This is a genomic window from Lachnospira pectinoschiza (assembly GCF_020564355.1).
In the GTDB taxonomy this organism is placed as follows: Bacteria; Bacillota; Clostridia; order Lachnospirales; family Lachnospiraceae; genus Lachnospira; species Lachnospira intestinalis.
In genome coordinates this window covers 115,343-173,013 of sequence record NZ_JAJCRR010000002.1, presented here as the reverse complement: position 1 = coordinate 173,013, position 57,671 = coordinate 115,343, and the positions used below count along the sequence as shown (strand labels likewise).

Genomic DNA, 57,671 nt, shown 5'->3' with positions numbered 1-57,671 from the left:
CAACACTCATGCTTTCTCCTTATCTGACTAGATAAGCTGGCTTCCCAGCTTTTCACAAGCCGCTATTGCTTCATCATCCGGTGCTTCCATGCAGATAACGCCTTCTCCTCCGACAATTTCTGCACCTGCTGCTTTCATTCTTTCTTCCCAGTCTCTCATCCACTGACCGTCACCCCAGCCGTAAGAACCGAATAAACCGATTTTCTTGCCGGATACACTCTTTTCAAGTTCTTCCACAAAAGGTTCCATTTCTGATTCTTCAAGAACCTCTGCACCCATTGCCGGGCATCCTAATGCAAATACAGCTTCACCCGCCAAGTCCTGTGGTGTAATATCCGATACCGCAACACATTCCGCGCTGCCGCCTGCCGCTGTGATTCCTTTTGCAACTGCCTCTGCCATTGTCTGTGTGTTGCCTGTCTGTGACCAATAAACTACTTTTGCCATGTTCATCCTCATTTCCTGCACTGGTTTGTGCATATTTTTTTGTCTGCTTCCTTTAGATAACTGCTTCCCGCAGTTCCTCATAATGAAACATCATTATTATTTCCTGAATATCCATTCCGTATGACAGCAGCCGTATCATCTGTTCTTTTGCCTGTTCAAAACATCCAAACAAATCCACCTTCTGCTGTAAATCAGAATAAACCTTCCAATAGCCTGTATAGAGAAAATTCCTGCCCCGGTTGTTAATAAAGCCTTTTACATCTTCCAGCGGATATCCTAAAAGCACACCCATTTCATGTGGAAAATCCTTTGTTGTACACAGATTGTCGCAGTAACGCTTTTTGAATAAATCCAAAACATCTTCTACCGCAAACTGTGTGTATCCGTAGGATTTTAAAAATGCTCTCGTATCCGCTTCTAAAAGCTGCTGCTGTAATTCCTGCTCCTTGTACAGCAGAAGAATAACTTTTTCATCTGTCTGCCGCAGCAGATAACAGGAAATATCCGTTTCCTTTAACACCTCAAGTATACGCGGATAAAACGCCCGGCTTACACTTAACATATTGGAAACCTTTAATCCGGCAAGCACCGGTGCACATTGCAGAACCATCTGCAAATCCACTGTACTGCTGTCGATTTTCTGCACAAGCTTTAAAATCTCCCGGCTCATACTTTCTCCTCCATATAAAACCATAGTTAGTTTTATCTAACCTCTTTACAATGGTTAGTATACACTAACTCTCTGTATCCGTCAAGTATCTTTTTATTATTTTTTATGTGCAGTCCGGTATCTGCACAATAAAAAATCCGGACGATTTTTCACCGTCCGGATTTTTTCCGTATACCGCATTTTTACACACTCAGCTTTTTATCCATTAACCATGCTGACGCCACATACAGCAGTGTGTTAATAACAAGGAAGAAAAGAATTTCCACACTGCTTTGCATTACCTGTGAAGATTTGCTTATCACATTTAAAATTGCATTATCGGCGCTTACAACTCCCCAGAAGCATAAAATATATGCCACAAAAACAATAAATGAGGTCAGCTTAGTTTTATGCACCAGTGTATATATCAGCGTTTCCACAAAATATCCAAGCACTACAATAAATACCCATGTAACAAAAACCGTCAAAATCTTCTGGACTGCAAAACCCCAGTCCACTCTGACAGAATAATTAATTTCTAAAATGTTCTGGACCAGTGTCATCAGTTCTCTGACACTGCTGTACTTTATCAGGAAAACCGAACCGCACAGCACCGCCACGATACCGTAAATCAGCATGGTAAAAAAGATTTGCAGTACCGCCGAAATCATTTTTGCGCCAAGAATCTCATAGGAAGACTTCGGAACAAGAAACAGCATATAACTCTGTTTGGTCTTTAAATCCTTATCATATACGCTCAAGCTTTCTACCGCCACATACAATCCCGCAAAAACCATAACGGTAAATATCAGCATAGTTGCGATTGCCGCATGGGTTTCCTTATCTATCACGCACGCAATTCCGAAATACAGTGTCAGTACCCCTAATATTGCCGCAATAATTATTTTTGAAAACATCTGCTTTTTAAATTCATACTTCATCAGCTTTAACATACTCTTAACCTCTCTTTCCGCCCTTACGCATATATTTCCTTATAAAGTTCTACAATAGACTTGCCTCGCTGCTCCCTTATCTGCTCGGCTTCACCCTGTAAAATGTTTCTGCCCTCTTTTATAAAGATCACAGAATCCACTACCGCCTCAAGTTCATCGACCAGATGGCTTGAAATGACAACACTGCTTTCTTCACCAACCGCATTTAAAATCGTTGTAACTACCTTTTCTCTTGCAATAATATCAATACCGTTTAACGGTTCGTCTAACAGATAGAGCTTTGCGGCTCTTGCAAGTGTTGCTGCAATCTTTAACTTGGCAGCCATGCCGGAAGACAGCTTGCTGGCTTTATCCTCCATCCGTAAATCCATATCGGCTATCAGCTTTGCGTATTTTTCCATATCAAAATCTTCAAAAAAGTCCCGGTAATAAATTCCCACATCCTTTACTGTCATAAAGGAGTAGAAAAAGCTTTCGGTCGGCAGATAAGCGATTTCTCTTTTGGACTGCACGCCTATCGGCTCATTTTCATAAAGAATCGTTCCGCTTGTCGGCTTTACAAGTCCTGCAATCATCTTCATAAACGTCGTCTTTCCGCTCCCGTTCGGGCCTAAAAGTGCGTAAATCTTTCCATTTTCAAGTGACAGGCTGATATTCTCCACAGCCGTCTTATTAAAATACGTTTTCTTAACATCTGAACAATTTAACATATATTCCTCTCCAATCTACAATCAATCTATTTGCGGCACTTGTGGCGCAAATAGCTGTGTGAAAAATTTTAATTTATGATTTTTCACACTTCCCTCCATTCCGCATTTCCGCTTTACTTCTTTTAAAATTTCGCCGACACCTCTGCCAGCAGTTCCTCTTTGCTGTATCCTAAATCCTGCATTTCTTTGATAAAATTACTGATAAATTCCTGTGCCATGGACTCCCGCAGGGCTTTAAACACCGCGGCATCCTCGGTTACAAATGTTCCGAGCCCTCTTTTGGTATAGCACATATTCTGAAGTTCCATTTCTTTATAAACCCTCCCCGCCGTATTCGGATTGATGTGATATAAAACCGCCAGTTCTCTTGTGGATGGCAGTTTCGCACCCATTGGAAGCTTTCCTGTAATAATATCCTTTTTTATCTGATTGATAACCTGAATGTAAATCGGGATATTATTTTCAAATTCCATTCGTCGTCCTCCTTTCTTTTGTGTATCAGTGAACTAGTTATATAGTACACTATGATAATAGTGTTGTCAATGTTCTTTTTTCAAGAAATTTTTCTGTCCTTTTATGCAAAAAAGATTCATACAAAAAAGCACCGAAACAGCCGCTGTTACTGTTTCGGTGCTTTTTAAAGTTATTTATAGAGCACCACAACGTCCTCCGGCTCGATAAACGTCTTTCCGTCCGGGATAATATTGCGTTCATTTCTCTTAATCAGCGCAATCAGGACATTTTCCGGGAGATTTAAGTCTTCGATTCTTTGGTTGCCCCATGGATGATTTTTGTCGATAAAAATTTCTTCCAGTCCTTCGTCATCATCCGGATTATAGGTCGGCACGCTTAAAATCAGGCTATCCCCTGCCAGAATCTGCGTATTGCCGCGTGTGATAATCGTTTCATCATCACGCTTAATCATGAGTGCCAGTGCGCCTGTCGGCATATGTACCTCGCTGATATGCTTATTTTCCCAGTTATGTCCCTTTGGAATATACATGCGCATCAGCGTAATTGCCGACTCTTCCTGATAGTCATTAAATGTCTTTTGGACATCTGCCTTATCATCAATCATATCCAGTTTCCGTGAAACATACGGAAGCAGTGTGCCCTGTACCGCAACAGATAACAGCGAAATCATAAAGACAATGTGAAATAAATCTCTTGAAATGTCATTTCCCGCCGCCATGGCAAATATCGAGAATACAATCGATGAAGCACCTCTAAGCCCCGCCCACGAAACCAGCAGACATTGATTCAGTGAACAGTGAAACGGCTTTAAAATGAGCAGAACCGTGAGCGGTCTTGCAATCAGCAGGATAAACAGTGCGATAACAATCGCCGTTCCCATGATATACGGAAATTTGTGCGGAAATGACAGCAGACCCAGTAAAAAGAATATCACAATCTGGGATAATCCCGTCACTCCGTCAAAAAACGGAATAATTTCTTTTTTATTGCGGATACTGCTGTTTCCCATAAGAATCCCCAAAAGGTAGATACTTAAAAATGCATTTCCGCCCACCAGTGACGAAAAGCCCATGCCAAACAGCACCAGCGCCAGTATAAATACCGTATACATACCGTTTGTTACCACTCTTGTCTTTGTCAGCACCCATATACCAAATACGGCAAGCACAACACCGATTGCCACACCGTATACAATCTGCGCAAAAATAGCATACGGCACAGTTGAAAGATTTTCACCGTTTACCAGAGAAATACCAATCACCGTCAGCATATACGCCGTCGGATCATTACTGCCGCTTTCGATTTCAAGCAGGGAAGCCACGCCGTCTTTTAAATTCAGCTTTTTCTTTCGTAAAATGGAAAATACACTCGCAGCATCCGTACAGGAAATGACCGCTCCCAAAAGGAAACCCTCTGCGAAACGAAACTTTAATACCACACAGCAAAATGCCATCGTGAGAAACCCGGTCAGAAATACGCCGGCCGTTGACAATAACAATGATTTGACTGCAACCGGCTTTGCCGCCTTCCACTTGGTGTTGAAGCCGCCGTAAAACATAATAAATCCCAGTGCAATCGTACAAATCTGTTCGGTTACTGCAAAGTTATCAAATGGAATCTTTACAATTCCGTCACTGCCAAACAGCATACCGATTCCGATAAACAAAATTAACGCAGGCATTCCGAATTTGCCCGAAAACTTATCCGCAATAATACATAACACCAGTATTAATGCTATCAACATCAATTCTACTACCATTCTTCCTCCTGTTTTCCCATTTTTATGCTGTCAAAGCATCCTGTTATGCCTGACATCTTTTATTAGAATATCATATGAATTGTCAGAAAAAAAGCACAAATCCGAATTTTTATTCAGACTTGTGCTTTTTATTCTAAACCATTTTGCTATAAAACAGACTTCTATACAGATTCCCTGCACTGCGCTGCCTGCTGTTCTATCTGTTTCTCAATCTGATTTCTGTCTTTACCGGTTACAAACACCAGTTCGCTGTACAATTTATCCTCTGCCAGCTTAAAATAACGGTCGTCCAAAACCGTTGCTTTTTTGCCGCTTGAAATGCGCTCCTGTCTGCGCAGATACATATTTTTAATAATTTTTACCAGTTCCCGCAAATCACAGCTTTTGATTGCTTCTTTATATACATTTTCCCGCAGCTTTTCATTTTCAACCCATGCCGCCTGAATTGCAGGAATTTCACGAATCAGCGTGTCTGCCTCCTGCTTTGTAATGACTTTGCGCGTCTGGACTTTGCTGCTTTCCACCGGACTGTAAATCCGCCCGTTCTTTTCCTTTTGCGGAACCAGCAGATAATACTGCCTTTTAGAACTGCCGCCCGGCAGTTCCAGTTGTGTAATGTCTTTTACTTCACAGATTCCGTCGTTTCCATGTACCACATACTCACCGATCTGAAACATTGTTTCCTCCATTCTTCTGCAAACCAACATTTTACCTACATATTTGTGATACCTGCGAATTGTTCCGTGCTGTGCACTCCCACAATCCGCCCTGGTATCATCTTCATTTTAAAGGATTTTTCCCCTTTTCGTAAGTTCTTTTTTTATTTTTTCCAGTTTTTTGCAAATTAAACAATATTTCTAAATAACCTCCGGTGAATAAGCGATTATTAATTTTATCCGAGTGCTACGTCTAATATCATCATCACGACAAATCCCACACCAAAGCCCAGTGTTCCGATGTTGGAGTGATTGCCTTCGGAGGCTTCGGGAATTAATTCTTCTACCACGACATAAAGCATGGCGCCTGCGGCAAACGATAAAATGTAGGGCAGAATCGGTGTTAAAATGCCCGCAAATGCAATCGTAATCACTGCGCCAATCGGCTCTACAATGCCGGAAAGCGTGCCGCATACAAATGCCTTTAAACGGCTCTGTCCCTCACTGCGAAGCGGCAGTGAAATCACCGCCCCTTCCGGGAAATTCTGAATGGCAATACCCATCGCAAGTGCCGCTGCCCCGGCAAGCGTAATTGTTCCTTCCCCGGACAGATATCCGGCAAATGCCACACCGACTGCCATACCCTCCGGGATATTATGCAGCGTTACCGCAAGGACAAGCATCGTTGTTTTTTTTAAATGGGCAGGCAGCCCTTCCGACTTTTCCGCTCCTAAATGCAGGTGCGGCACCAGTCTGTCCATGAGCAGTAAAAATGCCATGCCGACGGCAATTCCCACTGCCCCCGGAACAAATGCCATTCTCCCCATATCCTCACTCATTTCAATCGCAGGAATTAAAAGTGACCACACGGATGCCGCCACCATAACGCCGGAAGCAAAACCCAGCAGCCCTTTCTGCACCAGCGCCGGTATCTGATTTTTTAAGAAAAATACACACGCTGCTCCCAGTGCCGTCCCCACAAACGGAATCAAAATTCCTATTAAAACATCAATACTCATACCCTCCTCCATTCTGCCGGCAAATAATACCAACGTTTCTGCAAGTTCAATTTACTTTGAACCGCACAACCGCCTTAAATAAATCTCCGTCAATCTCAATCGAAAATGTTCCGTTCTGTACCTCTGTGAAGCTTTTCACAATCGCCAGTCCGATGCCACTTCCACTTTCGTGACGGGATTTGTCCCCGCGCACAAAACGCTCCACGATTTCTTCCGGTGTAAAATTCATCTGTGCTTCTGAAATATTTTTAAATACAATTTCCGTGTATTCAGGCTGTGCCGTGGCGCTCACATAAACCCGCGTGCCGGGCAGTGTGTACTTTGCAATATTCGTAAACAGATTTTCAAAAATACGGTACGTCTTATCACCGTCTAATGCCTGCACAATACCGTTTTCCGGTGCATCAAGAATCACCGTCAGATTTTTCTGTTTTAACAAATCCTCCGTTTCCGCCTGTGCCTGTTGTATCAGTGCAACGACATTCAGCTCCACGGGATTTAACTCAATATTGCCGCTGTTGACCTTGCTGACTTCAAACAAATCCTCAATCAGATTGTTTAACCGGTCAATATAATGCTGTAAATTTTCCAGATACACCTGCTTATCCTGCCCGCTTACATTGTCCTGTCCCAGGAGCTCCGCATAGTTTTTAATACCGGTCAGCGGTGTTTTTAAATCGTGCGAAACATTGCTTATCAGCTCCGTCTTCATATTCTGCGATTTTATTTCCTCACTGACCGCTTTTTCAAAGCCGATACGGACATTTTTTAATTCGTCGCCCAACGCATTAAAAATACCGACGTCCTGTGTGAGCTCTTCATCAAATCTGCCATCTGCAAGCTGGTGTGCTTCTTTTAACAAAACCTGATAATCCTTCTGTACTTTTTTTAGCTTCTTCCTGATATAGAAAAACAACAGCACGCTGTAAAGGACTGAAAGCACAATACCAAAACTCCAAAAGCACGCAATCACACCGACGATTACCATCTGTATCAGTACATACTTTAAAAGCACCGTATCTGTTTTGTCGCTCAAATCCACCTCTGAAAGCTTTTCAAAGCGTCTTTTCACATTTCCGCAGATGCTTCCGATAAGGGAATCTTCTTTCCAATACCGGCAAAAACCTGATGTCAGCATATATTTGATTTCAAAAATACCCATGGCTGTAAACAATCCTGTAAGCATCATTCCGATAAACTGTAACACAACAGGCACAAGCTCTGCATACGGTATTCCAAGCATTTGCAGTGCTGTCTGCAATTCCCCGGTCATGGTATACACGTCCAAAAATGCCATGCCGATGTACGCAAGACAAAGCACCGTCCCTAAAAATGCCCATTTGATTTCCGCCTTTATTTTTCGCATAAATGCGAATGGGTTGACTTCCTGTTCCACACTCACCGGATAAAACAGAATATATAAACCGATAAAAAATACCATCATACAGCACGTAACAGCTAAAAATCTGCCGCTCATTTCTCCATGAACAAGATTCCCGGTATTGTACCAGATGATATCATTATTTTCAGTCAGATTCTGCGGAATGGCAAATTCAGCTTTGAGATTCTGCGGCACACGAAGCTGAATCTGGGATTTTGGAATACTCTTTCCATAAATCTCATACGTTTCTCTCGCATTGCTGGTGGAAATTGAGATACTGTTTTTAAGCAGCTGGTATGCACTCATATAAGTAAAATCCGTAGAAACATAATCTCCCGTACTTGTTACATTTCCATCGGCATCATAAGTAAATGTACTGTACATCTGATGGTCTTTTACAAAAAGTGACGTATCGCCGCCCTCGGTTTTTTCGCCGGTAGCCGTATTGGTAATACGATATGCAAAATTGGGCGAGTTGATAAAATCTGCCCTTGCCGTAAGCAGTTCTTCTTCCATAACATATTCCAGTTCTGAACGGATACTGTATGGAACATCTTCTCCCAGCGACAGCACGGAATAGTCTTTATTGACAACACGTGTCTGATCAAGCATAAACAGCAGCATTTTCCTGCTGACTGCACTGACATCTACTGTCTGCGTACCCTGATTTTCTGATTGAATATTCCGGCACAGCAAAATCATGCCGATTGATATCACGCTTAAAAGTGCCACAAATCCAAGCACAAATCCTCTTTTTTTCTTCTTTTCCATAAACGTTCTCCTTCCTGCAAACGTTTTTTATTTTTCAATTTTGTAGCCGATACCCCACACCACTTTCAGATACCGTGGATTTCTGGGATTGACTTCAATTTTTTCACGCAGCTTTCGGACATGTACCATGATGGTTTCGGTGTTTATGGCTTCCTCTTTCCAGACATTTTCATAAATCTGTTCTGCCGAATAAACCCTGCCCGGTGAACGCATTAAAAGCTCCAAAATCGCGTATTCTTTTGGGGTCAGCTTTACATTTTTTCCGTCCACCGTAAGCTGTTTGGTATACAAATCCAGTTCCAGTCCGCCTGCCGTCAGCGTATGCGCTTCTTCTGTTTCTTTCTGGGACACGGCTGCCGCATTTTTTAACTGCAAAATCTGTTCATACCGGCGCAGATTGGCATGGACTCTTGCGAGCAGTTCCATTGAGCCAAAGGGCTTTGTGATATAATCGTCTGCACCGATATTTAACCCTGTGATTTTATCAATGTCTTCTGATTTGGCACTTAAAAATATCAACGGGAAATCATATTTTTCACGCAGCTTCATCGTCATGGTAATTCCATCCATAACCGGCATCATAATATCTACGATTGCCAGATGAATGGTGTGATTTTCTACCATTTCAAGTCCCTGTACGCCGTTTTCGGCTTCATAAACATAATACCCCTGATTTTTTAAGTAAATCGTTATGGCATCCCGTATTCCTTTTTCATCTTCAACAACTAATATATTAGCTTCCATTGCTTCCTCCTTTTCTAAGCATGCATGTAGTATAGGAAGGAAATCTTAGAAAGGAGTTTTGATTCTTCTTAAATTTTTCTTAACAAATTAAGCACTGCAATGTCGTTTTTATAAATCTGCCCTCTTGAGTGCTGCTTCTAAGCCTACTTTTCCTATTTTGCGATACTGTAACGCCGCTGAAACACCGTATGATGCCATTCCCAGTACAACTGCCCACACATAATTTGCCGGGTCCACGTAATAGGTAAGCCAGCCTGCCATTTCCTGCATAAAATAATCGTAAAGCACCCGCATCACAACAGCCGCAATGCCAAGGCTTAACAATACAGAAATCACGGCTGCAATCGTAGTAGACATCATATACAGCTTTGCGGTTTCTGATTTATTATACCCTAAAATACGCAGCATGGAAATTGCCGTTGCATTTTTTTCCACCACAATTTTTGACAGCAGATAGAAAATCAGGACTGCCATAAATACGGAAAATACTGTTATCAGCGGGAACATCTGTCCCATGGAATCCTTTAACTGTCGCACAACCTTTGTCATATCATCATATGTAATCGTTGTCGCTACTGCCTTACTGTCCAAATCGGTCAGTTCTTCATTGCTGAAATATCCGTTAAAATAGCCTTCTTCCTTGTCAAACAGTTCTTCAAACCGGCTGCTGCTTATAAATACCGTAAAGGATGCCGGATAAGGATACGTGCCAAGGATTTCAAATTCATAGGTGTCATCGCTGTACTCGTCTTTTAGCGCAAGCGTATCGCCGACTGAAAGTTTATATTTTTCTAAAATACCCTCAGAAGCATAGACCCCGTTGCCGTTTTTTTGTAACTCAATGCCTGTAATGTAATCTGAATCTTCACGGATGCCGTAGACATTGATTTCTTCCTTTAATTTTCTGTCGGTTTTATCCAGTATCAGTGACTTGACCGCATACTTTTCCGCAGCTTCATTTTTCGTCTGCACCGGCATTTTTAACACGTACTGGTAATCGCTGATCATATTTTCCTCTACCAGCATACCGTAGTGGTCTAAAAGCGGTGTCATCAAAAGTCCGAAGAAAATGAGCAGACTTGCAAATGTTACGCCTAAAAACATCACAAGATAATTTACCTTGTTCTGAATCAGGATACGCATCCGGAATCTTGCCATAAAAGAAACCTTTGGCAGGCGCACTGCCTTTTTCTCACGCCAGTGGTTTAAATCGTGGCGCAGGAATTTAAGCGGTGATAATTTTAACTTTGTATACAATACAATTGTATTGACCACAATCATAATCATGCACGGCACAACCGTTGTAATCACAAATGCATAAGGATTCCACAATGTAATATATGTCGGAAGACTGTAACTGTGATAATACATTCCTGCCATGACATCTTTAAATACTGTATATCCCAATATATTTCCCAGCACACAGGAAATCAGTGTTACCGTAACCGGAAGTGTAATATAGTGACGCAGCAGTTCACCTCTGGTAAAGCCAAGCGCCCTCATTGTACCGATTTCAGAAGCTTCCTTTTCAATAATGCTTGCAATCGTTACACTGAAAATAAATGCCAGAATAACCATGATGACATATAAAAGTACCTGGATCATGCTCTTATCACTGCCCATATCATCACCCGTAAAATGAATGGCCTGATTTTCTACTGCCGGTGTAATATTGGTAATGCCCGCCCGCAGGGAAACGAGCTGTTTTAAAATGTCATCGGACAAATCACGCTGCTGTGAATCCGTCAAATCCGTCTTATTATTTTTCCATGAATATATGAAATGCTCCGTTCCCGCATCCAGTTTGTCATACTGACCTTTCGTTACAATGGCAACACCAAAGTTTGTTGCATCAAACATCATATCCGAATTGTTCTGAAACTGCGCGCTATAATCGGACAGTGCCACTGTTCCTACAATCTCAAGCTTCTCTCCGCCAAGAACAACCGAATCCCCGATTTTTAATTCCCTGTTTTCGGCAAACAGGCGGTCGAGTGCAATCTCTCCATCCTTCTGCGGTGCTCTGCCTTCCATGACACACACCAGGTTTATATCATTTCTCTCGCCGAAAATACGCAGTGTCGCATTTGAGATGGCTTTTGGTACTTCCTTATAAAAGTTCTCATACAGCACCACATCATTTTCTGATTCTACTTTTTTAAGCAGCACCGCATCTGCCTTTTGTTCCAATTCAAAATTGCCGTCTTCAATATTGTATTTTTCAAAGCTTTCATCGTATGCATGGGTCATGCTGTTATCAGCGACCAGAAAACCTGAAATAAACCCGATTGTCAGTGTTATAAACAAAAATATCACGGCATATTTTCCGAAATCCTGCTTTAATTCCCTTAAAAAACGCTTTCGCAATGGATTTTTCATGCTGTTTACCTCCCCGTTTTACCACTCTAACTGCTCCGCCGGTACTTTAGCGGCATTCATTTCAACATCCTGAATCTGACCGTCTTTGAGCTTTACAATCTGGTCTGCCATATTTTTAATCGCGTCATTGTGGGTGACTATGACAATTGTATTGCCGTATTTCTGATTGACCCGCTCAATCAGTGCCAGAATATCCTTTGAGGTATGATAATCAAGAGCGCCGGTCGGCTCGTCGCAGAGCAGAATATCCGGATTTTTCACGATTGCCCTGCCGATTGCCGTCCGCTGCTGCTGACCGCCGGACAACTGGCTCGGAATTTTGTTCTGATGTTCTGTCAGTCCCAGCACATCAAGCAGTTCATCAATATCTAACGGCTGGCTGCTTAAATATGCGCCGACTTCGATATTTTCACGTACCGTCAGATTTCCGATAAGATTATATGCCTGAAATACATAGCCTAAATGCTTTCTTCTGTATTCTGTCAGCTGCCTGTCGTTCATGCCCTGCATAACCTCGCCTGCTACGGTAACACTGCCGGAATCTGCCGTGTCAATGCCTCCTACGATATTAAGCAGTGTAGATTTTCCCGAACCGGAAGGTCCCAGCAGTACGCAGATTTTCCCTTTCTCCACACCAAGCTGTATCCCTTTTAAAACCTCCACTTTGTTTTCACCCGTTCCATAACTTTTCCGTAATTGTTCAATCTCTAAAAACATAAATTTCTCCTTACCGACTATGTTCATTTATCGTAACATAAAAAGAGTTAGACAACGCTAACTTCTTTCATAATGTTAGCCCTGTCTAACTCTTTTGTCAAGTTCTATTTATTTCCCCTATCTTCTTTCCCTGCGCATAAATCTAAACTGCTTTTTCTTCCGGTATTTCTTTCATATGACAAATGCTTAAAAACAGACTGCGTTCCGCAATTCTTAACTGCAATGTTCCCCACTGTGTATAATAATCTACATTTTCATACAGTTTACGGATACAATTGCCGTAAAACGGCTCCGTTATCCTTGTTGTGTACCTCATTTCAATATAACAGTACATTGCATAAATAAGCACAATCTTTGTTCCTGCGGCATACGCTTCCAGACTTGTATACTCACGAAAAATGCATTTTAAATACGCATCCCGTGCCAAAAACGCATAAAATTTCTTCTTACAGCTGTTAAAATCACCCTGTTTAAACAGCTCCTCCTCAATCCGCACTGCCACTGCATGGCACATTCCCTCAAATACCGATTCCATTCCCGTAACCCGCACAAGCTGTGCCTTTCCAAGCCACGAAAGTCTTTGCGGCAGTGTAGAAGATTCAACCCCGTATAAAAATACAACAATTTTAATTCTGCCCTTTTCAAAGCTGCTTTTTAAAATATCCAGCTCCACAAGAGCTGTTATATCCTGTATCAGCTGCGGTGTTAAAACTACTACGGCTTCCTGATGCCTTGCGATACTTTCACATTCCTGTTCATACGTCACCTCTCTCATAATATTTTTCTCTCCGTCTTCTTCAGGCATTGTAAATCCCCAATTTTCCAAGTGATACAAAACGGCTTTTGCATGACTTTCGTTTTTGCTTCTAGAATAGCAAACGTACATTTTTCCTCCTCCAGTTTCTTTTGTACTCATTCCCCCTGAAAAATGTATTCTGTATTATAATAACACATTTTTATAATTATAAGTATTATCACATTAAATCCTGTATTTTTTCAAATAAACCATATGACCATACACTATTTTACCCACTCGTTATAAATTTCACTATGTTCAGTACGCCGAAACCCTGCTGATTTTCCGGAATTGCAATAGTCTCACAGCACTTTAACAGCCGCATTTTTACACCTTTCGGTGTATAGTCCGGTCTTTCCTCTAAAAGTCTGGCAACTGCTCCGCTGACAATGGGAGCAGACATTGATGTTCCGCTTTTTTTTGCATATGCATCCTTACGGTTGCTGCACGCAATAATATTGGATCCTGTCACAACAACCTCTGGCTTGATCACACATTCCTCCGTCGGTCCTCTGCCGGAATAATACCGCACTTTCCTTCCGCGTACACCAGAAAAATTGGTATCGTCATACGAACCGACGGTTATAATTTTTTTACAGTTTCCCGGTGCGGTGATACTGTTTCTGTCCGGTCCGCTGTTTCCTGCCGCCGCTACCACAACAATTCCGGCATCCCATAGCTGTTCCACCTGCCGGTTAAGCTGTTTTTCTTCCTGCACATCATGGTCCGGTACCGTTCCGAACGAAATATTAACAACCCGGATATTATACCGCTCTCTCTGTTCTAAAATCCATCGGAGTCCTTCCACCACATCTGAAATTTTCCCGTTTCCCTGTGCATCCAGAACTTTTATACCTATCAGTGCCGAATGCGGGGCAATTCCTTTATACCGTCCACGGGATGCACTCCCGTCCCCGCCTATGATTCCCGCGATATGTGTCCCATGTCCGCTATCATCATAAACGCTGTTTTTCCCATGAACCAAATCAACGAAACCGGTAATACGGCTGCCAAAATCTCTATGCCGGTAAATTCCTGTATCTACAATTGCAACTCCTGTCTGCATACAACTCCTCACTTTCGAGCAGCTTTGTCATAAATCTGCGATGTAAATACCGCCAAAGCTATTTACCCTCCACCTATCTGTATTTATTATATGGTAAATATCTTCAATGTTACTACTTGCACCCGGCGATTTCTCATCTGCCAAAAATGCTGTTTATTTTTCATGCTTGATAATATTTGCTTTTTCCCTGCAAATATTTTATAATAAAGTATCAGAATTCATTTGCAGGATTTGTGACTTTGCGCACTTGGCACAAGCCTGTTATGTGCAATACAACTTAGAATTACAAAGCGTGCGCAGAAATGAGGATTAATATGGATAAGAAAAGAATCGTTGTTGCTCTCGGAAGAAATTCTTTTGGTGAAACTTTCCCGGAACAGCAGGAAAATGTTAAAAAAGCTGCTGCTGCAATTGCAGATTTAGTAGAAGAAAAATATCAGATTGTCATTACGCACAGCAACGGTCCGCAGGTCGGCATGATTCAGACTGCAATGACTGAATTTGCCCGTTTAAATCCAGACGACAGAACCGTTGCCCCGATGTCCGTCTGCGGTGCAATGAGTGAGGGATATATCGGTTACGACTTACAAAATGCAATCCGCGAGGAATTATTAAACCGCGGCATTTATAAAACTGTTTCTACAATCATTACACAGGTCCGTGTAGACCCGTTTGATGCGGCATTCAGCGAACCTTCCAAAATCATTGGCAGATTTATGTCAAAAGAAGAAGCCGAAGCCGAGGAAGAAAAAGGCAACCATGTTGTTGAAGAAGAACCGGGTAAATTCAGAAGAATTATCGCTGCTCCACTGCCAATCGACATTTATGAAATTGATGCCGTAAAGGCACTGCTTGATGCAGACCAGATTGTAATCGCTGCCGGCGGCGGTGGTATTCCTGTACTACAGCAGGGAACACATTTAAAAGGTGCCAGCGCCATTATTGAAAAGGACTACACTGCTGCCAAACTGGCAGAACTGGTCAACGCACAGACTTTATTATTCCTGACAGCATACGACAATCTTACAATTGAAAAAGGAACACCAAATGAAAAAGTCTTTGAACAGGTTTCTGCTTCCGACTTACACACTTATATCAAAGCCGGTCATTTCCCTGCAAAGACAACATTTCCAAAGGTTGACGCTTCCATTCGTTTCGTAACTGCTGATTCCGAAAGAAAGGCCGTTATTTCAAACCTTGACAAGGCAAAATCAAGTCTTGCCGGAAAGACAGGAACAACAATTACCGCATAAAAATATTGCGTAAAAAATTAAGGAGAAATTTCTGATTTTAGAAATTTCTCCTTTTTGTTTGCTTTTATTGACTGTTGCTTTACTCTGCCGTAGTTGATTCTGTCTGTACGGTTTCCTGCTGTGTCTGATATACCGCATTGGTTACATCTAACATAAAATAGTTTAACAAAACCATTAACAACGCAAGAACTACGATAACAACCAGCGGTATCCACGGATTCTTTTTCTTCTGTGACTGATTCTTTTTAAATGTACTGCTATTGACCTGATTTGCCATTTTTTTCTCCATTTCTTTTAATTTACTTTACTCAGATATATAGACTCTAATATTTTAGTTCCTGTTTTCGTTTTAAAAATATTTTCTTTGATTTTCCGGATAGAATCCAGCCCCTGCTTACTGCTGTCCAAGCCGTCTTCATTGATATTTACCAGAAAATCTGCCTCAACTAAAATCTGATAATCCATTCCCTCTATTTTATCATAGGTGTGATGGTGTCCAATCAGATATGCCACCCGCTCTGTCACCGGCGCCGGAAATTCCAGTTTCTTTAAAATTACAGCAGCCACCGGTGGTCCCTCCAGTTCCTGATACTTTCCTGCACTGGATTGATATTTTTCCTCTGATATTTTAATGCCGATATCATGAAGCACTGCCGCGGTTTCCAGACATTCCATTGTAAATAAATCCAGCTGTTCCTTCTCTCCAATCGCCTTTGCAAAACCATATACTTTCAGCAAATGGCTGATTCTGCGAATATCATTTTCAAAATAAGCAATTGCAGCCTCAATGACCTTTCCTGTTTCCATACTAAACTCCATTCCTAAGTGATTTCTTATCTGCAATTAAAACAATTTGTATTATTATACTATACCCCTTCTTTGAAGACAACTGTTATCCGAAAACAAAATGCCCTTTAAAAATTTCATAAAAATTTCATCTGAAATTACGGTCAAATAAATATAGACAAATGCGTTATAGTATGTTATTATCTGTATACTAAGAATACGAAAGGTGGTGAAAATATGTCAAACGAGTTATCCAACAAAACCGTAACCTACTTATTAGGGGAAATATCTGGTATGCTGGAAAATATGCAGAATTCTCTGCATGCTGAAATCGCCGAAACACGGGATTCTTTGCAAAGTTCCCTCCGTGCCGAAATCGCCGAAACAAGGGATTCCTTACAGAATTCTCTTCGTGCTGAAATAGCCGAAACGCGGGATTCCCTGCAGAGTTCTCTTCGTACTGAAATCGCCGAAACACGGGAAGCCCTGCATGCTGAGATTGCTGAAACAAGGGATTCCCTGCAGAATTCCCTCCGTGCCGAAATCGCCGAAACACGGGATTCCTTGCAGAATTCTCTTCGTGCTGAAATCGCCGAAACACGCGAAACCCTGCATGCTGAGATTGCTGAAACAAGGGATTCTTTGCAAAGTTCTCTTCGTGCCGAAATCGCCGAAACACGCGAAGCCCTGCATGCTGAGATTGCTGAAACAAGGGATTCTTTGCAAAGCTCCCTCCGTACCGAAATCGCCGAAACAAGGGATTCTTTGCAGTCACAGCTTACGCAGATTAACCTCACACTGGAACAGAATGTTGTTCCACGTCTGAACACGATTGAGTCCTGCTATGTATCTACATATGAAAGATATTCCCAGGGTATAAACCAGCTTGAATCAATCCAGTCTGATATCCTTGTTATGAAGGATGTCATTATGAAGCACAGTACACAGCTTGCAAAGATTTCCTAATTCTTGTGCTTTTATTTCCTAAAAAATCGTGGAAAACAAACACGGTCTTGTCTTTGTTTTCCACGATGATATTAAAATTATTCAAGCTCTATATCTTTCCCCAATGAAAATGAATAGATAATTTTTTCCTTTACAGGTTTCTGAAGCAGCTGCGACAGCGCTTTTGCATAGTATTCTAACTGGAGTGCATACCGCCTGCGCAATTCGTCTTCACCGCCTTTTTTTGACACCTTATCCGTTTTGTAATCCACCAGAATAAGACTTCCATCTTCTTCAAAATATACATCAATAACACCCTGGATCAACTGTCCGCCATTGTTTTTATCCGGCTGGTTCGTATCGTCCTGTTTTGATTTATCAGACTGTTCGGATAAATCAATAAAGACAAACGGTTGTTCCGTATGAAAAACACCTGCCTGTTTTGCCCGTTTCATCCGTTCAAACAGTGGATTTTTCATAAATGCAACAATATCGGATACACGGATACTGTCCGCCTGCTGTTTGGTAAGCTTTTCTTCCTCTACAAGCCGCTTTAAAAATGCTTTTACAGCAGTATTTTCTGGTTCTGTATCATAGTCCATACATTCCATCACGCGATGATATGCTGTACCTCTCCGGCTTCCCTGTAACGTCTTTTTCCTGCCTGCGATAAATTCCGGCAATAATTCATCTTCATTTTGTTCATCCACTGCCTGTTTTAAGCTTTCCGGCATATAGGCGGTTTCTGCAAAATCCGAATCCTGCTGCATTTTCTTTAATTCCGACACTGTGACCTTCGGTTTCATAACCGGTTCATCGGCATACGGATAATCCGGCATTTTTTCTAATTCCTGTCCTGCCGGATTCTGCTGCCCAGTGCCATTTCCGGCATCATTCATCTCTGCCTTTGCAACTTCTCCTGCTTCCGCTGCCTGCCGCATATCAGACTCCGCCTGCCCTGCTTCTTTTGAAATATCCGTCTCTGCCTGTGATACTTCCATTGAAATATCATCACTTACCTGCAATTCTTCTTTCTTAAATTCCACAATCTGAAACGTCCCTTTACGCAGATTCTGCGGCAGCAATACTGCCGGCATGACCATATCAAAATAATTTTTCAAACCGGCTTCATACGAGTACGAATACCAGCCTCCGGCAAGCAATTCATCTGAAACCGCCTGCCAGCCCTCTACTGCTTTTTGTGCGTCTTTTACGGTGCCAATCATATACAGCTTTTCCCTCGCTCTTGTCATGGCAACATACAGCACACGCAGTTCCTCGCTGATTGTTTCCTGTATAAGCTTTTGTGATACCGCTGATTTTAACAGAGTCGGATTCTTGATACGTTTATCTAAATGTACCACATTTGTTCCGACACCAAAGTCCGTATCCAGGACCACTTCCCCGCGGGAATCCATCTGGTTAATGCTCTTTCCCATTCCTGCCAGAATGACAACCGGAAATTCCAGCCCCTTACTTTTATGAATACTCATCACACGCACCAGATTTTCATTTTCACCAAGCACGGAAGCTTCCGCAAAATCCACCTCGTATTTTTTAAGGCGCTCAATATAGCGCAGAAACTGAAACAGTCCGCTGTAACTGGTCTTTTCAAATGCCGCCGCCTTTGTATAAAGCATATCCAGATTTGCCTGCCGCTGAGTACCTGCCGGCATTGTTCCGGCATAGTGGTAATATCCCGTATCATACATCAGCTCCCACAAAACATCACTGACCGGATAACGCTCTGCCTTTTCCCTGAAACTGTCGAGTTGTTTTAAAAATTGCACGACTTTTTTATCATCGCTTTCCTGCATGACGTCATACAAATGCTTTGTGGTGTCTTTCATGCGAATCTGTGTGAGTTCTTCCGTTGTAAATCTGCCAAAAAAGGACAGCATGACCGCCGCCATGGGAATATCCTGCAGTGGATTATCTATTACGGCAAGATACGATAACAGCAGTTTGACCTCACGCACATCAAAATATCCTTCTGACGTGTCACAATATGCCGGAATATCTTCATTCATCAGCACATTGACAAATGTATCCGCCCAGCCGCTGACAGTCCTTGTCAGAATCACGATGTCACTGTAACGGATTCTCCTGTAGCCGTTTTCGGCATTTTTATCATAAACCATATAAAAACTGCCGTCTTGCTTTGGCTGTGTCAGCCGTTGAATCAAAGCCGCGGCAGCAGCGCCTTCACGCTCTCTTGCGGAACGGTCTTCGTCCTCCGGGGAAAGTTTTTCCTGATTCATATCAATCATATAAATCATCGTATCCGGATCATCTGCAAATGTCATCGCATTTTCATTCTGCGCCTGATATTTCGGATACTCAAACCCGGCATTTAACCTTGCCCTGTCATCATACTCAATCTCTGCAAAGTACGGATTCATCGCCCTGTAAAAAACATCATTCGTACATTCAAGTACATTTTCGCGGCTTCGGAAATTGGTCTGCAGTTCAATCCTGACATTCGGACTGTCCGTATCGGTATATGTACTGTACTTATCCATAAACAGCTTCGGACACGCCAGACGGAACTTGTAAATGCTCTGCTTCACATCACCCACCATGTAGATATTGTTATCCGCTTCATTGTATTTTCCCTTAGATACCGCAGTCAGAATAACCTCCTGAAGCATATTACTGTCCTGATATTCGTCTATGAGAATCTCCTCGTAATATGCACTTAAATCATCTGCCGCTTTGGTGTATTCCATGCCGTTTTCTGTTTTTTTGACTAAAATATTTAGTGCCATATGCTCCATATCGTTAAAATCAATGACATTTCTTTCACGCTTTTCTGTATCCATGCGCCTGTAAAAATCCTGTGCGAGTGTCATCATCATTTCAACTGCCGGTTTATTTTCCCGGATATCCTCTAATAAATTTGCAAATTCCTTTGTAAATAATTTCGCCTGTAATGTCTTTGTCACATAAGCCTTATATTCATCGCGGATTTGCTTGACTGCTGCCTTCTTTACCTCTGAAATGTCCTTACTGCGGCTTCTTCCCAACGTTTCAAAAGACAGCAGGCGCACTTTACGCACCAGTTCTTCATAACTCTGTGTATCCAGAATCTGACGGATTCCCGCATGGTCAGACTGTACTGCTGCTGCATACATCAGCGGTCCATCCGGCTCATTGCAGATACTTTCCAGTTTTTCATACTGTCTGTCATAGTCTTTAAAACGTCTTCTGACCGTATCAAAAAGATAACTGATTGCGGCATTTTGTTCTGCCGTGTCGATATCTGCCTGCCTGTAAATGCACAGGCAGTCTTTAAACCATTCCTCCGGCCACGGATAGCTTCTTGCAAAGCGGTATAATTTTAAAATAATATCCACGATTTTCGTATCGTCACGTCCCGTTCCATACGCATCGACAAAATCAAAGAACACCTGATTTTCAGAAGCATAATATTCCTCCAGCATCTCCTCCATAACATCATTTTCAAGCAGCTTCATTTCACCTTCATCCGCAATCCTGAAACCCGGATCTAATTCAATATCCGTAAAATAATTGCGCACAATATTTAAACAGAAGCTGTCAATCGTCGTAATCGGGGCATTGTGAATCAACGTCATCTGACGGATTAACCGCTCGTTTCCCGGATTCTCCTGAAGCATTGCATCAAGTGTCTCCCGGATTCTCTGCTTCATTTCCGCCGCCGCCGCCTTTGTAAAGGTTACAACGACCATTCTGTCCACGTCTGTGCCATCTTCTGCCGTGATTTTTCGGATAATGCGTTCTACCAGCACCGCCGTTTTACCCGAACCTGCGGCGGCAGCAACTAAAATATTACAGCCGTTTGTCCGGATTGCCTTGAACTGTTTTTCTGTCCAGCGGTTTGCCATTTTCATCAACTCCTTCCCTGATTTTTTTCCATATTTCCTCATCACTGAATGTCTTTAAGCTGCGTGACTGCCCTCCCGGAATATCCGGTGAAAAACCGCATACCGCATGGTACGGACAATAGGTACAGGCATCTTCCTTCTGCGTGTGGTACGGATTAACGTCCACATTTCCACCAAAAATTCCCGCCGCCATATCTGCCGACTTTTCGGTGACATAGTCTGTGAGCTGTTCAAACTTCTGCGTGCTGTAAATGTGGCTTCGCATATCCAGCTCCCCGTTTGATTTAAACGCAACCGGAATAACCGCCGACTTTCCTCCGCGGTCATCCATTTTACGGATAATTTCCGTATCCTCATTGACAACACCTTTCATACGCAGATTTTCCAATATCATTTCATCAACGGCTTCACGATAATCTGCATCTTCTTCATCGGGCATGCTCTGTACTTCTATAATCGGATTGTCAATATTGTAATAAAGAATCCCCGCCGGAATAATATTCTTATCCGGATGCCGTTTTTTTTCAATGCGCTGTGCCGCCTTCATATATGTTACAAGCTGTAATTTTAAGCCGTAAAATGTCTTTAACAAATCAAAATCCGATTTGCCGGTTTTGTAATCCACCACGCGCACATAAACATTGTTATCATCTTCACAAATATCAATGCGGTCAATTTTGCCCTGCATATAAAGCGACTTGTCACCAAGTACCTCATGCTCATCAACTAAAAAGTTCATTTCATATGCATCGGGTGCAAATTCACCGCGCTCTAACTGCTTTCCGATTGCCCAGACCGTCCTGTCCGCCAAATCGGTGAGCCTTTTAATCATGTATTCGTTACGGCTGTTATCCTTTAAAATGGTGTTGCCGTACTCTGCAGCAATCCGCACAACGCTTTCGGATACGCGCTTTTTTCGTTCTTCATCGGATAACAGGGAAAAGGATTTTTTCTCCTCTTTTAACTGCCGCGACACATCTTCCAAAACACCGTGCAGAACCGTACCGAAATCCTGTACCGCAAAACGGTATTCTTCTCTTTGTGAAAGCTTTAAGCCATATTCCAGAAAATACGCAAAACGGCAGGAAGCATACGTTTCAAATGCCGAAATACTACCCTTTAGCTGTGTTCCGTATAACAAAAGCGCCGCATTTTCACTCAACGTCTTAATATAATTTTCCGTATTCCACTCAATATCCTGCTTCGGAATCTTTAAATAGACAAACTGTCCATCCTGCCCGTCGGCATCCGTTATGCGCACATCCGGAAACATGCGTCTTACATTACGGATTAAATATGACGGAAGTGCCGTCTTTCCGTCACTGCTTTTTTTTGCATACGATAAATACAGCCGGTGTGAAGCCTTTGTCATCATCAGATACAGATAAAATTTCTGTATAAATGCTTTTTCCCTTGCAGAAGGTGACAGTACGATTTCCTGTGCTTCCAGTATACTGCGGTCGGTTTCCGACAGCACACTGCAATTTTCATTTTTCTTTGGCACAACACCGTCATTGACTCCCGCAAAAAACAGCACTTTGACATTGTCAAGACGTGTTCTTTCGATATCACCAATCATCACACAGTCGGAGGTCGGCGGAAGCAGTCCCACTTTCATTTCTTCAAAGCCCGCCGCTACAATCCTGTTAAATTCCTTTAATGAAACATTTTCTTCACCGAGCAGTTCCACAATCCTGTCAAACAATTCAAGCACCTTTGCATAGAGCTGTTCATATTCATTGCCGGCAGGTTCACACTCCGAAAGCGCCTTTATCTGCTCGGCACTGTGCAGAGCCGTCACAAATTCATAAACGGCTGTGACATATGCCCGCACATTGGCTTCTTTATCCTTTAAAACCGCCTCCAGATTCAAAAACGGCGCCATAATCTGCTCCCGCAGGGCATTTAACGTTTCCAGTTCCGGCTGGTACGTGCTTCTTTTCATTTTCTTTTTCCACGGTTCATGCCATGCACGGCTGCCGCGGATACCTACCGCCAGACAGTAATTTTCCAGCATATCGATGTCATGTCTTGAAATGCCGGTCAGCCCCGTACGCAGATATCGGAACATCGTGTCATACGGATATCCTTTTTCTACAATCTCCAAGGCACTGCAAAGCATTTCCACATACGGATTGGCGGCAACAGAGCGTTTATAATCCAAAAACGCCGGAATGTCATTTTGTTTCATCATATTGGCGGCAACTTTTCCGTATGTTTCCAAATCTGCCGTAACAACGGCAATATCACGATAACGAAAGCCCTCTTTTCTTGTCAGCTGTAAAATCTCGGATACGATATACTGCAATTCCTCTTTGGGATTACTACCCTCGTAAATGCGGATATTTTCCGGTGTACCGGTGTACACCCCGCCCTTATAGCGGAACAGATTTCTTTCAAGATATGCTAAGTCCTTCGCACCCTCATAGCGGTAATTGATGTCCCTGTCCACGCACACGGTATCGTCAACGTTGATTCCTTCTTCCTCACAAATCGCAATTAGACGGTTCATCATCTCTTTACTCATAAAAAACAGGTTGTTCCAGCCTTCATGTCCTGTCGGACGTTCCTTTTTATCAATCGTTACTGATATTTTAATACCTTTGCTGTATACCAGCAACAGACGCATGAGTTTGTACTGAATCGGTGTAAACCCGGTAAATCCATCAAAAATAATTTCCGAACCGGCAATCAGCTTTGATTTTTCCACCAGTCCGCATAATACGTCTAAAATTTCCTCAGACGTAATATAATTGGTTGACAAAAATGCCATAAATTCTTTGTAAACCAGACGGATATCTTTTAATTTTGCGGAGAGCTGCTGCTTTTCTTTGACATTCTCTCCGATTTCACCAAGCTGCTGCGGTGTAATACCATATTGAAGCAGTTCGGAAATCACGGATTTTAACTCCGAAACAAAACCTGTTTTTTCAATACTGCTGCCAAAGTAATCCAGCTTTTTCTTCTCTTTTTCAAGTACGCGCCGTACAATCAGGTTCTTTCCGGTATCGTCTAACACCGGACGGTTTCCGCCGCCCAGTTCTTCAAAAACCTTGTATGCAAGGCGTTCAAAGCTGACAACATCAATATTTAAAATTCCCTTGCGTGAATGCATATGCACCAGTTTTTTTTGTGTTTCCATAGTATATTGTTCAGGAACAACCACAATAAAATTGTCATGCGGTCTTCTGACAGATTCTTCACAGACTAAACGGCTTAAATATTCTGATTTTCCTGCACCGCTTCCCCCTGTAATAAACTGTAAGGACATATTTCCCTCATTTCTGCCGGACCTCCGGCGATTATTATGTCATGATTCAATCATTTTCTGCATATAGTATACCATCAATGATAACAATTATGGAAGTGTGTGGATATGAATTCAAAGACAAAAATTATCGTTTTACACCGCCGTGAACTGCTGATTGGTGCCATTGCCGCGGTGATTGCCATTCTTTTACTGATTTTTATGATTTCATCGCTTGCAGGCGGCTCTAAAGATGCCGCAGCCAGCTCTGTCAACGGTGCCAAATCTGTTTCTGCGGGTGTTTCCGCCTGCTATACACCGGGTGTTTACAGAGCCGGTGTTTCTTTAAACGGCAACGCCGTAGATATCGAAGTGACAGTCGATAAAAACCGTATTCAGAATATTGCACTCGTAAACTTATCCGAACCGGTTACAACGCTCTACCCTTCTTTGGAAAGCACCTTTTCCGAACTGTGTGCTTCCGTAATTGAAAGCGGTTCTACCAAAAATATTACATATCCCGCTGAGAACAAATACACCGCTACAATGCTTCTGAATGCCATTCAGACAGCACTCGATAAATGCACGATACAATAAAAAGGCTGTGGCACGCAATCAGGATTTCTGATTTTTGTGCCACAGCTCTTTTCCTTTTATGCACCAAAGTAGCTGACTTCTTCTGCCTGTTCTACATTGTAAAATCCGGCATAGCCGCGCTCCTCTAATTTACTTAAAAACTTACCGGTCTTTTTCGGTTTTATATAAAGGGATGCAATCATGCCTTCACTTCTTAACTTTTCAGCTGTCTTGACAGCTTCTGTTAAATGTCCGTCTTCATATAATACGGCAATCTTTTTACTGCCGTCCGGAATTTCAATGCCGTTCTGCATAAGGATAGAGAAAATACGCTCAAATCCGATTGAAAATCCGACTGCCGGAATGGACTGGTTTAAGAACTTGCCAATCAGATTGTCATATCTTCCACCGCCTGCGATTGCGCCCTTAAAGTCAATGCTTTCCACTTCAAAAACGGTTCCTGTGTAGTATCCCTGTCCTCTGACCAGTGATAAATCAAAGACCACATCGTATGCCCCTGCTGAAAGTGCCTTCACTGTTGTCATAATCTTTTCAAGACTCTCTGCCGGTTCTTTATCTTCCAGCATATCCTTTAAAGAATCCAGACTAAAATCATTTTTTTCAAGGAACTGTGTAAACTTTGTAATGGCTTCTTTTGCAAATCCTTTTTCTGTCAGTTCTGCTTCTACACCGTCCATGCCGATTTTATCCAGCTTATCAAATGTAATGCACACACTGTCTAATTCATTTTCCGCAAAGCCCATCTGCATTAATACGGCACGTAACAGTCTTCTGTCGTTTAACTTAACTTTGAAATTCTTCATGCCGATTGCCTGTAATGCCTTTGTGGTTGTTAAAATCAGCTCGATTTCCGAATCGTTGGATTCTGAACCGATAATATCAATATCACACTGGATAAATTCTCTTAATCTGCCCTTCTGCGGACGTTCTGCACGATACACACGATCCATCTGGATACATTTCATCGGAAGTGTCAGCTTGTCTTTATTATTCGCATAATATCTACTGAGCGGCAGTGTCAAATCATAACGCAGTCCCATATCCGCAAGCACATTCTCATTTTCCGAAGTCACGCCTGATGCCAGTGCCTTATCCAGCTTGTCGCCGCGCTTCATAATCTTGAAAATGAGGTTCAGATTTTCTCCGCCATCACTTTTATCCAGATTTTCAATATCTTCAATTACAGGTGTAATAATATGTTCAAATCCATTGGCAAGATAGACTTCAAGAATCTTCTGCTGTAAATAATCCCTGATTTCCACTTCCTTTGGAAGATAATCGTTTGTTCCTTTAACCGGTGTAACCTTCATAATTGCCTCCTAGACTTTTCCTTAAACTCACTTCTTCTTATCATACCATATCCGGCATTTGAAATACAAGGTCTTTCACACACTTCTTTGCGCCCTAAGCACACGGTCATCACACGGTTTCTTTTTTACGGTTTAAATAAGACACTGCCGAAAGTGCCGCAACATTGCCCTGTCCCGCCGCTTTAATATACTGATACGGCGTTCCCGCAATATCGCCGCAGGCAAATAATCCCGCCACATTCGTTTCCATCTGCAGATTGACGGCGGCATGATTTTTTTCGGTCTTTAAGCCCGGAACGAGCTGTCCCGGAAAGACGGCTTCCCGTAAAATGAAAATGCCGTCCACCGGATACAGCTTTCCGTCAGTCTTTAACTGCTCCACTTTCATCGTGCCGGTAATCTCTGCCGGCTTTTCCGTACAGATTTCAATGTTACCGGAAAGCCCCGGCAATACAGCTTCTTTGCCCATTGGAAAGTATAACACTTTTCCCACAATTTCCGCTAAATACTGTGCTTCCTCAACGGATTCTTTAGTATATCCGATAACTGCGACCGTCTTTCCTTTAAAAAACTGTGCATCACACGTTGCACAATAGCTGACGCCGCGTCCCAAAAATTCATTTTCACCCGGAAACGGCTTATCCGCCGTCATGCCGCAGGCTAAAATCACGCTGTCTGCCCGGTACTGCTCCTGTCCTGCCTGAATGGCAAAATAACTGCCCATTGCATAAACGGCATGAACTCTTTTTTTCGTAACCGCAATCTGCAATTCGTCCAAATGTCTTTTATATGCCTGTGCCAGCTCCTCTCCCGAAACGGCAGGCAGTCCCGGATAATTTAAAATCCGGTGTGCTTTTGCCACCTTACTGCTCACCGGCTCAGCGCCGAACAAAAATATCTCTTTATTTCTGATTTTTGCGGTAATAGCGGCAGAAATGCCCGCCGGTCCTGTACCGATAATCGCAATGTCCGCAGTCTTTATATCCTGTGCCACTTGTCATGCTCCTTTCACTTTTTTGCATTTTCCTTCAGTGCTTTTCAAATTTTTTCGCACCTCTGCACCATATTACTCTGTTAGTATATTGCAAAATATGTATGTCATACCCGTTCTTATCCGCAATCCACGGTAATTTTCGTATCCGATAAAAATCTGTTCTCTGTCCGTGTCCTCACATATTTGCACTTACCTTAATTATAAATGGAATACCACCGTTGCCACATTAAAGTATATCAGTATTGAACAGGTATCCACAATCGTTGTAATCAGCGGCGATGCCATAATTGCCGGGTCAAAATGCAGCTTCTTTGCAAGCAGTGGCAGAATACAGCCGATAAGCTTTGCAAAAATAACTGTAATAACCAGTGAAATTGAAATGACAACCGCCAGTGAAAAGTTCTTATACATCAGCAGGATTCTAAGCCCGTTTGCCAGTGCCAGAATCACACCGACAATAATTGAAATCCGGAATTCCTTAAACATCACCTTAAAAATATCACGAAAGGTAATTTCTCCCAGTGCAATCCCACGGATAATCAGCGTGGAACTTTGTGAACCGCAGTTACCGCCTGTATCCATCAGCATTGGAATAAAGGATACTAAAATCGGCACTGCCGCAAACGCATTTTCATAGTGTGTGATAATCACGCCCGTTGCCGTAGCGGATAACATCAGCACCAAAAGCCACACAATTCTGTTTTTGGCATGTGTCAGCACCGGTGTTTCAAAGTAAGATTTTTCACTCGGATTGACTGCTGCCATGAGTGACATATCCTCTGTCGCTTCATCAACCACAACATCGAGTGCATCATCGACCGTGACGATTCCGACCATACATTCATCGGTATCCAGAACCGGAAGTGCCAGCAAATCATATTTTGAAAATAACTGTCCGACCTGCTCCTGGTCATCGCCCGTATGCACAAAAATAATCTCTGTCCGCATAAGTTCTTCAATCGTTTTGTCGTCATCTGCCACCATTAAGTCTTTGGCGGTCACAATGCCTACCAGTCTGCGCGCTTCAAGCACATAGCAGGTATAAATCGTTTCCTTGTGGATTCCTACTTCTTTAATATGTGCCATTGCCTGCTTTACGGTCATGGTGCGCTTGAGTGACACATATTCTGTTGTCATAATGCTGCCTGCGCTGTCCTGCGGATAATCCAGCAGAATATTAATCTGCGCACGCTTCTGCGGATTGATATTGGATAAAATCCTTGTTACGACATTTGCCGGTAAATCTTCCAGTAAATCCACGGTATCGTCCATAAACATATCGTCTATGATTTCTTTTAATTCCGTTTCCGTGAAAGCATCAATCAGACAGCTCTGTGTTGCATTGCTCATATTGGCAAAAACTTCGGCTGCCTTTGCTTTCGGAATCAGACGGAATGCCTGTGCAAGTTCCTTTTCTTCAAATTCTGACAGCAGTGAGGCAATGTCTACTGCATTCATCACATTTAAAATGCTTCTGATTGCTTTGAATTCTCTTGCTGCCAGAAGTTCCATAAAAATGTTCTTCTCCATTTTCTATGCTCCCTTCTGTCGTATCCGTATTCTGTAAATTTTCCGAATGATAACTGACGCCCGAATCCATTTGCCTCACCTCCTTTAATACTAAAAAAACTCCGTCTGACGACGGAGTTTGAAATTCAATCTTAATCTTTGCGCACCTGTTTCTTTATCTGGCGCTGTGCTTCCGTCGTCCAAGCTTTAGCATCACAGGGCATATTAGTTGCATTAGGTTATGCCTTAAACCGACATAGCCTGCTGACCAACGATTTGTGTCTCCACAAATTTGCGGCAGCAACCTTAGGAAAATCCAAATCCCTGTGGTAACCTCACCTACCGAAGTATTTCGTTTTTTTCATTATAGACACAGAAAATAAAATCTGTCAACTGCTTTTTTCGTAAAAATCATACTTACCGTGTTTTTTCTTCGTCCATAAAATAAAGCCTTGCGCCGAAATCCGGGAAGTAACGCACTTCATCATTCAGTCCCGTTGCACAGAATGCCTGCTTTAAGCGCACACCGCAGTACATCAGCGTATCGCCGAATACATTGTAGTCCTCCCGCTCACCGTTTATTTTAATCCATTTGGCAGCGAAGTGCTGTATCAGGGAATCCTGACGGATATGCACCGGCGATGCGGTGTTGACCAAATCCCCGAAATCCTTAATATTGTACTTTAACGCACGATTGTAAAAATGATACCGCTTTTCAGGGTCTAATCCCTTTGCATAAAAGCATGTATGCGGCGTGTTTGCCACCGCAAGTTTATTCATCAGCAATCCGACCGCTTCGGAAGTATCTTTTTTGACACAGTTCCACTCCATCAGACTGCCGCCGCCCGCCGACAGTACACTGCTGTCACGGATATCCCTGTCCGAAAAACTTCTGCCGCGGTAAAAAATTCCCCGCTGGAACAGCTCCCGCTTTTCTTTATACAAGGTAATCTGTGCTTTCACCGCCTCAAGTTCTTCTTTGGACATATCACAGAAATTACATTCATAACCCAAATTCCCGAAAGCCGCCACGGCAAAGCGTGTTTCAAGCGGCGTGCGGCGCAGTGTCTGGTGATTCGGGCTTGCTGAAACGTGTGAACTAAGCACGGACGGCGGATAGCCGTAAGTGTAATTGTTCTGAATCTGCGCGCGGCTGACCGCATCTGTATTATCGCTTGCCCAGATTTGCGGAAAATAACACAAAATGCCGAGGTCAAAGCGGTTGCCGCCTGCCGCACAGCCTTCAAATAAAATATCCGGAAAACGTTTTGTCAATACGTCCATGCAGTGATACAGCCCGCAGATATAGCGGTGTGCCGCTTCACCCTGTCTGTCCGGCGGCAGATACGGTGAATAATCATCACTGAAAATCCGGTTCATGTCCCATTTGACATAAGAAATATCCGCACCGGAAAAAACACGGCTCATTTCTTCAATGACAAATTCCTGCACCTGCGGATTGGCTAAATCTAAAATCCGCTGGTTTCTGCCCTCGGAATGATTCCTGCCGGGAACGGTAGCTGCCCAGTCCGGGTGCTTTTCATACAAACGGCTGTTGACACTCACCATTTCCGGTTCTACCCAGATACCAAAATCCAGTCCAAGTGCTTTGATTTTCTGCGCAATTCCCAAAAGTCCGCCCGGCAGCTTCTTTTCATCGGCATACCAGTCCCCAAGGGAACTCTTATCGTCATTCCGGTTTCCAAACCAGCCGTCATCCATGACAAACAGTTCGATTCCCGCTTCTTTTGCCGCCTTTGCAAGGCGTAGCAGTTTCCTTTCGTTAATGTCAAAATACGCCGCTTCCCAGCTGTTTAACAGCACCGGGCGCAGTTTCCGTTTCCATGTGCCGCGAACAACATGCTCCTGCACAAAATCATGCAGTTGGTGACTCATTTGATTATAACCTGATGCCGCATAGGTCAGCACCGCTTCCGGTGTTTCAAAAACTTCACCTGTGCCAACCGTAAAGCAGAAATTTTTCGGCTGGATACCGGAAACGATTCTTGTACGTCCTGCCTGCACCTCTACAGCTTCATAGTGACTGCCGCTGTAAATAAGATTTATTCCGAAACACTCTCCGGTGTCCTCGGTCGTTTCTTTTCTGCCAAGCATGATAAACGGATTGGCACGGCTCGATGACGTTCCCGTAAAGGATTCATTGACATATTTTCCGGTTTCAAGCACGGCTTCACTGCGGTTCATTTCCCGTGTCCATGCGCCGTGAAATGTTGAAAGCACATAGTCTGCCCGGTGTAAATCAAGCTGCATGCTCATCAGCCGCCTAAGCTTCACAGGCTGTTCTCCTTCATTTTTAAAAACAGCGCGCCTTGTAATCACATCGCAGTCTTCGTATACGTCATAATACAGTTCCAGCTTTGTTTTTCCTTCTTTGTCTGCCAGAACGACCTTGAGCTGTTCGGATTTGCCGTTTTCATCATATGCACCCGGAAGTGTCTGCAAGCCGCATTTTGTTTCGGAAATCTGTGCGCTCTCAAACAAAAAATCCTCCGTTGTACTGCCATCCGCACATTCTGTTTCAATAAACGGTTCACGGATATCGCCTTTTCCGTAAGATGACATTTCAAGACAGCAATCCTCCAATGAAAGATTTTCAAAACTGCTGTCATACGCAATCGTATTGCCCGGAAGAAATGCCCTTTTTTCCATCATTACGGTCTGCTGTGCATGAATCCGCCTTCCATAATACAAATGCTCCAGATGTCCGCTCTCCATGACACAAAATACATAAGACGTATGCCGTGTATGCAGTGCATACAGATTTTTTTCTATCGTAATCATATCGGAAATCCTTTCTTTATCATATATACCTTTTAAGCCCGCAGTGTATTGTTAATCTCCTCCATTTTACTCTCTGTCAGAATATATTTCTTGTGAAAATAAAACACAGCAAGTAACAGTCCTGCAATCGGAAGCACCGTCATTGTCATACGCAGTCCGACCAGCGAACCGCCTGCCTGTGCGGCTTCTCCCGCCACAACTGCCGTATCCTGACTTAAGTGGCTCAGCGACAGGCACACGGATACAACCAGTGCCGCTACACCGGAAGCTAATTTTACAACAAATGTCTGCATAGAAAAAATCACGCTCTCGTCCCTGCGCTTATTTTTTAATTCACCATAATCCACGGTATTGGCAAGGAAAATGGTTGTAAGCACCAGTAACATGCCGTTTGCCGCAAAGATGAAAAATGCCGGAATAAACAGTATAAATACATTGGACATTGTTGTAAATACAAGCACCAGCAGCACTAAATATCCTGCTATCGCCATGGCAAAGCTCACGTAAAAAATGCGGATTGTATTTAAAAATTTACGCAGTAACGGAAACAGAATCATCATCGACAATATCTGTATTGCACCGCCAAAGGTGTTAAACAGCGTATAGCCGTTGTACCAGTCCGCACCGCCGAAATCATATTTAAAAAAGTAAATCACCAGATTGGACGTAATGTATACCGATGTATTAATCAGCACAATGGTAATAACAACCGTCATTGCCTGGTCATTTTGCAGTAATGCCTTAAACATCTGCTTTATGGACGGCGCATCGACATCAACCGTTGATTTTTCTTTGATATTCAGACAGGTAATCAGAATGAATACAAAAAACAATACGGATAAAATCAGGGCAAACCACTTAAAGCCCGTTCTTTCATTGCCGTTTCCGAAAAAGTAGACGCACTGCATAGTGATAACCGTTACCAGTGCAGAACCGACCCCGGCGCAGGAACGTGCGAGCGTGGAAAGATTTTCACGTTCCTTTCCTCCCTGCGTAAATGCCGGAATCATGGACCAGTACGGAATATCCATCATGGTATAGGTCACACCCCATAAAATGTATGTAACCGCCGCATAGGCTACCAGCCCGCCGCCGTCCAATGCAGGCGGTGCCGCAAACATCAGATACAACACGATGGCATTGAGCGCCGTTCCCACAAACAGCCACGGCCGGAACTTCCCGAACCGTGTCCTTGTCTTTGCCACAATAACCCCCATAACCGGGTCATTAAACGCATCAAACACGCGCGCCGCCATTAAAATCATGCCCATTGCAATCGCGCTGACGCCTAAAATATCCTGATAATAATACAAAATATAACTTGCCGAAAACATATAAACCATGTCTTTTCCCACGGCACCCAGTCCGTAAGAAGCCATTTCCCTTTTACTTAACATACCTTACCTACTTTCTGCGGCTGCCAGTTCCACCGCCTTGTATGCCCCATCATATATGCCTGCTTTTTTATTGGCTTCAATGCAGTTACACATCTGAAATAACAGCGTTTCTTCATTTAAAAACAACTCCAGCATTTGCAGTGTATGACCGGTGTCACGACATTCCAGCGTACCGTCACCGATTTCTGCCGAATGGACTGCACCCCACTGTTCATGTCCACCGACACGCTTGATAAACAGCTTCGGCACCGGATAAAATGCCAGTTCGCTCGGTTTCGTAACCAGCACATCACAGCTTCTCATCAAAAGATTGGTACAGTAAACCGCTTCAAATATATTTTCATGCCAGAATCCGTGGATTCCCGTGACTTCTCCCGTCAGGGCTTCCTCTGCAAACTTTTTTGTATTCTCCCAGTTGTTAAAATGTTCACAAGAAAGTGTCTTCATCTGCGGAATTTCTGCCTTTAACTGCTCCCATACATTTTTATAATCGCCCACATTGACATACAGTGCAGCACGTCCGTCCCTGATATGCGGTATTAAATAACGGATAATCTCCGCAAAAATTTCTTTCTGCGCACCCGCACCGCCAATCGTCAAAAGAAAGCGCATCGGTTTTTTCTGCATTTTGCGCGCCCGCCTTGCCGCACAGTCTTCTTCGATTCCCTGCACCAGCTCATGGTCAATGTAGTGGCCTGTATACACAAGGCTGTCCTTTGGCATTGGATTTAACACTTTGTTTTTATCCATGCCGTTTAAAATACGGTAGCCTTGGTAGGCAAAACGCGTCTGCACCGTATGAATACTGCCCTCCGACAAATGCAATGCCATTGGCCAGTTATCCGGCACGGCATTGATAACACGCTTCATGCCCGCATGCACCGCCGCCTGCGCCGGCCATACATGTGTGGCAATGACCGGAATTTCTTTTGGCACATTTGCAAATACAGCTGCCATCAGTTCCGCATTTTTCTGGTCTGATGCATTGTAAGAAAGCTTTCTAAAGCCCTCGTAATTCATCGGTTCCCAGACAAACCGGTTAAACAGACGGCTTTTCTGGGACAATCTTGACCCCAGTGAGTATAAATCATTCTGCGCACGGATAACCTTTGTACAGGTCGTATCTTCATAAGAATTCAAATCCATCCAGTACGGTACATAGCCCATTGCATGTGCCGCCGAAGCAATCGCCATGGAAATGCGGTAATGACCGAAGCCCATGCGGATATTTCCCACAATAATGCCTTTTTCCGTATCAAACGGTATCGTTTGATTTTTCTCTCCGGCTGTGCCGTGCTTTTTGGCAACACGCACATCGACAATGCCAAGCGTATCGCCAAGCACCGCATTTTTACGAAGCCGCACCGGATATTTTGTGCCGGTATCATCGCCATATTTTTTGATAAATTTTTTCTTAGAATGAATGGCATTTCTGTATGCCTTGCGGCCGATTTCATTGCCGTAAATCATTTTTGATTTGTCTTCCATAACCTTGCCCCTTTCTATGCCTTTTTCTCGATTCCGTCCAGTAAAATGCCAACCACTTCGCTTAACCCTTCCGTATAGGAAAGTCCACTGTTGACTAAAATATCACGCTGGAAAAACTGCTCCAGTGCGGCTTCCATCATCAATTTAAAAATGGATAAATTCACGGAACGGATACATCCTTCTTTTATTCCCTGTTCCAGCAGTCCCATCGTCATTTCCCAGCCGCCTTCCAGCCGCTGTTCTACCCTTGTGTATATTTCAGGATATTTTTCCTTGAGCAGATACAGCTTCGCAAAATTAATGTCTTTATAGCTGTCCGGCATGACACCGAGAATTGCCCTGATTTTCTCCACTGTGGACAATGCTTCATTTTCCAATATGGCACGCTCGCTTTCCTTTATCGTATCAAACAGGTAATCAACCATGGAAAGAAACAGTGAAGTCTTGTCTGAAAAGACCGTATATATGGTTTTCTTGCTCATGCCGAGGATTCCTGCAAGGTCATCCATGGTGAATTTCAATCCCTTTTGATTAAAGGCTTCTATCGTACCCTCTAAAATCTTCTGCTGCAGTTTTTGTTCCTGTATACTTTCTTTCATCGTTCCCTCCTTCTCCGTTTGTGTTTTGTGTAGTACTTTTGTTGGAAACTATTTTTTATTTTTTAGTTTCCATTATTATATCATATTTTATTTTTGTGCGCAATTGCCATTTTTATATGTATTTCTTTTTATTTTTTTGTGCATGTATCACATATTTTTGTTCGTATTTTTCATAATCTTCCACTATATTTTGCACCTGACAACCGCAATGATTTTAGGCTTTTGCCCCTGATAGTTTTGTATTACATAAAAAGACTCCACAGCCTATGAATTTCTCCGGCTGTGGAGTCTTTCTACCTATTATATAGGGTTATTTATCAGCATTTTTGACATTTCATCAAAATGCCTTATAAGTTGTACAGTCACAATTTACAGTTACAGGTTATCCTTCAATGGCAATATACTTATCACCCTTGACCGGTGCCTTTTCTTTCTTTGGAACAGAAAGTTTTAAGATACCGTCCTCGTATTTTGCCTTGATATCTTCCTGTGTCAGGTCTTCACCAACAAAGAAGCTTCTGCTCATTGCGCCGGCATAGCGCTCCTTGCGGATATATTTGCCGTCTTTCTTTTCTTCATCTTTGTCAAGACCTTTAGAAGCACTGATGGTCAAATAGCCATTTTCAAGGCTGGCACTGATTTCATCTTTCTTAAAGCCCGGCAAATCAATATCTACTTCATAACCGCTTTCCGTTTCCCTGACATCTGTTTTCATAACATTAGAAGCGTGCTTACCATATAGAACCTTGTCTACATCCGGGAACTTAAATCCATTCATAAAATCATCATTAAATAAATCTTCTCCAAAAATACTAGGCATTAACATAAGTCATCTCTCCTTTTCTAAAATCGCTGCTCATTTACCTGTTACTCTGGAACCGGGATGTTTTAAAACAAATTCAATTTCTTTATTTGTTCCTTTCCTTTGTTCTAGTTGTACTATAGCACTTATTATTGGCACTGTCAATAGGTGAGTGCTAATTTTTTTTAATTTTTTGTGTACCAGATGATCCGTCAAAAAGCCTGCGGCTGTTATGAACATTTATATCGTTGAATAAACTGTTCTTTTTCACAGGGTCTGCCATAATAGTATCCCTGTAAATAATCAACCTGCATTTCTTTCATTTTAAGGCTCCATTCTTTTTTTTCAATGCCCTCTGCACATATCCTGACATTAATACTATGTACCATCGGAATGATGTTTTTATACAATTCATAATCTCTTGCATCATTCATCGCCTTTGCAGTAAAATCCCTATCCATTTTCACATAGCTGGGATTCATGTCGCGTATGCAATGAAAATTAGAATAACCCGTTCCAAAATCATCAATTACAAAGCTGATATGATTCTCATCCAACGCTTTCCTGAACTTACAGAATGCCGGTGTCATATCCATAAATCCGCTTTCGGTCATTTCAATACATATTGAATCCGGCTTTAAAACATACTTTTTAATCACATCCAATATATCTCTTTCAACATTGCCATGCATAATCTGAACATATGAAACATTTATATTTATCTTGAAATCAGGAATATATTGCTGCATTTCACAACACGTTTTTGCTGCTTCATCTAATATATATCTTCCTGCCGGAATAATTAATCCAGTTTCTTCCAGTAACGGAATAAATTCTATCGGTGAAATAACCTCTGTATCTTCTTCGGACATCATAGAAAAACGCATAAGTGCCTCAGCACCAATAACCCGCTCTGAGCTGCAATCCACAATTGGCTGGTAATACACCTCAAAGCCGTTGAATCCATTCACAACAGAATTACGGAGTGCCGCTACTATCTTTCCTGTTCTTAAAAAGCTCTCGTAGTCGTTATCATCAAATATATAGAATCCATTTTTTCCCATTTTTTTGGCTTTTTTAAGGACAAATGCAAATTTCTTGCGGCACTCCTCGTAGCCTTCGCAAAATGTTACCGCATCCACAACACCTACCGAAATCGAAAAAACAGCCTCGTAGTTTTCAGATACTATAAACTTATACAGTCTGTCATCTATCTTTTTCTTAAGCTCCGCGGCATAGTCCTTTGAAGAATGTTCCAAATCAACAATCACATACTGGTCGGCTACAAGATGATATATCCTCTGTTTATCAGAAAGACATTCCTTCATGCAGTCAGCTACACTTTTCAAAATATGATTACCATAAGCCGCTCCGCGGGAACTATTGATTGCTCCAAAATCATCAATTCCTATATGCATAAGAAATCCCTTAGAAAGGCGTTTCTTCTGAGAACGCATATATGCGTTAAATTCAAGTCCTCCAAGCAATCCTGTGACATTATCTGCTCTCCTCTGATTCCCGGTTTCATTCAGACATCCAACCAGATATTGTGGTTTTCCCTGTGAATCATCTATCACAATACCGCGGCAATTAATCCATACCGGCCTTCCTTCTTTATCAAGCCATCTGTGATGAAGATTATGTACCTTTTCTTTTCCTTCACATATAGCCGTAAGATGCTCCTGAAGCATCTTACGGTCTTCTTCATAGACTACCTGTAAAAGAATATTCGTAACGTCATTTATAACATTTCCGGATATCATAAAACGGTCCACAGCCGACTCAGACAACTCCATTGTATTATTCTGCAAATCATATACATACAGATAGTCATCCATACATTTTGCGATTATTTCTAATAAAGTTTCTTTTGTCTGCTCACCAAATACCTTAAATATATTCTCACTCACAACAAGAACCTTTCTTTCCTAATCGTATCATAAGATACCAGAGTTAAAAGTCCTAACCCCACATGAACCTGCTCATAAGTGGAATCAGGCCTTTTATGCCCCAATATCATTATAATTCTCTTTTAACCTTTAGAATAACTTAAATCTGTTTACACGCTCATTCATCTTATCTGCACCCTCTGAGAGATTAATACTAATTGCTGTATTCTCTTCTGATGATGCTGCTGTACTCTGTACAACACCTGAAAGCTGTTCAATTCCCTGTCCGACCTGCTCTAATGACTCTGCCTGTGCATTGGCTTTCTCCATTGTATTCTCTGCCATTTCTGCAAACGAATCCATGTCCGAAATAATCTGATTGAAAGCTTCTGCCGTTGTAATTGTAACTGCATTTCCTCGTTGAATTTCAACTAAAGTTTTATCTATTAAATCTCTTGTATTTACCGCTGACTTAGCACTGTCTGCAGCAAGTTTTCCTATCTGATCTGCTACTACCGCAAAGCCCTTACCTGCCTCACCTGCCCTGGCAGCTTCTATCGAAGCATTAAGAGCTAACAAATTAGTCTGTGAAGCAATATCTTCAATATCTGTAATAATATTACCTATTTCCTTAGATATTTCTGTAATATGTTCCATCTCTGTCAACAGAACATTCATTTTTTCCTTTTCTTCATTCGCTTTGTTCGCAGAAGCTTTTACACGTTCAGATGCATTTTTTGTTTCCTTTGCAGTATCTACAGCAAGGTCAACAACTGTATCTATTGTTGCATTCAATTCCTGAATAACTCCGGCCTGTTCCGTTGCACCATCTGATAAAGACTTTGATGCACTTTCAACTTCCTTTGCGTTATGTGTAACCTGTTCAGCAATACCGCTAATTTCTGACAATGTACTGTTAAATCGTTTTAAAATATATACAAGTGACTCTTTCAATTCTGAAAAATCACCCAGAAACGGTGTAATATCATCACCATTTCTTGTCAAATCACCCTGAGCTATCAATTTAACCTCCTGAGAAATCTCACGGACATAATCTGAAAGAATATTCATTGCTTCTTTCAGCATTCTTATTGTATCTCCGAACTCATCATCTGATTCGTAAGTAAGCATTTCTATATTAGACAGTTCACCTTTTCTAAGACTGGCAACTGCTGCATCTATCTGCTGTACCGGTTCTGTTATTGAATCTGTAATTATCTTTCCGATAACTGTTGCAACTACTGCAATCGCGATTCCTGTTACAATAATGACAATAAAAATAATAATAGTACAGATGTTGGCAAGTGTTTTCGCATTATCTAATTCCACCTGGAAATCATCATGTAATGTATTTAATTGTTTTACAAATGACATATAGCTTTCATATGCACTTCCGATCATAATCTTCGCTGCTTCAGCCTGTTTATTATCTCTACTCAATTTGTATACTTCATCTGAAGTTGATAAGTATTCTTCCCACGCAGAAGTTGCCTTTTCGTAATCGGCTTTTCCTTGCTGTGCTTTCTTATTTGAATTAATTATCTCACCTAACTTAGCTGTCGCGTCTTTAATCTGACTTTCTATATTATCATTTTCTTTTTCACACGTAGCCATAGCTGCGGCATCTGATTCTACAAGATGCTGATACTGCTTGATTCTATACTTAGCAGTCATTGTTTCTAATTCCTGCAGATACTCAAGTGAAGGAGACCACACTTCCGTAATATGACGTATATTCGAACGAATCACTAATGTCGATACAAGTGCCACCAGTACGAAAAACGCTGTCATAACTAATACCGACGTCCGATATACCTTCAATTTCGCTGCAACTTTTAAATTACCTATCCATTTTTTTAACTTTGACATATGGTTTCCCTTTCTTTCGTTTTTTGAATGAATTTTTTTACTGAATTTCATTGTAAAAAGCTCAGAAACGACCGAAATTCCCCAGCTTTATAATTGTCTCTCAGGAGATTGTTTAAAAAATATCACAATCTAGTTTGAAATGCAATAAAATTTTTTATTTTTTTTTGTATTTTTTTGTTTTTTTTTGTTTTTTTGAAGCCTAATCTAATATGGATTTTAAAATTTCCGCCTGTTGTTCTCTTTCCATAACAGGATTTTTTGAGAGTTGTTTATTTCCTATAATATAAACAACTCTCGAAAATTCTAAGCGCTTTATGCAATATTCTGCTTCAGGCACGTCTTAATATCATCTTCCGCGTTGCTGATTGCGCGGATATGAAACGTATCCACCAGATACTGCAATACATTCGGGCTTAAAAAGGCAGGGAGTGTCGGTCCTAAATAAATGTTTCTGACGCCAAGGCTTAACAGTGCGAGCAAATCCGCTACTGCTTTCTGCTCATACCAGGACACAATCATGGAAAGAGGCAGTCCGTTTACATCGGTATTAAACGCATCGGCAAGTGCAGTGGCAATGCGTACCGCCGAATAAACATCGTTACACTGTCCGACATCCATCAGACGCGGCAATCCGGCAATTTCACCAAAGTCCAGCTTATTAAACCGGTATTTTCCACATGCCAGTGTCAGAATCACACAGTCCTGCGGCACCATTTTTGCAAATTCCGTATAATAATTTCTTCCCGGTCTGGCACCGTCACAGCCGCCAATTAAAAAGAAATGGCGGATTGTTCCGTCCTTTACGGCTTCTACTATCTTTTCAGCACAGGTCAGCACCGCCTGATGTGCAAAACCCACTGTAATTTCCTTTTCTTCTTCATCATCGGAAAATCCACCTAATGCCAATGCCTGTTCAATGATTTCATGAAAATCCTTTTCGCCGTTTTCCTTTTTAGGAATATACTTTACTCCTTCCCAGCCGACAACATTGGTGCTGTAAATCCTGTCCTTATACCCCTCACGCGGACGCATCAGACAATTTGTTGTCATTAAAATACAGCCCGGCAGATTGTCAAATTCTTTCTGCTGGTCCTGCCATGCACCGCCAAAATTGCCCACCAGATGCGGATATTTTTTCAATCCTTCATAGCCGTGACCCGGCAGCATTTCCCCATGGGTATAAATATTAATACCTGTGTCTTTGGTCTGTTCCAGCAGCATTTCCAAATCTTTAAAGTCATGTCCCGATACGATGATAAACGGTCCTTTTTTTCTACGAACACTCACCTTATGCGGATACGGATTGCCATAAACGCTTGTGTTCGCTTCATCTAACTGTTTCATTACCTCTAATGCCATTTCACCGGTACGCATCGTCATCCGAATTAATTCTTCCACCGTCAGCGCATCGTCTGTAAGTGCTTCCAGTCCGTAAATATAAAAATCATCGACCTGTGTTCTGTAATATCCCAGTTCTCTTGCCTGATGTCCGTATGCGCTGATGCCTTTTAATCCATAAAGAATCGTCTGTCTTAATGAACGGATATCTTCGTCAAGTTCTTTGTCATACATAATTCCTGCCATCGGCGCATCTTTTAACATTTCACTTTTCGTTTCCGGCAGATTATAAACTGCTGCCGGGCGGTTGATTTCTGCCTCTGTCTGCTCCCGCAATTCTTCCTTAATGTTTTGCGATACCTTTAATAATTCCACATGTACATCTGCATCAAAATTTACATTTGTAAGCGTTGTAAAAAGAACGTTTTCCAAAAAACGCACCACTTCTTTAGGCGCATGTTCCCCTGTTTCCAATAATTTTTTTGCATAACAGCAGATTCCCTTTGCCTGATAAATCAGCAAATCCTGCAAATTTGCGATTTCCGGTGTCTTTCCACAGACACCCATTTTCGTACAGCCTTTTCCGTTTGCCGTCTGCTCGCACTGATAGCAGAACATCTCATACCCCAAATCCATGTTATTACTCATTTTCCTCTCCATTCCTACCGCAATTGCGGTATATTCGTTCTTTCAATATATAAGTATTGACATTCTTTGAAACTGCATACACTGTTTATAAAATCTAATTTGTTAAAGTTTTATGATTTCCTGTATTCTCCATTGACATTCCTACCAAAATACTATATTATAGTACCAATATACTATTATCTGATAATCATTACTATTATTTATTGCAGACCAAATGAAAGGATTTCATATGAAAATTAAACACACTTTATATATTATCCTGCTGACAGCTTCACTGATTCCGCTTTATATTTTTGCTTCTGTCATGATTGTACAGAATAATAAAAACACTAAAAGCATGATGCAGGAAAATCTGCGCTTTATCAGTGAATCTACCATATCCAGTATCGAGAGTTTTTGTGAAGCCCGTAGAGATACGATTGATATGATTACCCAGTATGAAATGATACAGGATGCTGTTCATTCCAGTCTGGATGGCAGCATTTCAGATGATGATTCCATTTCCTATATTAATAATATGTTATGGGAGCGAAAAACCCATTGTGATTTTTTACAGAGTCTTTTCATTATTGATACCAATTTTAACATTGTTGCATCCAGTGAAAATATTACTGCTTCAACTTCAGATTATTTTGCCCATGCTGATTCAGACTCTTTAAACGGCAATTTCATAATTTCCGATGCTTACCAGCGGTTAATTGATGGTGAAATGACTACTGTTGTTGCTGCATACTCCGGTATTTTTGACCTTAATACACAAAACATAATTGGCTATGTTGTAGAAGAAATTCCGACTTCATACTTTGATAACTACCGCTCCAATACAACTTTATGGGAAAACGGGCTGCTCTATCTTATTGATAACAATAACTTTTTTATCACTGCCGGCAATCCGGATGAATCTACTTCCGATTCATTGACTGATGCCAATGACAACGCCATATGGCAGAAAATTACTGAACATTTATCCTGCACCAATCGTTCTAACACTTCCGGACAATTTTATTTTAACGTTTCCGGAAATGAATACGCGATATATTATGCACCGGTTCATTACACAGACTGGATGATTTTTATTACTATTGATTTAAGTTCTTATCAGAAAATGAAAACTGCCTACCGCATCCTGCTTGGCACAACAGTTCTTTGGACTTCCGTTGTCCTTTTACTGGTACATTACCTGATTACGAAAAAAATAACCAAACCGGTACACCTGATTTCCGGCACGCTTGAAAATGTCCAGCTGCAAAAAAACTATGCACTACGTATTCCGTATGATAAAAATGATGAACTTGGTAATTTATCCAATAAAATTAATGCACTGTTAGCCTATGCTGAAGCCAATGAAGTACATCAGCAGGAATATCAACGATATCTTACCAAAAAAACACAGTTAGACCCGATGACACAGCTTTTCAATAAAAATGCCATTGAAAATAAAATACATGCTATGATTGAACAGGCAAACGACACACATACCCGCATTGCCGTCGGCTTTCTGGATATTGATAATTTTCGTGACTATAATACACTCTACGGACATCAGGAAGGCGACCGCGTTATCCGCTTTGTTGCCTCTATTTTAAAAGAAAACATTAACGGAATTGTTGGCAGAAACGGTGGTGACGAATTTCTTTTCTGCCTTGCCGCAGTCGATTCAAAGACAACTATTGAAAATGAAATCCGTACAGTTTTTGAAAAACTACAGGAAGGTCTTATAAACTTAGAAACCGGTGAACGAATGTCTATTCCCTGCAGTATCGGCATTTTTGCTGAAAACGGCAGTCAGCTGCATTACAGCTATATGGTACAGGGTGCTGATGCAGCGATGTATCAGGCGAAAGAACTGGGCAAGAACACCTACTATCTTAATTACAATTAAAGGACAACCCATCGTGCAACCGCTTTAATCACGCACTTTCTATATTCTAAACAGTCAGTATAAAACAAGCGGAACGATATGATACTATCAAAGTTTTACCTCATCTGTTATCATATCGTTCCTCTTTTAATTCTATGTCAGTTTCCAACTTTTTTACAATTCCCGAAGCATTCCTGTCTTTTTCATTACCGGACGTAATGCCAGATAAATAATCGTTGCTACAATCACTGCTATGACTGCATTAACCGATGTTGTAATCGCACCGATTTTTGCAAGTGCCTTGGCAAGGTCCTGCGGAACACCAAGCAGATAGGATTTATAAAAATATCCCACAACCGGGTCTGCCACAATATTAAATGCCATACCGCATACACTTGATACAATCGTTGCAACGGTTACATACTTTGCTGAATGGTCTTTTGAAAGATGAAACAGCTTATGTGCTACAAATCCCACAATCAGACCGATACAAAGCTTTAAAATAAAGGTCTTTGGTGCGCTCGTTACATACGCCGTTGTCAAATCGCTGATTGTCATACCGACTGCTCCGGCTAAACCGCCCCATGCACCACCGATTAACAATGCCGCTAAAACACAGAAGACATTACCGAAGTGAAACATTGTTTTCTCTGTTCCGACCGGAACATCAATTTTAATAAATGTTGCACCTACATAACATAATGCTGCACACAGCGCTGCCTGCGCCAATACCTTTGTATCAACCGGTTTACGCTCTCCCTTGGACACGATATTACAAATACCCGCAATCAATACAATCACACCTGCAATTGCAACTAATAATGATACTGCATATGCCGTGTTACCCTTCTGTACATAATTGTGAAAACACAATACCAGACCGATTACAAAAATCACAGCGCCTGCAGCTGCTTCAATAATACTTCCTGACTTTTTCATCATCCTCATCCTCCGTTCCTTTTGCTTCGGATAAGAATAAGCTTTTACTGGCAATTATAAAAGTACCAATTTGAATTTTATTTATATAGCCAGTTTATTTTTGTTTTATGGTCAGTTTACTTTACTGATACTCACGAATTAAAAACATCGGCTTGATTGCCATAACTTCATCATATTCTTCCTGCTCTACTGCCACGCTGGAATTTAATGCTTTTAAATCACTCTTTAAAACTTCAAGTGCCTTTTCGATGGTCGTTGCACGACCTTCCTGCATAATATCAATCATTCTCTTTAACACGACCGGATGTGCATACCATGCCGGAACCGGAAAGTCCGGATATTGTCTGATGTACTGCTGCATTTCATCAACAGCCTGTTCCAAATGTGTTTCAATGTACTTTTTATTGTTTCTTGCAGTCGGTAAAACATTGGCACTGGAAAAGAAGAAAATGGAAGCCAGTCCAAACAACAGGAAATACATTGCAAATCCAGCATGTGTAATCAATGCGTAGATACCATACAGCAATGCCGCTGCTCCCAACAGCGTAATGCTGAGTGCTACCCATTTATATGCCGGATTACTTCTGTCATACACTCTTTTTCTTTTTGCCCCTGCACTTAATGCAATACTTAATTCTTCATTCTTATTCAGATACTGCATACAATTCTCTAATACGGCAATATTCTCCTGTGCTTCTTTTGTCAGAACCTTTGCTTTTTTCTTTGCTGCAAGACGTTCTTTTTCTTTCAGTCTTTTTTCCGCTTCTGCGCTGTGAAGCCGGATTTCAGGATGTGTCTGTTTTAAATAGGCTAATAAAGAATCGACATTTTCTTCAAATTTGAAATTGCACTGCTTTTCTTCGCCATTGTCATATTCCACAACCAGATACGGAATCGTTGCAAATAATCCCTTTCCTGTGAATCCGCCTTTGCTCATCGCAACTCTTTTAAATACTCTTTTTACGGAAGTGAGCGGAATGTAATATCTTCTCTCAAAATAAAAACTGTTCAGATAAATCGCTTTTTCTCCCACTCCGCATGGTCCAAACTTTCTACAATGCTTTTTATCCTGCGCCAATTCTTCCTTTTCAAGCGATTCTTTTCCTAAACAACGTGGTTTCCACAACATACAACCAGCCCCTTCCTTCAGTCATTGTTTCTTTGGTGTGTCCTTTCTATTCTTTCTATTATTTCACCAAAGAATAAAGACGGGGAGCCACACGAAACATCGTCTGCTTTCAACTATTTTCATGTGGCATCCCCTTTAATCTAAATTATTTTATCTTTTATGTACCTCTGTAAAATGCATTTACAGATTTTCTAAACGCCTACTGTTATGCAGCTTCTTTTGGCTGTTTCTTTGTTGCATACATGAAGATGCCAAAGAATACAATTGCTAAAATGATACCTGCCGGGTAAGCTACTGTTGTACCGAGGTTCAAGCACTCCGGTGCATAGAAGAAATAGGTCATAGATACGGCACTCATAAAGGTTGCCGGTACTACGGTAATCCAGTAATTCTTCTTTTCTCTGAATAAGAACATACTTGCTGTCCACAATACAATCATAGCGAGTGTCTGGTTTGTCCAGCTGAAATATCTCCAAACGATTGTATAATCCAGATGTCCGACAACTGCACCAACTGCTAAAAGCGGTACACATAAGATCAGTCGTTTTGTAAACTTAGACTGGTCAACCTTAAACCAGTCTGCAAGAACCAGTCTTGCACTTCTGAATGCTGTATCACCTGATGTAATCGGGCATACAATAACACCAATCATTGCAAGGGCAACACCGACACCGCCCATTGTCTTAGAGCATACATCGTAAATTGCTGCGGACTGTCCATTTGCAAGAATGGCACTTAAACCAGTACTTAAACCATCTGTTACTGCATAGATTGAACAACCTGCTGCTGCCCAGATTAATGCGATAACACCTTCTGCAACCATCGCACCATAGAATACGAAATGTCCCTGCTTTTCAGACTTCATACAACGCGCCATCAGTGGTGACTGTGTTGCATGGAAACCGGAAATCGCACCACACGCTACGGTGATAAACATAACGCTCCAGATTGGTGTTCCCTTCGGGTGCATATTGGTAAAGTGTGACCAGATTTCAGGAATCTGATAATCTGAATGTGTAAAGACACCAATAATAACACCTAATGCCATGATGATTAAGCAGATACCGAATACCGGATAAATACGTCCGATAATCTTATCAATTGAAATAAATGTGGCAATGAAATAGTATGCAAGAATAATCCACAGCCAGAATTCTGTACTTGCAACAATTCCTGATACATTGCCGTTCTTAAATAATGTAACAATTAATCCGGCCGGTCCTACTGCGAATACGGTACCTACCATAACGAGTAAAACCACACTGAAGATTCTCATAACATTCTTCATGAATCCGCCCAGATAGATACCGCAGACTTCTGAAATAGAAGCACCTTCGTTTCTTTCTGAAAGCATTCCTGAAAAATAATCATGTACACCGCCGGCAAATATTGTACCGAAAGTAATCCATAAGAATACAACCGGTCCCCATAAAGCACCCTGCATCGCACCAAAGATTGGTCCTAAGCCCGCAATATTGAGGAGCTGTACCAGAAACAGTTTCCACTGCGGCATTACTACATAATCAACACCATCGTTAATCTTTACCGCAGGAGTTTCTCTGTCATCCGGTGCAAACGTATTCTCTACAACCTTACCATAGACAAAATAGCCGCCGATTAAAAGAAGCAGACAAATGAAAAAACTAATCATAGCTTTTCCCTCCTTACTTTAAATATTCTATTGTTCACAGTACTGATCTCTTAATCATTATTATAGTCATCTTTCGATAAAATGCAACTATTTAGTTCAAAAAAAGCGCCGAAAAATTTCGACGTTTTTTGTGCATTTTTTATATTTTTTATAATATTTTTATCTATTCTATTGGTTACTTTTTTGTACTTTTACGGATTTTTTAAGCCCGTCAACGTAACGCTCCTGCTGCTGTTCCTGCCTTTTTTGGGCTGCACTTTTCTGTACGGACCGGTTCGCACAGATACCTATTATCATAAATAAAATCAATATTATTATGGAAATGAGCATCTGCTTAAACTGGCACCGGTTAATCCGGTATTCTTCGTATACCGCACCGTAGCTCTGAGACGTATAATTCATATACAGATCCATATAATCTTCTAACCCGTTTGTCTGGTTCTCCAGCAGCTTGTTTAAATTTTTTTGTTTCTGTGTCTTTTTGTTTTTATAGGAAATAATGTGTAAATTTCTTATAAAAGATTTTTTCTGCTTCCACTCTTTTTTCTCTATCAGTTGCTCATAGCCTTCTGCTTTAAACTGCTGTTCAATAAGAAACAGTGTTTTTCTTTGCAGCCCCCACATCCGGCAGATTCTGTCCTGCATTTTTTCGCAGAATTCCTGCTGTTTAAACAGTTGTCTATACCGTTCCCGGTTAAAAAATATATTCCATGCTTCCTCCGTGTTTCTTAGATACGGATTCATAATGATATATTCAATCTCTTTTAAGCACTGCTGCTCCGGTTCGTCCTTTCCGACTTCCGCAAAATCATATTCAGAATCAGATACAATTTCAGATTCAACTTCATCCGGCGTACCGGCAATTTCCAAATCCGGTGTTGCTCCCAGTTCTGATGTAACACCGGACATACTGCCTGTATTTTCCCATGACGGCACATTCGGTTCTTCTGTCATTCCCGCATTTTCAAAAAATCCCGGCATATCCCGTTTTTCAAAACCACTGCCGGACTTTTGGGATTCCTGTACCGACTGCGGCACCGTTTCCGTCCGCTTTGCCGCTCTTGCCTGTCTGAGCGCACTTTTATAAGCTTTTTGAAGCTGCTCAAATTCTTCGGGTGTATCCTCAGGATGATACTTTTTTACCTGACGGGCATACGCCGCCCTAATCTCTGAAATTTCTCCTGTCGGCTCAATTTCGAGCCATTCCCATATAGATTTATTCATCGGTATCTTCCTCTTCTTTCTGCCAGAACGTTTCATCATACGGTCCGAAATCGACCTGATTCTGCTCTATATAGTCCAATATCGCCATAATGCGTACATATTCCTGCCGTACTTTTCTGCCTTTTGTGTTTATCAGAAGTTCCTTAAAATACCGCAGGCACTCCTGAATAACCTGACGGTTCTTTGGTGTCGTCTGCTCATACAGTCTTTCCGCCTTTTCAAATAACAGACGGTTCTCCTCTTTTTCCCACGGGTGTAACGGCATTTTTTCTAACTGCTCCACCCGTTTTTCCAGTTCTTTTTCCGACAGTCCGATTTGCTTATTGACGATGACTTTATGGACTTTTTCAACGGATGACTCTATATTGACATCTAAAATGCCATTGATGTCATAAATAAACGTCACCTTGACAACCTGTTCTCCTTCCGGTGCTTTCGGCAGTCTTTTTAAGTTTATTTCCCCAATTTTTAAATTGTCCGATGCCTTTATATTTTCTCCCTGATAAATCGGAAAGTTCATGGTTATCTGATTGTTACGGACCGTTGTGTAATACATCGTCCGCTTGCAGGGCAGTGTTTCATTTTTCTCAATAACCGGCGAAAAACTGCCGTCATAGAGTTCCGTACCGAGCGAAAACGGGCAGATATCCGTTAAAAGCATATCTTTAATATCACCGGTGCGTTCTTTAATCGCCGCTGCCATGCCGACACCGTATGCTACACTCTCATCGGGATTTTCCTCCAGTACCACAGGCACTTTGTCGCCAAGCAGTCCTTTAATATACTGCTGTACCACGGGCATTTTGGACGATCCACCGACCAATATAACTTTGTCGAGTTCCTCTAATTCGATTCCCACCATATTGATGACCTTTGCGATTGGTTTTGCCATTCTTGAAAACAGCTCCGCTGAAAGATGGATCAGCCTCTGATTGGTCATTTTCAGCGTATAGGCTTCGCCTTTAATATACACCTGCCGCTCTGCTTCATTTTTATCGGTCAGTTCTTTTTTTACCGCCTCTGCCTCTTTTAAAACATTTTCCTGCTCATTTTTCGTTAAATATGCTTCTGAAATCTGATTCTGCTCATAAAAATCCTGCGCAATGATTTCATTAAAATCTTTTCCGCCTAAATAATTATCTCCAGCAACTGCCTGTATTTCCACGACATTGTCAAATGCTTCCACCAAAGATACATCTAACGTACCGCCGCCGAAATCGAACACGATAAAGCTTTCTGCGCCTTTTTCTGCCGTATGATGCTTTAATGCCACCGCTGACGGCTCATTAATCAGACGTTCTACCTTTAATCCTGCAAGTCTGCCTGCATTTTTTGTGGCATTGCGCTTATTATCGTCAAAATACGCCGGCACACTGATAACCGCTTCCGTCACTTCTTCGCCCAGAAACTTTTCCGCATCTTCTTTTAATCTTCTTAATACAAATGCCGAAAGTTCTTCTGCACGGTATTTTTTTCTGCCGTTTCCGTACAAAAAATTTGTGCCCATATTTCTTTTAAATTCACGGAACGTATCATACGGCTGTGTTGCAAGCATTTCTTTTGCCACACTGCCCACAAATACCTCTTGATTTTTTCCGATGCCGACAACGGATGGTGTAAGATACTCTCCAAATGCATTCGGAATCAGCACTACTTTTCCGTCCTGCCAGACGCCCGCCAGACTGTTTGTTGTTCCCAAATCAATGCCAATGACTGCCATTTTTTCTCCCCCTTTTTATCCTTTATCTTTTTGCCTTTAATTTCCTGCTTTAAATTAGTTTCCCATATCTTTTAAGCTCTGGAGCAGTTCCAAATCGCTGTCCTTCACCTTAATATTCGATGTTATCGGTGATTCGCCCGGTCTTTGCACGGTTATTTCAATCACCGTTCCTTCTTCGATTCCTCTTGAAAAAACTGCCTTTAAAAACGCTGCAAATTTCGGATGGTTTGCCGTAAATTTATTTTTTGCATTCATTAATTTCATCATTGCTGCCGGATTCATCATGTTTGTTCTCCTTTTCTGTGCCCTGCATTTTAAATATATTCTTTTAGTTCTTCATTTACAATTTCCTGAATATCCTGCCGCCATTGCCAACGTACCTACTTTTTTATCGTTCATCCACACCTGTAAACTTTTATAATTGTTCATTAATACCCTCCTGAATGGATGAATAGCCTTTTTTTGCAAACAATGTGTCAAAATCATTTTCACAGCCCAATGCAAAACTGATTTTAATAAGCGCCGACAATGTTTTTTTCATATACTTTCCTTTTTGTCTATATTTTCACGCAATTTTTCTTATAATTAAAAATTATATCATATTGCTTTGCCACTGACAATAAAAAAAGAGTGAATACGTTTTAATATACTCACTCTTTTTTGCCGCCTTACCGGTGGTTCTAATTTCTTCGTTTAAGGAGTCACACGCCCCATTTGACAGTCTAAGCTTTCATATTGAATCGTTAGAACTTTTTAAACACTTCGACATAATTCTGAAGCTTCTGTCCGATTTCCGTATTTTTTGCAGCATCTTTTTCAATATCATTGATAGAATCCACAATACCGCCGACGCTGTCTGCCGCATCATTGACGCCCTGACTGCTTTCGTCAATTGTCGTTGAAATGTCACTGATACCCGAATTCATTTCTGCCATGGTATTTTTGAGTGTTTCTGCATTTACCGCAAAATTTTCCAGAATATCGTTGACCTTTGCCGCATCATCACGGTATTCATTGGTAATCGCTGCAAATTTTTCATAGTCTGCCAGAATACTTTCATCGACATAAGCAAGCAGTTTTCCTGAATTGCCTGTCAGATCTTTTACACTGTCAATTACTACCAGACTGATTTCCTGAATACTGTTAGCAATCTTTCTGCTGTCCTCTGCCAGTTCCCTGATTTCTTCCGCAACAACTGCAAATCCTTTTCCGGCATCTCCGGCTCTTGCTGCTTCAATCGAAGCATTGAGTGCCAGCATATTGGTCTGTGATGAAATGCTTAAAATGTCTTCTGTCAGTTCCTGAATCCGTGCCACCTGCTTACTGTTTTCAATCGACTGGTTTAAACCGTCTTTAATCTGTGCTACCATATCGTTTGTGCTTTGTCTTCCCTGCTCGGTATCTTCACGGTAGCGCACAGATTTTTTCTGAATCCGGGCAGTAATTTCATTTCCCTCTGTAATTTGTTCCGTTACATTCACAATTGCATGGAAAATGTTGTCTGACCCTGCGCTGAGCTGTTCTGCCGTTGCCGAGATTTCCTGCATGCTCGCTGCCATTTCTTCCATAACGGCGGATACACTGCCTGCATTGTCATTGACTGCCGTAATCTGACCGTTCATATTTGCGGAAGCTTCCTGTAGGGCATCGGATTTACTTTTAATATCTTTCATAATCAGCTGTAGCTTTTCAATAAATGAATTGATTCCGTCAACCAGTTCCCCGATTTCATCTTCGGATTTCACTTCAATTCTCGCCGTTAAATCACCATTACTTTCTTCAATATTTTTGATAATATCATTCAGCTGGCGGTTTGCTGACTTTAACGGCTTGATAATAAACATAATCATCACGATAATGGCTGCGCCGATGACTAACATGATTGCCAGAATAACCGCATATACCATAATAGACTGGCTGTACTGCTCATTTAACTGGCTTGATGCTTCACTGACCTGTGCACTGATTAATGTATTGAGATTATCTGCCGCTGTTTCAAGTCTTGAAGTAATACTGTCGTCACCCTCTGCTGTCAGTTCAAAATAATCATCCATGCTGTTGCTGTCACTGCTTAATACGGACTGGATTTTAGTGCTGTATTCTTCATATACGCTTTCATATTCTTCCAGACCGGCTAACACTTCTGCATTACCGAATGCTTTCACCGCTGTTTCTAAGGCTTCAAAAGATGCCGTCAGATTCTGGATTTCATTTTCCATATTGGTCTTCATATCCGAAGCATTATCTGTCGCATTTCCCGCCGCCTGCGCGCCTGAACCGCCTGATACGGTGTTCTGCTGATTTGACATGCCCGTGGTATCCTGCGTGCCCTGCTGGCTGTCACCCTGCATCATCTGCATGTTTTCTGACTGTCCGCTCTCAGACTGTGCATTTTCCGACTGCATATTTTCTGCCTGCGGCATGGCATCTGATGCGTTCTGTGTACTGTCTGATGTACCGTCAGCGTTATTTTTTTCCATCTGCTTCTGCATTCTGAATGCCGCCGAACTGTTTGCGTATTTCTGCACTTTTTCAATAGAGGTCGAAGTGTCCGCCATTAAAGTAACGGCTTCCATACACTCATTGGAAATTTTCTGGCTTTTCTTATTCATGCTGTGGATAAATAAAAAGCCTAACAATACGCTTGCAATGCCGGCGGCAAATAAAATGCCTGCCAGTACCAGTATTTTTGCACTGATTTTCTTTTTCATCTTCATTTCCTCATCTACCGGATTATCACTGTCCCGATATTCTTTCTTCTGTTGATTTCCCGCAGTTTTCTGCGATTCGTTGGTATGAATATATCAACGGAATGTGATGAAAAAATGATTGATTTGTGTTTATTTCATGAACCGCAAAAAAATGGTGTGGAACAAAAGCCCCCAACTATGATATCTACGGATTGTTCCGTGCTGCGCACTCCCACAATCCTACCCAATATTCGCATATCGTGGAACTATCATCCCACTTTTATGCTCATATTTGGGCAGGTCACAAGGTCATTCACCCACCTATGAGCAAGCTCATGTGGGTTTAGACCTTTTGGCCCTGATATCATATCATTTTAAACTTCTACGTGTCCATTTACTACATTCCAGACACCATATTCATTCTCAGCCAGACCGTTATACGTAAAGTCTACTGTTCCGTTGGTCATATACCACCAGCCATATTCATTTACTGCTAATCCGGTATAATTCAAATCCAACGCTCCATTCGTCATGTACCACCAGCCGTATTCGTTTACTGCCATTCCGGTATAGTTAAAATCCAATGCTCCGTTGGTCATGTACCACCAGCCGTATTCATTTACTGCCATTCCGGTATAGTTAGTATCCAGTGCTCCATTCGTCATGTACCACCAGCCGTATTCATTTACTGCCATTCCGGTATAGTTAAAATCCAGTGCTCCATTCGTCATGTACCACCAGCCGTATTCGTTCACTGCCATTCCGGTATAGTTAAAATCCAATGCTCCGTTGGTTATGTACCACCAGCCGTATTCGTTTACTGCCATTCCGGTATAGTTAAAATCCAGTGCTCCATTCGTCATGTACCACCAGCCGTATTCATTTACTGCCATTCCGGTATAACCAAAGTCAATTGTTCCATTGCTTACATACCACCAGCCATACTCATTTGCTGCCATTCCGGTATAGTTGAAATCTACTGTTCCATTGGTTATCTTCCACCAGCCATATTCATTTGCTGCTAAACCGTTATAATTGTAATCAATATTGTTATTTGTATAATAATACCAGTTACCATCTGCTGACTGTTGCAGTCCATTTTTATTTTCATCCGGAGCCGGATTTTCATTATCACCAGCATCTGTCTTTGCCGTAAATGTCAATTTATCCGCAGACACTTCGATATTAAAAACATTTTCCTGTTCCTCTCCATCATACTTGAAACCGTTAGGAAGCTGTTCGTCTTGCCCCATTGATGCCGCCGGTATAACAGACACGGGATTGTCATAATCAACCAGCCATACTTCATCTCTTCCCTGTTCATCCATTCCTAAGAAATCATTCAATGCGCAGATTCTGTAAACAGAACTTCCGGTTTCAGAATCATAGTCATATACCATTGCATACTTTTCATTTGTTGCCGTATTGATCACTAAATTACTTGTTCCTCCACTGCCCCATTCCGCATCATAATATGAGATGTCTGTGTCTAAAACAGTCTGCGTGTAACCTTCCGGCATTGTGTCATAGCTTCCTATCTTTACCGCATAATAAATGTCACCGAGCGCTTCTTTTTTCGTGAGCTGATACAGGTTATATGCCGTAATTTCGTCATTCTCATTTAATGAATAGGTTAAAGTGTAATATGAAGAATCTCCGTTGGTATAAACTACATTGGTTGTTGACGGGTCATACGCATAATACTTTGCATAAATTCTTGCAATATCCAGCGGATGTGAAATCTGATACTGTGGTGTTTCCTGCAATGTCCCGTTATCCTTTATTACCTTATCCGTAAGATTTCCTGTCGTGTAAAGCACTTTTCCTGCCTGTCCTGCATAAATCGTCACATTACAGGTATTTTCCACTGAAAGCACGGACGCCGTTCCCTCTGCATAAAGGCGCACACCGTAGTCTTCCTGTTTTTTCGGGTTTACCGTAAGCGAACCGTCCCCGCAGATTGTAACAGATCCGCCCCACGCATCGCCGTATGCGACAATACTGCTTATTTCATTTTCACCTATCAGGCGGATTTTAAAATCATCCCCCATCATGTTGGTTGCAATATAATTGTCTGCATTTTTGTACTGGTTCAAAGTTAATGTGTTGCTTGCCTTATCGTAGGATACCCCGTCAATTGCGTTGCTTCCCTGCGATGAAAATATGTTGTCTTTGGTTTCGCTGTTACCCACTGCAATATAGGCATACGCCCAGTCCCCTTCATCACACGGACCGTTTGCCGCCTCTGCCTTCGGTACGGTAAATACGACCGCTGCCGACAATGCCATTACCGTTGTCAGGGCTATCGCTGCTGCCTTACTTCTACTTCTCCGGGTGGATTTCCGATTGAACTTTTTTAATATTCTCACCATAAAATTTCCTCCTTTTGCCTGTGTAAATATCTGGTAGTTATGGTGTCATCTTATCGTATCCTTTATCCGCTGTGCAGTTGGCATGTGTCTATTTTTCGGCAGAAACGAGAAAAACAGCGTGGGACAGATGTCTCACGCCGTTTTATAGTATATAAATTTCAGTTTTAGTCCCTATATCAAGCCTTTCGTATCCTGCCTGTCATATAAAAATCTTCTCCTCTAAATCTTCATAGAACAATGGAAGATAACGTAGTTTATATTTTGTATCAGTCATTTATTTTCCTTCTCAGATTTGCAAAAATTTCTTCATGTGTATATCTTCTGTCATCTTCTTCCGCAGACTTATCAGCCTCATCAAGAGCTGGTTCAACACCATCTGTTAATTTTGAATATGCTTCCAGACTAAGCACTACCATTGTTCCATAACCATTTTTTGTCAGATATACCGGTTCACCACCTGCAACTGCTTTTTCCACATCAGGAAACTTATTTCTTAAATCTGAAACTGGTCTAATCTGTATCATATATAACACCTCTTTTAATTTTTATCAGAATTTTATCAAAATATTATCATCATTTATATCATAACCTATTAATTCTGCTTTTACAACCTAAAACAAAATTTTGTTATCAACAATTTAATGTACACAAAAACCTGATGCTTACGCACCAGGTTTTCGATATAGAATTTTTATTCCCGATAGTATGAATTATATGCAGACCACGCAGTTGTTCCATTCACCGGCTCAACTGTACCATCATCCCAAGTAACTGCATACAATATGGTTTTTATTGTAATATCATCTGATAATAATACTTGTGGATTGTTTATAGATTTTGTTTCTCCGGGTTCAACTATTCCATCACTATCCCCCATAAATAACATACAATAGTTCTCATATTTTGCTACATCTTTTGACGGCGCATAAATAGAACTTATTGTTGATATTGAAGGAACTGAAGCCGCTTTTTTCCCTTTAAATAGTGCGCATTTTACTTGTAATGCTTTAATAGTTTTATCTGAATTATTGGTTACAATCATATTTACATCATATCCAGTTAGAACAGATTCTACAATCTCTGTATCTATAGTTATATTCTTTTCTGCCGCATTACTTTCAGCCCATTTTGCATATTCTCCATACTTTTGGGTATATGTGTCATATTTTTGTTTAACTTCATCTTTATGACTTGTATTATATTTAATCCATTCATCAGCGTTTTCTAATTCCCACGTTGAACCGTCTTCATATTTGATTTTTCCAACAACCACATCCGCATAAGAATATTTATCTGAACTCGGTGTCAAAAGATATACTTTATCTTTACCTTTTACAATATTGGCTGATTCAAATTTCTGCGTATTATATGAACTTCCTATTAACATTGTATCTGTATCATATAATGCTACATATAGTTCTATATCTTTAATTGCTTTATCTGATGAACTAACAAATATTACACCGATACTATTAGTATTATTATTTATTTTAGTAATACCTTTAAATGTTATATCTGAATACTCTGCATATAGCTTTGTTGCTTCTTCTGTTGTACTTTCTTGCGTTGATGAGATTGTTTCTTTTTCTTCATTTGTTGTCGTTGCTGTAGAATTATTACATGCTATTGTTGAAAACATCAACATTGCAGTTGCCATAATTAATATGATTTTTTTCATATTTTATAATCTCCTTCATATTTATTGAATTTTCCCTAATAAATATAATAACATAAAAATATAAAATTGTCATTTTAGATGGTCTGCAATATCAATATTATCAAATTTTAACAATCAATCATCATAATTCATCTTTATTTCTTTTAACGCTAAATACATTGAAGTAAATTCTGAATCTATACACTGTAATGGTTTCATATTAATTTTCACTTTATTAAAACCATTCATTTCATAAAATGACTCTGCCTGTGGTACTGAATGTAAAAATATTGCTTTAAATCCTACAACAGTATTGGATAAATTTTCAAGATAACTTATAATATTTCGCATTATCCATGCGGAAATTGGCAAATCCTGCCCCTCATATTCAAAAAATATATTTTGATATTTTTCATCTACAGCAAACATTTTTATTTCAATAGCTGATATTCCATAAATTTGAATATCGAACTCTTTACCTTCTTCCGCCGCTTCTTCCTCATCTAAACGAATTCTATCTTCATATGGTATTGATGTAGCTGCTAATGTATAGTATGCAACAAGTTCC

At 41.3% G+C, this 57,671-nt stretch carries 46 protein-coding genes and 1 riboswitch (2 of these 47 running past the window's edge); of the genes, 4 read left to right on the top strand and 42 right to left on the bottom strand.

All coding sequences use genetic code 11. The features are described from left to right. The 15 genes from LI288_RS04080 to LI288_RS04010 form a co-directional block, all read right to left on the bottom strand. A protein-coding gene (locus LI288_RS04080) for a DUF2325 domain-containing protein (RefSeq protein ID WP_022432832.1) crosses the window boundary here: on the bottom strand, positions 1–10 show its 5' portion. Its footprint begins 275 nt before the window's first position; the window shows 10 of its 285 coding nt (coding positions 1–10); the start codon lies at positions 8–10; its stop codon lies beyond the left edge, outside the window. Between the two features lie 17 nt (positions 11–27). Then, entirely contained in the window at positions 28–453 is a 426-nt protein-coding gene (locus tag LI288_RS04075; RefSeq protein ID WP_227089523.1) for a flavodoxin, read from the bottom strand. 46 nt (positions 454–499) lie between these two features. Beyond that, the gene (locus LI288_RS04070) at positions 500–1,117 is read right to left on the bottom strand and encodes a DUF3793 family protein (protein ID WP_022432834.1); all 618 of its coding nucleotides are present in this window, start codon (positions 1,115–1,117) and stop codon (positions 500–502) included. Positions 1,118–1,299: 182 nt separating this feature from the next. Next, positions 1,300–2,049, bottom strand: a complete 750-nt coding sequence (locus LI288_RS04065; RefSeq protein ID WP_227089522.1) for a hypothetical protein — start codon at positions 2,047–2,049, stop codon at positions 1,300–1,302. A 23-nt stretch (positions 2,050–2,072) separates the two neighbouring features. After that, positions 2,073–2,759 (bottom strand): ABC transporter ATP-binding protein, encoded by a 687-nt coding sequence (locus LI288_RS04060; RefSeq protein WP_022432836.1) that lies wholly within the window; start codon positions 2,757–2,759, stop codon positions 2,073–2,075. Between the two features lie 122 nt (positions 2,760–2,881). Further along, positions 2,882–3,232, bottom strand: coding sequence for a GntR family transcriptional regulator (locus LI288_RS04055; RefSeq protein WP_022432837.1), 351 nt, complete (start codon positions 3,230–3,232; stop codon positions 2,882–2,884). Positions 3,233–3,402: 170 nt separating this feature from the next. After that, positions 3,403–4,992 (bottom strand): potassium/proton antiporter, encoded by a 1,590-nt coding sequence (locus LI288_RS04050; protein ID WP_227089521.1) that lies wholly within the window; start codon positions 4,990–4,992, stop codon positions 3,403–3,405. 161 nt (positions 4,993–5,153) lie between these two features. Then, the gene (locus LI288_RS04045; protein WP_227089520.1) at positions 5,154–5,669 is read right to left on the bottom strand and encodes a CarD family transcriptional regulator; all 516 of its coding nucleotides are present in this window, start codon (positions 5,667–5,669) and stop codon (positions 5,154–5,156) included. 215 nt (positions 5,670–5,884) lie between these two features. Continuing rightward, a complete protein-coding gene (locus tag LI288_RS04040; RefSeq protein WP_227089788.1) occupies positions 5,885–6,661 on the bottom strand; it encodes a ZIP family metal transporter in 777 nt (258 codons plus the stop codon). A gap of 52 nt (positions 6,662–6,713) precedes the next feature. Beyond that, positions 6,714–8,819: a sensor histidine kinase gene (locus tag LI288_RS04035; RefSeq protein ID WP_227089519.1), complete on the bottom strand. Its 2,106-nt coding sequence runs from the start codon at positions 8,817–8,819 to the stop codon at positions 6,714–6,716. A 27-nt stretch (positions 8,820–8,846) separates the two neighbouring features. Continuing rightward, on the bottom strand, positions 8,847–9,563 hold the full coding sequence (locus LI288_RS04030) for a response regulator transcription factor (protein ID WP_227089518.1): 717 nt from the start codon (positions 9,561–9,563) through the stop codon (positions 8,847–8,849). A gap of 108 nt (positions 9,564–9,671) precedes the next feature. Then, positions 9,672–11,942, bottom strand: coding sequence for an ABC transporter permease (locus tag LI288_RS04025; RefSeq protein ID WP_227089517.1), 2,271 nt, complete (start codon positions 11,940–11,942; stop codon positions 9,672–9,674). A gap of 18 nt (positions 11,943–11,960) precedes the next feature. Next, a complete protein-coding gene (locus tag LI288_RS04020) occupies positions 11,961–12,659 on the bottom strand; it encodes an ABC transporter ATP-binding protein (protein ID WP_022432844.1) in 699 nt (232 codons plus the stop codon). A 142-nt stretch (positions 12,660–12,801) separates the two neighbouring features. Beyond that, entirely contained in the window at positions 12,802–13,545 is a 744-nt protein-coding gene (locus LI288_RS04015) for a hypothetical protein (protein WP_227089516.1), read from the bottom strand. A 139-nt stretch (positions 13,546–13,684) separates the two neighbouring features. Further along, a complete protein-coding gene (locus LI288_RS04010) occupies positions 13,685–14,521 on the bottom strand; it encodes a S8 family peptidase (RefSeq protein ID WP_227089515.1) in 837 nt (278 codons plus the stop codon). A gap of 314 nt (positions 14,522–14,835) precedes the next feature. Between LI288_RS04010 and arcC the strand changes: the two genes are divergently transcribed. Further along, the gene (arcC, locus tag LI288_RS04005) at positions 14,836–15,774 is read left to right on the top strand and encodes a carbamate kinase (protein WP_022432847.1); all 939 of its coding nucleotides are present in this window, start codon (positions 14,836–14,838) and stop codon (positions 15,772–15,774) included. A 79-nt stretch (positions 15,775–15,853) separates the two neighbouring features. Here arcC and LI288_RS04000 read toward each other — a convergent pair whose 3' ends face one another. Further along, positions 15,854–16,051 carry a hypothetical protein gene (locus LI288_RS04000; RefSeq protein ID WP_022432848.1) on the bottom strand — a complete coding sequence of 66 codons (198 nt, stop codon included), beginning with the start codon at positions 16,049–16,051 and terminating at the stop codon, positions 15,854–15,856. Positions 16,052–16,068: 17 nt separating this feature from the next. Further along, positions 16,069–16,581, bottom strand: a complete 513-nt coding sequence (locus tag LI288_RS03995) for an HD domain-containing protein (protein WP_022432849.1) — start codon at positions 16,579–16,581, stop codon at positions 16,069–16,071. 216 nt (positions 16,582–16,797) lie between these two features. Here LI288_RS03995 and LI288_RS03990 point away from each other — a divergent pair, with 216 nt between their 5' ends. Then, positions 16,798–17,526 carry a hypothetical protein gene (locus tag LI288_RS03990; RefSeq protein ID WP_227089514.1) on the top strand — a complete coding sequence of 243 codons (729 nt, stop codon included), beginning with the start codon at positions 16,798–16,800 and terminating at the stop codon, positions 17,524–17,526. 77 nt (positions 17,527–17,603) lie between these two features. Here the strand turns inward: LI288_RS03990 and addA are convergent, their stop codons facing one another. After that, on the bottom strand, positions 17,604–21,377 hold the full coding sequence (addA, locus tag LI288_RS03985) for a helicase-exonuclease AddAB subunit AddA (RefSeq protein WP_227089513.1): 3,774 nt from the start codon (positions 21,375–21,377) through the stop codon (positions 17,604–17,606). After that, positions 21,316–24,642, bottom strand: a complete 3,327-nt coding sequence (locus tag LI288_RS03980) for a PD-(D/E)XK nuclease family protein (RefSeq protein WP_227089512.1) — start codon at positions 24,640–24,642, stop codon at positions 21,316–21,318. The genes addA and LI288_RS03980 overlap by 62 nt, the downstream gene beginning before the upstream one ends. A 105-nt stretch (positions 24,643–24,747) precedes the next feature. Here LI288_RS03980 and LI288_RS03975 point away from each other — a divergent pair, with 105 nt between their 5' ends. After that, positions 24,748–25,215: a hypothetical protein gene (locus LI288_RS03975; RefSeq protein ID WP_227089511.1), complete on the top strand. Its 468-nt coding sequence runs from the start codon at positions 24,748–24,750 to the stop codon at positions 25,213–25,215. 56 nt (positions 25,216–25,271) lie between these two features. On the opposite strand, the gene hisS is transcribed toward LI288_RS03975, so the two are convergent. From hisS to hcp, 11 genes are all read right to left on the bottom strand, one after another. Beyond that, positions 25,272–26,525: a histidine--tRNA ligase gene (gene hisS, locus LI288_RS03970; protein WP_022432853.1), complete on the bottom strand. Its 1,254-nt coding sequence runs from the start codon at positions 26,523–26,525 to the stop codon at positions 25,272–25,274. Positions 26,526–26,634: 109 nt separating this feature from the next. Next, entirely contained in the window at positions 26,635–27,519 is an 885-nt protein-coding gene (locus tag LI288_RS03965) for an NAD(P)/FAD-dependent oxidoreductase (protein ID WP_227089510.1), read from the bottom strand. Positions 27,520–27,717: 198 nt separating this feature from the next. After that, entirely contained in the window at positions 27,718–29,049 is a 1,332-nt protein-coding gene (gene mgtE, locus LI288_RS03960; protein WP_227089509.1) for a magnesium transporter, read from the bottom strand. Between the two features lie 163 nt (positions 29,050–29,212). Continuing rightward, positions 29,213–29,382, bottom strand: a riboswitch (M-box (ykoK) riboswitch). Positions 29,383–29,445: 63 nt separating this feature from the next. Beyond that, on the bottom strand, positions 29,446–31,830 hold the full coding sequence (locus LI288_RS03955) for an alpha-galactosidase (RefSeq protein ID WP_227089508.1): 2,385 nt from the start codon (positions 31,828–31,830) through the stop codon (positions 29,446–29,448). 32 nt (positions 31,831–31,862) lie between these two features. Next, positions 31,863–33,227 (bottom strand): glycoside-pentoside-hexuronide (GPH):cation symporter, encoded by a 1,365-nt coding sequence (locus LI288_RS03950; protein ID WP_022432857.1) that lies wholly within the window; start codon positions 33,225–33,227, stop codon positions 31,863–31,865. A gap of 3 nt (positions 33,228–33,230) precedes the next feature. Next, on the bottom strand, positions 33,231–34,715 hold the full coding sequence (locus LI288_RS03945; protein WP_022432858.1) for a DUF6937 domain-containing protein: 1,485 nt from the start codon (positions 34,713–34,715) through the stop codon (positions 33,231–33,233). Positions 34,716–34,729: 14 nt separating this feature from the next. Next, a complete protein-coding gene (locus tag LI288_RS03940; RefSeq protein ID WP_227089507.1) occupies positions 34,730–35,314 on the bottom strand; it encodes a TetR/AcrR family transcriptional regulator in 585 nt (194 codons plus the stop codon). 382 nt (positions 35,315–35,696) lie between these two features. Beyond that, positions 35,697–36,140, bottom strand: a complete 444-nt coding sequence (locus LI288_RS03935) for an Hsp20/alpha crystallin family protein (protein WP_022432860.1) — start codon at positions 36,138–36,140, stop codon at positions 35,697–35,699. A 206-nt stretch (positions 36,141–36,346) separates the two neighbouring features. Then, entirely contained in the window at positions 36,347–38,026 is a 1,680-nt protein-coding gene (locus tag LI288_RS03930; protein WP_227089506.1) for an EAL domain-containing protein, read from the bottom strand. A gap of 129 nt (positions 38,027–38,155) precedes the next feature. Continuing rightward, on the bottom strand, positions 38,156–39,874 hold the full coding sequence (locus LI288_RS03925) for a HAMP domain-containing methyl-accepting chemotaxis protein (protein ID WP_022431096.1): 1,719 nt from the start codon (positions 39,872–39,874) through the stop codon (positions 38,156–38,158). Between the two features lie 312 nt (positions 39,875–40,186). Next, positions 40,187–41,860, bottom strand: coding sequence for a hydroxylamine reductase (gene hcp, locus LI288_RS03920; RefSeq protein ID WP_227089505.1), 1,674 nt, complete (start codon positions 41,858–41,860; stop codon positions 40,187–40,189). A gap of 229 nt (positions 41,861–42,089) precedes the next feature. Here hcp and LI288_RS03915 point away from each other — a divergent pair, with 229 nt between their 5' ends. Then, positions 42,090–43,742, top strand: a complete 1,653-nt coding sequence (locus LI288_RS03915) for a sensor domain-containing diguanylate cyclase (RefSeq protein ID WP_227089504.1) — start codon at positions 42,090–42,092, stop codon at positions 43,740–43,742. A 153-nt stretch (positions 43,743–43,895) separates the two neighbouring features. On the opposite strand, the gene LI288_RS03910 is transcribed toward LI288_RS03915, so the two are convergent. The 12 genes from LI288_RS03910 to LI288_RS03860 all read right to left on the bottom strand — a co-directional run. Next, positions 43,896–44,663 (bottom strand): ECF transporter S component, encoded by a 768-nt coding sequence (locus tag LI288_RS03910; RefSeq protein ID WP_320055218.1) that lies wholly within the window; start codon positions 44,661–44,663, stop codon positions 43,896–43,898. Between the two features lie 118 nt (positions 44,664–44,781). Continuing rightward, positions 44,782–45,789, bottom strand: coding sequence for a hypothetical protein (locus LI288_RS03905; RefSeq protein ID WP_022431092.1), 1,008 nt, complete (start codon positions 45,787–45,789; stop codon positions 44,782–44,784). A gap of 205 nt (positions 45,790–45,994) precedes the next feature. Continuing rightward, entirely contained in the window at positions 45,995–47,440 is a 1,446-nt protein-coding gene (locus tag LI288_RS03900; protein ID WP_022431091.1) for a carbon starvation CstA family protein, read from the bottom strand. Between the two features lie 168 nt (positions 47,441–47,608). Further along, positions 47,609–48,664: a hypothetical protein gene (locus LI288_RS03895; protein ID WP_227089503.1), complete on the bottom strand. Its 1,056-nt coding sequence runs from the start codon at positions 48,662–48,664 to the stop codon at positions 47,609–47,611. Beyond that, positions 48,657–50,384: an Hsp70 family protein gene (locus tag LI288_RS03890; protein ID WP_022431089.1), complete on the bottom strand. Its 1,728-nt coding sequence runs from the start codon at positions 50,382–50,384 to the stop codon at positions 48,657–48,659. Before LI288_RS03890 ends, LI288_RS03895 begins: the two co-directional genes overlap by 8 nt. A 54-nt stretch (positions 50,385–50,438) precedes the next feature. Further along, positions 50,439–50,669 carry a hypothetical protein gene (locus LI288_RS03885; protein ID WP_022431088.1) on the bottom strand — a complete coding sequence of 77 codons (231 nt, stop codon included), beginning with the start codon at positions 50,667–50,669 and terminating at the stop codon, positions 50,439–50,441. Between the two features lie 130 nt (positions 50,670–50,799). Further along, on the bottom strand, positions 50,800–50,925 hold the full coding sequence (locus tag LI288_RS14280; RefSeq protein WP_022431086.1) for a hypothetical protein: 126 nt from the start codon (positions 50,923–50,925) through the stop codon (positions 50,800–50,802). Between the two features lie 202 nt (positions 50,926–51,127). After that, the gene (locus tag LI288_RS03880; protein WP_227089502.1) at positions 51,128–53,095 is read right to left on the bottom strand and encodes a methyl-accepting chemotaxis protein; all 1,968 of its coding nucleotides are present in this window, start codon (positions 53,093–53,095) and stop codon (positions 51,128–51,130) included. Positions 53,096–53,448: 353 nt separating this feature from the next. After that, positions 53,449–55,446, bottom strand: a complete 1,998-nt coding sequence (locus LI288_RS14275; protein ID WP_264473900.1) for a hypothetical protein — start codon at positions 55,444–55,446, stop codon at positions 53,449–53,451. Positions 55,447–55,712: 266 nt separating this feature from the next. After that, positions 55,713–55,970, bottom strand: coding sequence for a type II toxin-antitoxin system Phd/YefM family antitoxin (locus LI288_RS03870; protein ID WP_227089501.1), 258 nt, complete (start codon positions 55,968–55,970; stop codon positions 55,713–55,715). Positions 55,971–56,137: 167 nt separating this feature from the next. Continuing rightward, the gene (locus tag LI288_RS03865; protein WP_227089500.1) at positions 56,138–57,124 is read right to left on the bottom strand and encodes a hypothetical protein; all 987 of its coding nucleotides are present in this window, start codon (positions 57,122–57,124) and stop codon (positions 56,138–56,140) included. A gap of 114 nt (positions 57,125–57,238) precedes the next feature. Continuing rightward, positions 57,239–57,671: the 3' portion of a hypothetical protein gene (locus LI288_RS03860; RefSeq protein ID WP_227089499.1), read on the bottom strand. 236 nt of this gene lie beyond the right edge of the window; only the last 433 of its 669 coding nucleotides appear in the window; its start codon lies beyond the right edge, outside the window; its stop codon occupies positions 57,239–57,241.

Excerpts from the sequence above, each read along its gene's own strand:
- LI288_RS04030 (WP_227089518.1), bottom strand. The coding sequence starts at position 9,563 with ATGGAAGCTAATATATTAGTTGTTGAAGATGAAAAAGGAATACGGGAT.
- hisS (WP_022432853.1), bottom strand. The coding sequence starts at position 26,525 with ATGAAGGTTACACCGGTTAAAGGAACAAACGATTATCTTCCAAAGGAA.
- LI288_RS04000 (WP_022432848.1), bottom strand. The coding sequence starts at position 16,051 with ATGGCAAATCAGGTCAATAGCAGTACATTTAAAAAGAATCAGTCACAG.
- LI288_RS03975 (WP_227089511.1), top strand. The coding sequence starts at position 24,748 with ATGAATTCAAAGACAAAAATTATCGTTTTACACCGCCGTGAACTGCTG.
- LI288_RS03895 (WP_227089503.1), bottom strand. The coding sequence starts at position 48,664 with ATGAATAAATCTATATGGGAATGGCTCGAAATTGAGCCGACAGGAGAA.
- LI288_RS03990 (WP_227089514.1), top strand. The coding sequence starts at position 16,798 with ATGTCAAACGAGTTATCCAACAAAACCGTAACCTACTTATTAGGGGAA.
- LI288_RS03980 (WP_227089512.1), bottom strand. The coding sequence starts at position 24,642 with ATGTCCTTACAGTTTATTACAGGGGGAAGCGGTGCAGGAAAATCAGAA.
- arcC (WP_022432847.1), top strand. The coding sequence starts at position 14,836 with ATGGATAAGAAAAGAATCGTTGTTGCTCTCGGAAGAAATTCTTTTGGT.
- hcp (WP_227089505.1), bottom strand. The coding sequence starts at position 41,860 with ATGAGTAATAACATGGATTTGGGGTATGAGATGTTCTGCTATCAGTGC.
- LI288_RS03945 (WP_022432858.1), bottom strand. The coding sequence starts at position 34,715 with ATGGAAGACAAATCAAAAATGATTTACGGCAATGAAATCGGCCGCAAG.
- LI288_RS04025 (WP_227089517.1), bottom strand. The coding sequence starts at position 11,942 with ATGAAAAATCCATTGCGAAAGCGTTTTTTAAGGGAATTAAAGCAGGAT.
- LI288_RS04065 (WP_227089522.1), bottom strand. The coding sequence starts at position 2,049 with ATGTTAAAGCTGATGAAGTATGAATTTAAAAAGCAGATGTTTTCAAAA.
- LI288_RS04055 (WP_022432837.1), bottom strand. The coding sequence starts at position 3,232 with ATGGAATTTGAAAATAATATCCCGATTTACATTCAGGTTATCAATCAG.
- LI288_RS03915 (WP_227089504.1), top strand. The coding sequence starts at position 42,090 with ATGAAAATTAAACACACTTTATATATTATCCTGCTGACAGCTTCACTG.
- LI288_RS03865 (WP_227089500.1), bottom strand. The coding sequence starts at position 57,124 with ATGAAAAAAATCATATTAATTATGGCAACTGCAATGTTGATGTTTTCA.
- LI288_RS04050 (WP_227089521.1), bottom strand. The coding sequence starts at position 4,992 with ATGGTAGTAGAATTGATGTTGATAGCATTAATACTGGTGTTATGTATT.
- LI288_RS04060 (WP_022432836.1), bottom strand. The coding sequence starts at position 2,759 with ATGTTAAATTGTTCAGATGTTAAGAAAACGTATTTTAATAAGACGGCT.
- addA (WP_227089513.1), bottom strand. The coding sequence starts at position 21,377 with ATGAAAATGGCAAACCGCTGGACAGAAAAACAGTTCAAGGCAATCCGG.
- LI288_RS03950 (WP_022432857.1), bottom strand. The coding sequence starts at position 33,227 with ATGTTAAGTAAAAGGGAAATGGCTTCTTACGGACTGGGTGCCGTGGGA.
- LI288_RS04075 (WP_227089523.1), bottom strand. The coding sequence starts at position 453 with ATGAACATGGCAAAAGTAGTTTATTGGTCACAGACAGGCAACACACAG.
- LI288_RS04035 (WP_227089519.1), bottom strand. The coding sequence starts at position 8,819 with ATGGAAAAGAAGAAAAAAAGAGGATTTGTGCTTGGATTTGTGGCACTT.
- LI288_RS14275 (WP_264473900.1), bottom strand. The coding sequence starts at position 55,446 with ATGGTGAGAATATTAAAAAAGTTCAATCGGAAATCCACCCGGAGAAGT.
- LI288_RS03995 (WP_022432849.1), bottom strand. The coding sequence starts at position 16,581 with ATGGAAACAGGAAAGGTCATTGAGGCTGCAATTGCTTATTTTGAAAAT.
- LI288_RS03885 (WP_022431088.1), bottom strand. The coding sequence starts at position 50,669 with ATGATGAATCCGGCAGCAATGATGAAATTAATGAATGCAAAAAATAAA.
- LI288_RS03880 (WP_227089502.1), bottom strand. The coding sequence starts at position 53,095 with ATGAAAAAGAAAATCAGTGCAAAAATACTGGTACTGGCAGGCATTTTA.
- LI288_RS03870 (WP_227089501.1), bottom strand. The coding sequence starts at position 55,970 with ATGATACAGATTAGACCAGTTTCAGATTTAAGAAATAAGTTTCCTGAT.
- LI288_RS03955 (WP_227089508.1), bottom strand. The coding sequence starts at position 31,830 with ATGATTACGATAGAAAAAAATCTGTATGCACTGCATACACGGCATACG.
- LI288_RS04010 (WP_227089515.1), bottom strand. The coding sequence starts at position 14,521 with ATGCAGACAGGAGTTGCAATTGTAGATACAGGAATTTACCGGCATAGA.
- LI288_RS04045 (WP_227089520.1), bottom strand. The coding sequence starts at position 5,669 with ATGTTTCAGATCGGTGAGTATGTGGTACATGGAAACGACGGAATCTGT.
- LI288_RS04070 (WP_022432834.1), bottom strand. The coding sequence starts at position 1,117 with ATGAGCCGGGAGATTTTAAAGCTTGTGCAGAAAATCGACAGCAGTACA.
- LI288_RS03940 (WP_227089507.1), bottom strand. The coding sequence starts at position 35,314 with ATGAAAGAAAGTATACAGGAACAAAAACTGCAGCAGAAGATTTTAGAG.
- LI288_RS03900 (WP_022431091.1), bottom strand. The coding sequence starts at position 47,440 with ATGATTAGTTTTTTCATTTGTCTGCTTCTTTTAATCGGCGGCTATTTT.
- LI288_RS14280 (WP_022431086.1), bottom strand. The coding sequence starts at position 50,925 with ATGAAAAAAACATTGTCGGCGCTTATTAAAATCAGTTTTGCATTGGGC.
- LI288_RS03905 (WP_022431092.1), bottom strand. The coding sequence starts at position 45,789 with ATGTTGTGGAAACCACGTTGTTTAGGAAAAGAATCGCTTGAAAAGGAA.
- LI288_RS03925 (WP_022431096.1), bottom strand. The coding sequence starts at position 39,874 with ATGTCAAAGTTAAAAAAATGGATAGGTAATTTAAAAGTTGCAGCGAAA.
- LI288_RS03910 (WP_320055218.1), bottom strand. The coding sequence starts at position 44,663 with ATGATGAAAAAGTCAGGAAGTATTATTGAAGCAGCTGCAGGCGCTGTG.
- LI288_RS04020 (WP_022432844.1), bottom strand. The coding sequence starts at position 12,659 with ATGTTTTTAGAGATTGAACAATTACGGAAAAGTTATGGAACGGGTGAA.
- mgtE (WP_227089509.1), bottom strand. The coding sequence starts at position 29,049 with ATGGAGAAGAACATTTTTATGGAACTTCTGGCAGCAAGAGAATTCAAA.
- LI288_RS03890 (WP_022431089.1), bottom strand. The coding sequence starts at position 50,384 with ATGGCAGTCATTGGCATTGATTTGGGAACAACAAACAGTCTGGCGGGC.
- LI288_RS04015 (WP_227089516.1), bottom strand. The coding sequence starts at position 13,545 with ATGTACGTTTGCTATTCTAGAAGCAAAAACGAAAGTCATGCAAAAGCC.
- LI288_RS03935 (WP_022432860.1), bottom strand. The coding sequence starts at position 36,140 with ATGTTAATGCCTAGTATTTTTGGAGAAGATTTATTTAATGATGATTTT.